Genomic DNA, 57,671 nt, shown 5'->3' on the forward strand with positions numbered 1-57,671 from the left:
ACAATAGATAAATAATAAGTCCGATTGCTAACCATCCAAAATAATTAAGCCAAGCACTTATTGGTAAATTAATTAATAGGAAAATACAAATTAGTATCGAACAAATTGGAATGATTTTTCCAAAAGGAACTCTAAAAGGTCGTTTTAATTCTGGGTATCTCTTTCGAATTAAGATTACTGATAAAGAGATCAATGCGAATACACAAATTGAACCAACATTCGAAAATGTTGCCAAGTTCTTCAAGTCTAAAAATCCAGATCCCACTGCTGCAATAATCCCAATCAACCAAATTGAATGATTTGGACTACCAGTTTTTTCGTTCAATTCAGATAGTTTCTTAGGAAGAAAACCACCTCGACTCATGGCCATTGCAATATTCGAAGAGGCGTAAATAAACGCCAGAATAACTGCAAGTATCCCTAGAATTGCACCCGCAGAAATTATTTGAGCAACCATTGGCTGATGTATGGTGATTAGTACATAAGACATTGCTTCAGGGACATTCAATTTGCTATAAATAACGTCACCTGTCATCACCAAACTAACTATTACATATAAAAATGTAGAGACTAGTAAAGAGATAATAATCGCCCTTGGTAAATTCTTTTGAACATTCTTAGCTTCTTCAGCCGAAGTCGCCAAAGCATCAAATCCTAAAAACGCAAAGAACACTGTCGAAGCTCCACTAAATACACCAGTCACTCCGTAAGGAAGCATTGGTGACCATTTACCAGGTTTCACATAGAAGAAACCTACAACAATAAACAACAGAATAATAAAAATTTTTACTAAAACCAAAATATTATTAACGGTTTTACTCTCACTCATACCTCTACTGAGTAAAAGCGTAATCAATAAAACTACCACTACTGCCGGAAGATTAATCACACCCCCATTAAATGGCGACACCGTTAATGCCTTGGGGATATGAATTCCAATTTCATTCAAAAATGAAGTGAAGTATCCAGTCCAACCCGTAGCAACCGTTGATGTTGTCGTGATGTAAACTCCCAACATTGTCCAACCAGTTAAATACGCAATTGTCTGCCCCATTGATACCCACGTATAAACATAAGCACTCCCAGAGCTTGGGATTGAAGTTGTAAGCTCCGAGTAACACAATCCAATTAAACCGCTAGCTAAAGCTGCGATCAAAAAAGAAAATATAACACCCGGTCCGGCATCTGTTGCCGCAACAATCCCCGTTAACACTAAAATTCCAGTTCCGATAATGGCCCCTATACCCATAATCGATAAATCAAACAAGCCTAAAGTTTTGGGCCGTTCATTTAAATTATGAGCTAGGCTATCGATCTTTTTCAGCTTCATAAATGAGCCTCCTTGATTTTGCCTAACTATTAAATAAACCCTGCTCTTTATAACTTGTAAGCGATTTCATAATCATTGTATATTAGTGTTTGCTCAAAAAAAACACCTTTTTTTGAGTTTGAAAACTTTGTAAATTACTTCACTTTGGCGTTTCTCTAGCCTTATAGGACTTTCATTTTTCAAATAGACTAGTTTGTGAAAAAGAAAATATAAAAAAGCGTAGTCAAAACTACGCTTTTTTGATGATTAATCTATTTCAACTGTCTCGATTACTACATCTTCTTCTGGTTTGTCCCCAGCATCTCTTGCAACACCTTCGATTTCTTGAACAACTTCCATCCCAGAGATAACTTGTCCAAAAACCGTATGACGATGGTCTAGCCATGGAGTTCCACCTTTTCGATAAGCTTCAATAATTTCTGCTGGATATCCTGCGCCCTCTAGTTGATTCAACATTGAGTCGGCAATATTTTTATTTGAAACAATAAAGAATTGGCTCCCATTAGTATTTGGTCCGGCATTGGCCATGGATAGAGCACCATTTAGATTGAACAATTGATTTGAAAATTCATCTTCAAATTCTGCTCCATAGATGCTTTCACCACCGGCACCAGTTCCGGTTGGATCGCCACCTTGAATCATAAAATCAGGAATAACACGGTGAAAAACTACGCCATCATAATAACCATTCTTTGCCAAACTAATAAAGTTCTCTGCTGTTTTAGGAACTAGTTCATCAAACAATTGTACTACGATATCGCCATGATTAGTTTTGATTGTTGCCTTACTACCTGTTGCGTTGGAAAGATCTAATTGTGGATATGTCATTTAAAAACTCCTCTGTTTTATTTCTCAAACCATTATAAACTATTTAGTCTAATTAGAATAAAAAAAGTCATGACCGTAGTCACAACTTTTAAAAATCCTCATCATCTTCAACTTCTTCTACCTCATATCGATAAATTCCGTTTATAGATGATTGAAATGATTTTTCTGCCAATTCATTCAAATTAAGATTTTCTTTGTTAATAAATGCTTCTAATAGCATTGGAATATTAACTCCCGTCAAAACTTCATTGTCAGGATATTTTTTTGTTAATTGGATGATTACATTAAAGGGTGTTCCACCTTTTAAATCTACCAAAAACATTATTCCTTCAGACAAATCGAGATTAGACAATTCGCTAACTATTCTTGTTTGCAAATCCTCTGGAGTTTCTCCAACTTCAAAATGAGTACTACCAACATTTATCTGATTTCCACAAATCATCTCCGCAGACTTAATCATTTCACTGGCAGAATTGCCATGTGTACATACAAAGATAGCAGTCATATTAGCTCGTCCCCTTCTTAGTATTCAAGTTGACGGTAATAACGTCTGATTTCCATTGGATGACGATTTAAGTTTTCGATATGAACGTCAATACGATCATTTACTGCATGGATAATAAATGGAGAGATGTTGCCACGATGTTTTTCAGAAATTCCTGGCATATCATAATCCTTTGCATCAATGACTGTATAATTAGCACAAATCTGAGGAATGAAATCTACGACACGTTGACTCAATGCACGTTGTGAATCTTCAGTTACATGGATGGTTACCGGAGTATCTCTTTCTACGATTTCAAACATTCCATGGAAAAACTCTTGAGCTTCAATTGATTTAGTTTTAAGCCAGTGTTGTTCTTCCCAGTAGCACATTGCATATGAATAAGTTGCTCCCCATTGATTTCCTGCACCTACAAAATAATGCATCTCATCTTCATGATGTTTCAAAGCAAATTTTTCAGCAAAACCGTCGGCTTTTTTATAAACTTCAACTAAATCTTTTGCAAAATTCTTATCAAGTTGTGAATAGTATTCTTCATAATCGTCATATTCACCATTAAGATTCATTAGTCGATCAGCAACCATGAAAAACTTCATTTGTTCATTTAATGGATATGAAATTGTATAATCACACATTTCAGCTAAAGGTGCGTCCGCCTTGTCAATAAATCCAAACACACGAGCACCAATTTCATTACATTTTTTTACTGCATCAACTACTTCTTGAGTACTTCCTGTAACAGAGGAAATGACAACCAATGTTTTGTCAGTCACTCGCTTATTACCTGTTGTTAAAAATACTGCTGCATTTTCATAGAATGTTTCAATTGCTGATCTTTCTTTCATGTGAACAACTGCTTGCATTGAAGAAGCATATGTTCCACCAATTCCTAGCCAACAAACATTTGAGTATCCTTCGTTGTGAACGCGATCTACAACTTCATTAATTTGTGGACGTAGCTCTAGCCCACCTTGTAAGTTATCCAATAATTTTTTTTCATCAAATTTTAGCATATTCTTATTTTCCACCTTTAAATTTTTGATTTGGTAATTTCATCGAATTCTGGAAATGCACTAGAATTCAAATTGATATTTCTTATTTGTGAAGCCTTAAATGATAATAAATGGATTGGTATGGTCATAAATAATGACGCCAATAATTCATTAACATCAATGTTAAAAACTAAGTCCAAACCATTCAATTCTGATCGGTTATTTTTATAAAGAGTAGTTACATTAGGTACATGTCCCTTTAGAAAATCCTTCAGTTTATCAGCACGTTCTTCAAGTAATCCTTGTGGTTCGATAAATACAATCTGGTCATCTTCATGCAATCCTAAATAAGGACCATGCATATACTCTTCTAGTTCTTTACCAAACGCTGTCATTCTCACAGTTTCAGTTACTTTTGTTTCACCTTCTCGGCTAACTCCATATCCAGAACCATAACCAATAAAAATTATTCTTGTCTGATAATCAATTTGTTCTAAGTATTTTTTTGCCCATTTCTCTGAGTGTTCAATTACTTTTGGCATTTGGTCGATAATTAGCTCAATTTCAGCTAAATTCTTCTCATAATCCGAACTGGTTTTAACTTTTTTGGCTATTTCTAAAGCAAGCAAATCCAGAATTAAAATTGTCGAACTATATCCCAAAGTTACATATGGCATTTCTTCAATTCCCATGCCCATATCAATCACATGTTCACTCACTTTAGCAATTGGGCTATTCAAATCACTTGTTAATGTATAAATTGTTCCCTTTTCCTGTTGGATTGTTTCAACCATATGAATAGTTGAATAACTATGTCCACCTTGAGAAATCGCAATATACAAAGTGTTTGGATTAATCCCTTTTGAGTAACTTGCACTAAAGGATGGCTCTTCTACAAATACAGGAATTTGTAATTGATTATTCATAAATGGAACTGCTGAGTAAGCAGCGTTTGAACTAGATCCCGTAGCAAAAATCACTACTGATTCATATTTGTTTAATTGATCAACGTCTTCATCCAAAACATTTTTTAATAACTGATATCTATTTTTAAAAATACTAGAATAGACATCTGGCTCAGTTTTGACGTAGTACTCCATATCTTTCATATATTTCAAACTCCTTATTTAAGAACTCCTGTATAAGCTCCAAGAATTCCAATTGCAGCAATTAAAAGCAAAATCCAATGTGCTTTTAATCCTTTTTTATCCAACCAGAAAATAATTCCTGTGAAGGCTAATGGTAAAATGCCGGGAACAATACCATCAAAGATACTTTGAATTGTTGTAGCATCGTCACCAGTTCCAATTTTCATTGGCATATTTATAGTGACCATGGTTGCAACCATTGCCCCAACAACTGCTAATCCCAGTACTGAAGCTCCATAAGTAAGCTTATCCATCAAACCAGTTTTTTGAACTTTTTCAATAAAGCTAGCACCAATATTGTATCCAACAAATAATCCATAATATCTAGCCAAAATGGCTGGAATATTGAAGACAAGCAAGAACAAAATTGGCCCTAAAATATTTCCTTGCATAGCTAATGATGTTCCGACACCTGTCGCAATAACCCTTAAAGTGCCCCAAAAGAATGAGTCACCCAAACCACTCAAAGGTCCCATCAATGCAACTTTAATATTATTAATCGAATCAGTATCAAAGTTTTCATCTAGAGCAGCTTGTTCTTCCATCGCAATTGAAATACCTAAGGGAAATGTTACTAGCCAAGGTGTTACATTATAAAATTCAAGATGTCTCTTGTAGGCATCAATTAACTTTTCTTTTTTATCTTTATAAATTCGATTCAAGGCCGGAGTAATGGCATATGAATAACCTAGGTTAGATTGTCTTTCATAGTTCCATGCCCATTCCAAAGTAAAAGATCTCCAGAAAACTTTCATTAGTTCTTTTTTTGTAAGCTTGTTAGAATTCTTCGTCTGCATAATCAATACCTCCACTCACATTGGACTCAGTAGCAACTTCTTGTTTATCACCTTTAGATTTATCTCCATGAAATGATGAATAACCTGTTAAAACTAGAGCTAAACAAGCACCAAAGATTGCAACACCCGTTACAGGAACTTTCATATAAACGGCTAAAGCAAATCCTAAAATAAAGAAAACAACATTATTCTTGTTAATCATAATCTTAAGAAGTAATGCAAAACCATATGCTGGTAGTAGTCCAGTGGCAATACCTAACCCATCAATTACGAATTGAGGAATAGCAGCAAGAACTTGTTTAATAACAGGACTTCCTACAATAAACGAAATGAAGACCACTGTTGCAATTGGAAGGTTGACTGAGAAAAATCCACCTAGCAATTGCATTCGATCCATTCCTTTAGAATTACCTTCTTCAGCATATTTATCTGCTTTATGTACAAAGTTAGGTAATACGAAAATAAAGAACAAATTCTTAACAACTAGTACTAATGAAGCGATTGGAATTCCTAAAGTTAAAGCTACGGCAGTACTCTTGCCAGCTCCAATAGCAAATGCTGTTCCTAAAATACTTCCAGAAATAATTTCCGGTGGAATTGAAGCTCCAATTGAGAACGACCCAATAAAGGCCAATTCAAGTGTTGCTCCCATAATAATTCCAGACTTAATATCTCCCATTATTAGACCGGCAATCGTACAAGTAACTAATGGACGAGATAACATTGATGATCCGAATAAATACTCGGCGTTTGCAAGACTTGCTGTTAACGCAAGTAACAACGCTGTAATATAAACATTCATAATTACTCTCCTTATTTACAACTATTTAAACGTTTCTTTCTTTTCATTTGGAACTTGTTGAATGAAAACATCAATTCCTGATTCTTGCAATTGATGTAGTTGGCTTACTTCAGCCTCTGTTAAATTAACCGCTTTTGAATAACTAGAAGTACCTTCTCTTTGTTTGGTACCGCCTAAGTTCAAACTATCAATTGCTTTAGTTTCATTGATTAGTTTGGCCGCATCCTCAACTGACTCAACAACAACCAACATATTATATTTATCAGTTACTCCTGAGTTGATAGCTTCAACACTTTCCGCAACTGACTTCATAACCAACTTAGCATTATCGGGTTTAGCCATTCGAATGGCCGATTTTCTAAATTCATCTGTGGCTACACTATCATTCGCTACTAAAATTGTATTAACATCTAAGCCATTAAACCAAGATACAGCTACCTGACCGTGCAACAATCTGTGATCTACTCTCAAAAATTTAATCATTGTTACTCTCCTAACTAAAGTCTATTTTAAATCCTGTTGATAGAGCATCTTCATATCTTCTAACAACAGCTATCGGTTTTCCGTCTTTGGAAAAATACGTACTGGATAATTTAAAAATAGGTGCATCTACTTGGACACTTAAATGTTTTGATAAATCATCAGTAGCATTCATAATCTTTAACGTTTGCACAACACTGAATAACTTAGGTGTTGATGAATTAATAAGTTCTAGTGTGGTGATGAGTTGCAAATCGTTTTGTTTCAAGTTTGTAAAGTAGTCTAAAGGTAAAATAAAATACTCTAAAACTTTGTTGTTATCTTTTTCGATTCGAATTAATTTAATTGAATATACTAATTCATTACTTTTGAGATTCAAAAGTTCTCCGTAATAATCTCCCGCGGTTCTTACAAAAAATTCCTTAATTTCTTCTTTTCTACCTTCGACATGGTCGCTTTTGATAATTCCAACCATATTCAGAATGTTTTGCGAGGTGATTTTAGGTTTTACATAAGCCCCAATCCCATTTTTCTTAATAATCAGATTATTATTGACTAAAATATCTAGGGCTTTTCTGACGGTACTACGACTTGCCGAAAACAATTTTTGCAGTTCGGTTTCGCTAGGTATCATCATCCCTGGTTTATATTCATTTCTTTGTATTCTCGATGTTATGTCTTTTGCAATTTCTTCAAATAAATATTTTTTCATCTTATTCAAGATCATCCTTATAATCAAAAATATTTTTTGCCTCTAACCGGTAGTTAACCTTACTGCCAATTAAATATTGTGTACTATATTCGAATGGCTGGTCACTAGCGTCAAAAGACTTACTAACAACTTCAAACAATGGTGTTTGTAATTCTACGTTCAACATCGAGGATAAAAAATCATCCGATTTTTTTACATTGATTGTTTCATGTCCATATTCGGGAATGGTTTGATATTTATTTTTTAAAATTTCGTACAAAGATTTATTTTCAAAATTAATTTTTTCAATACCTGGAAATAGTTCACCATTTAAATAAGCTTGCTCGAATGAGAATATTTCATCATTAATCAATCTTTTTCTTGTTAAGCAAAAAATTGAGCTACTAGTTTTTAAAAATTCAATAATTTCGGAATTACCTTCAACAAATTCATTGTTTAAAACTACTGTACTAACTTGATCAGTTTTAATATTTAACTCATCACTCAAAGACTTAGCTGAAAGTAAATTAATGGTATGTTTTTTGTTAATTTCCATCCCTTTTCGGCTATCTTTCTTAATCAAGTCTTCTCTTTCCAATGTTTTAATTGATTTACGAATTGAAGTTCGACTAATATTGGTTTTTTCGGCTAAACTTCTCTCCGAAGGCAAATCGTATTTTCCGCTGCTCAAGCCACGTCTGACTTGCAATTTCAAATCTTCTTCGCTTTTTAGAGTAGGTGAAATTTCTCGGTATTCCATATCTCCTCCTTACTGGTCTTAACAAGGCCATATCTTTCTTTAAGGTACTTATAAACTGGTATTACTTAGCATTTTTTATTGATTAAAAAATACAGGTTATCTAATATTTAATACCAGGTTAATTGTAATCGCTTACAGAAATATAGTCAAGAAGATTTTTTTAACACTTATTCTTATTGTTACTTTGTGAATTACTTACTATTGTTTTATATCTATAGTAGAATGATTATATTATGTAGTTAGAGGATTATTATGACTGAATATGATGCACTTCCAATTTTTTTTGGAACAGACGAAAACGCCTATGGTGCTTCACGTATGTATTTTGAGGCCACTGGCAAGCCAGGAATAATCTATGGTTCGGCTCAATTATCGCCAACCGAAAGCTCCAAATTTTGTGATGTAACAATTATTCCTAAGTTAAATACAAAGGAACATTTTTTAGATGGTATCGAGAATATTCGACAACGCTTCGCCAATCATTCTGGTCCAATTATTTTGCTTGGTATGGGTGATGCCTATCCGCCACTAATTGCACATTATTACGATCAACTAGTAGATGACTTCGTGATTCCTTATGTTTCTGAACCAAAAATTAACGAGTTAATTCATAAGAATAGTTTTTATCAAATTGCCCAGCAGAATGGCTTGTATGTTCCAGAAACCTCCACATTAGATGCCAGCGGCGTTAATTCGGCAACCTCTAAATACGGCTATCCCGTCGTATTAAAGGCAAATGATTCTGTTGAATGGTATAAGATCGACTTTCGCGGACGTGCAAAAGTTTATATTATTAAGAATCAAAAACAACTTCGCCGTGTTTTAAAGAAGGCTTACGCAAATGGCTACACTGGTGATTTTTCCCTTCAAGAGTATCTCGGCGGAACTAATGTTGAATATACAATGACTGCTTATGTTGACCACAATAAAAGTGTTCGCGCTATGGCATTAGGTCAATCAATCATGGAAGATATCACTCCCTTTGGTATTGGCAACCACAACGCCATCATGCCCGCAAATAATCAAGCACTCTTTGACCAAGTAAGAACTTTCCTAGAGAATATTAATTATCATGGTTTTGCCAATATTGACTTCACTTTCGATCCGAAGCAAGATGTTTTCAAAGCATTTGAGATGAATGTCCGTATGGGTAGAAGTAGTTACTGGGCCAATTTGAATGGCGTAAACTGGATTAAAATACTACTCGAAGACTATTCAAGTACATCTAGTTATGAGTCTAACAACATTCTCTATAATCATTTCGGTGAATCTACTGGGAAAATTTGGTTGCAAGTTGTTCCCAAGCTCTTCAAAAAATTTGCAGTACAAACACCGGAGAAAGAGACAGCTCTTAAAATGATTGAACAAGGCAAATACGGCCACGGATATTTTGATCCAAACGATAATTCTCCCGAACGTCAACAAGCCCTTCGGACAATTGAAAAAGAATATCGAATAAATTACCTCCGTTATGGTTGGCAATTCTGGAGATAAAAAAGCAACTAGCCTTTAGCTAGTTGCTTTTTATTATTTATAATTCTTCACCATTTGTTTGAATTACATTTTTATACCAATCAAATGATTTCTTCTTATATCTATCGAGATTACCATTGCCATCATCGTCTTGATCTACGTAGATGAAGCCGTATCTCTTGCTCATTTGTCCGGTTCCAGCACTGACTAGGTCAATACATCCCCATGGAGTGTAGCCCATCAAGTCTACGCCATCGCTTACTGCATCTGCCATAGCATCGATGTGTTGTTTCAAGTAGTCAATACGATAGTCGTCAATTACCGTATTGTTCTTAAATTCATCCTTAGCCCCTAACCCATTTTCAACGATAAATAATGGTTTTTGGTAGCGGTCATATAATTCATTCAAAGCAATTCTCAATCCGATTGGATCAATTTGCCAGCCCCATTCACTTTCTTTTAGAAATGGATTTCTTTTACCATCCATCAAGTTACCAGATGATTTTTCAGCGTCATTAGTAATATCGGTCACCATTGACATGTAGTATGAGAAGCCAATGTAATCAACTGTTCCTTGTTGCAAAATTTCGAAGTCTTCAGGTTTAGTTTCCAAGTCACTGAATTGAACTTTGTTCTTCTTCATATATCTATCAGTATATGCAGGATATTTTCCTCTGCTTTGTACATCAGCACAGAAGTAATTAAATTCTTGTTGGCTTTCAAGATTTTCTAATTGGTTGATAGGGTTAGCATCGTAACTATAAGTTGTGGCGTAAAGAATCATACAACCAATTTGCAAATCAGAATCTAGTTCATGTCCAAATTTAACTGCGTGTGCTGAAGCCACAAATTGATTATGCCAAGCTTGGAAAACATTCTTCTTATCTAAAGCTCCATTAGAAATAGTTAGTCCTTGACTCATAATTGGAAAATGCGCGGCACTGTTAATTTCATTAAATGTCATCCAATACTTAACTTTTTTGTGCCAACGAGTTAAAACTGTTTCAGCAAATTTATTATAGAAATCAATTAATTGACGATTCTTCCAACCACCATATTCAGTAATTAGATTGAGTGGCATTTCATAATGAGAAATAGTAATCACTGGTTCAATATCGTATTTCAAACATTCATCAATCATCTCATCATAGAATTTCAATCCGGCTTCGTTGGGAGTTTGTTCATCTCCTTGAGGGAAGATTCTGCTCCAAGCAATTGAAAAACGATAACATTTAAAGCCCATTTCTGCGAACAAAGCGATATCCTCTTTGAAACGGTGGTAATGATCAATCGCCACATGATTAGGGTATTTATATTTAGTTTCATCAATTGTCCAATCAAAGTCTGGTTGAGCAGCAATTTTTAATCTATCTGGTCCGCCAGGCAAAACATCAGCAACTGACAAGGCTTTTCCATCCTCTAAATATGCTCCTTCAAGTTGATTAGCGGCTGTTGCGCCACCCCACAAAAAATCATTTTTAAATTTACTCATAAATAATAGATTCCTTTCCACAAAAAAACTCCACGAAAACAGAGTTCTGTCTTCGTGAAGTTATGCCTAATTAAAGTAACACCTTCAATTGTTGTAACCGTATACATTTATTATATTACCACATTTTTTTCGATGTTCAATTATTATTTTTAACTATTTTTTTATCTTTAAGGTTAGCTTAAGGTGGCTTTTTTAATATAACCACATCCTAAAGAAATGAGGTTTAAAAAAATTATCATACTCTGCACTCAAGGGAATAAATTAATCTAATATATGATTTATAAAAAAAGACTGTCATTCGACAGTCTTTTTATCTGACCAATAAGACAAATAAAATCAATCCATAATCATAAATAATATGAGCTAAAATCCCACCCATTAGACTATCCGTCTTCTTCCAAGCCATACTGAACGGAATTCGAGTTAATCCGATGACTACAATCGCATGATAGAAATTCCAACCGTAAGTTGGTAGATGCAAAGCTCCGAAGAACACTGAACTAACAAGTAAGGCAATCCACCAAGCATTCTTAGTCGAAGTTCTCTTCACTGCTACTCCATAAATAGGTAGAGCAACCATCGCCACGATTAATTCTTCACCAAGCAATGAAATCCAAATGAACAATAAATTAATTAAAATTGCTCTTTTATCATAATTAAAAATCGGATTAGCATTGAAATTCAAACCAAGTATTCGCCCAATTATCACTGCTAAAATTGCCAAGCCAAACGCTAAGAAAATCATTTTGAAAATATAACCAAAATCCGTTGCCTTTGGAAATTTAAAAAAACGTTTGAAGTTTTTCCAACCATAAACGACAAATAATCCAATTGATTCTATTACTGGTAACCAGAGAAATGAAACTCCAAACCAGTTCAATACCAATCCTAAATAACCAACAGCTACAAAAATAGGAATAGCCATCCATTGCCAGAGTCTGATTTTTTGATTGGGAAGAATTTCTTCAAACATATTTCACCTCATAGTTATAGGAATAAAAAAAGAGTTCCATCGAACTCTTTTGTCATTTTAATCTTTAAAAACTAGTTTATCAAATGCGTAGGCAATTCCGTCTTCATCATTTGAATGAGTTACAAAACTTGCCACAGCTTTGACTTCATCAGCACCATTACCCATTGCCACCGATGTTCCAGCGTAGGCAAACATTGGTAAGTCATTTTTTTCATCACCCATAACCATAACTTCATCGGCAGTGATATCTAACTGAGCTGCTAATTTTTCTAGAGCCGTTCCTTTATCAACGCCTTGATGCATCACTTCTAGGAAGTAAGGAACCGAACGAACAATATAGAATTGATCACCGAACTCTTTTCTAATTTCTGGTTCTTGTGCATCTAATTCAGGAATATCACCACAGAAGACGGCTTTAATCATAGAAACATCAGGAATTTCTTCTGGCTCTCGAATAAGAACACCGTCCATGTTTTCGTATGCTTGAATAACCGTCATCACGTGCACATCACGATTACTTGTGTACACTTTACTGTCCTCATCTAAAATATTGTAGGCAACATTGTGGTCTTTTGAATATTGGTCGATTGCTTCGTAGCTAGCTCGATCAATTCCTTCTTTATGAAGAACTTTACCCGATACAGTTTCAATAATACTACCGTTAAAAGTAATAACATATTGATCATCGCCACTGATTCCCAATTCTTTTAAAAATGGTGTGACTCCAGCCAACGGACGTCCGGTACACAAGACAACTTTCACTCCTTGTGCCAAGGCTTTGGTGACTGCTTGTTTGGTTGATTCCAAAATTTTATGATTCGAACTTAATAGTGTCGCATCAATATCAATCGCAACTAGTTTTATTCCCATAATCGACCTCTTAAAAGTTATTTATTAATTTTAATAGTAACAAACTTTTAATTCTTATGACAAGACTCTTTAGTCAACACCGTTATTAAATGCTATTTTGGTTAGATAATTTGTTATTTCACAAAATTCATATTTTAGAACAGATTTTTAAAAAAAATATTACTTTTTTCAGTTGCCAAAATATTAAAATAGCCGAGCTGAAACTATTTTGCAATTTATAAATAGCCTTTTGTGAAATTAATAACTAAGGGAAAATTGTTTTAATATCAACGATTATAGGTTACACTTTACCTGTAAATGAAAGCGCATTCACAAACTGTGAGAAAAGACTTTCATTAAAGAAATGTCAGGAGGAAGACAAATGAAAGAGTCATACATTATGGCGATTGACGAAGGTACTACAAGTACTAGAGCAATTATTTTTAATCATTCCGGGGAAAAAGTTGCCGATGCTCAACGTGAGTTTACGCAATATTTCCCTGAGCCAGGTTGGGTTGAGCATAATGCCAACGAGATCTGGAATGCGGTTCTTTCGACTATCGCTAATGTTTTCATTGAATCAGGAATTCAGCCTAGTCAAATTGATGGGATTGGAATTACTAATCAGCGTGAAACAACAGTCATTTGGGATAAGAAGACTGGCTTACCTATTTATAATGCAATTGTTTGGCAATCAAGACAAACCAACGATATTGCCGATAAGCTAAAAACCGACGGTTATACCGAAATGATTCGTGAAAAAACCGGTTTGTTAATTGATTCATATTTCAGTGCTACTAAGATTCGTTGGATTTTGGATCAAGTTCCGGGAGCACAAAAGCGTGCCGAAGATGGTGAATTACTATTCGGAACGATTGACACTTGGTTACTATGGAAACTAACTGGTGGCGAGGTTCATGTAACTGATTACACCAACGCAAGTAGAACTATGCTCTTCAACATTCATGATTTGAAGTGGGATGAAGAGATTCTAAACATCTTAAATATTCCTAAGAAGCTTTTACCTGAAGTTAAGGCTAATTCTGAAGTTTATGGTCATACTAAAGAATACCATTTCTATGGTAGCTCTGTTCCAATCGCCGGTATGGCTGGTGACCAACAATCTGCCCTATTCGGACAATTGGCACTCAAACCAGGTATGGTTAAAAACACCTATGGAACTGGTTCATTTATTGTCATGAATACTGGTGAAGAACCAACTATTTCAAATAATAATTTGCTAACAACTATTGGTTACTCAATTAATGGCAAAGTAAATTACGCATTAGAAGGTTCTGTCTTTGTTGCTGGTTCAGCAATTCAATGGTTGCGTGACAGTATGAAACTTGTTCAAACTGCTCCCGAATCTGAAGAAGCTGCCAAAGCTTCAACCAGTGAAAACGAAGTCTATGTAGTTCCTGCCTTCACTGGACTTGGTGCTCCATACTGGGATGCTGATGCGCGTGGTGCAGTCTTTGGAATCACTCGTGGAACAACTAATAACGACTTCATCAAAGCCACTTTACAATCAATGGCTTATCAAACTCGTGACGTAGTTGATACAATGAAAAAAGATTCTGGAATTGACATTCCTGCGCTTCGTGTCGATGGTGGTGCTGCTAAGAATGACTTCTTAATGCAATTCCAAGCAGACATTCTAAACACACCAATTGAACGTGCTAAGAACCTAGAAACCACTGCCATGGGGGCAGCATTTTTAGCAGGACTTGCAGTTGGTTATTGGAAAGACACTGATGAACTTAAGAATATCTTTGAAGTCGGTCAAACTTTCAAACCTAACATGCCAGAAGATGAACGTGAGAATCTATATGAAGGATGGCAACAAGCAGTTGCAGCTACCCAGACATATAAACATCGTAGCTTGAAAAAGAATAAATAACTTGGGGGCATAAAAAATGACATTTTCGCAAAAAAAACGTTCTGAGATAATTGAAAATTTAAAAAATGAACAACTAGATCTATTAGTTATTGGTGGGGGAATTACCGGAGCTGGTGTTGCACTTCAATCAACAGCTTCAGGAATTAAAACTGGATTAATTGAGATGCAGGATTTTGCCGAAGGAACCAGTTCAAGATCAACCAAACTGGTCCACGGTGGAATTCGTTATTTAAAAACTTTTGATGTCGGGGTGGTTGCTGACACGGTTACCGAGCGTGCCGTAGTCCAAGGAATTGCACCTCACATCCCTCGTCCATTCCCAATGGTTCTTCCTATCTATAAAGAACCGGGACAAACTTTTGACATGTTCAGTGTCAAAGTAGCAATGGACTTGTACGACAAATTAGCCGGAGTCGAAGGCAGTCAGTATGCTAACTACACCATTTCTCGTGATGAACTCTTACAAAGAGAACCGGGATTAAGAAGTGAAAATCTCCAAGGTGCTGGTGTTTATCTTGATTTCGTTAACAACGACTCTCGACTAGTAATTGAAAACATCAAAGAAGCTGATGAACTTGGTGGTTTAATGGCTAGTCACGTACAAGCTACTGGCGTAACTCATGATGATAAGGGTCAAATCAATGGAGTTATTGTCAAAGATAATTTGACTGATGAAGAATTCACTATTCATACTAAATTAGTTATTAATACTACCGGTCCTTGGGTTGATAAATTACTCGGACTTGATAAAGAAAATGGTGACGGTGTTGAGCTTCGCCCTACTAAAGGTGTTCACGTCGTTGTTGATGAATCTGTCTTGAAAGTTCCTCAACCAACATACTCTGACACGGGTATGGATGATGGTCGGATGTTCTTCGTTGTTCCTCGTGAAGGAAAAACTTACTTTGGAACAACCGATACTGATTTCACTGGTGATTATAAACATCCAATGGTGGAACAATCAGATGTCGACTATCTTTTAAAAGCTATTAACTATCGCTATCCAAAAGCAAATATTACTCTTGATGACATTGAAGCTTCATGGGTTGGACTTCGTCCTTTGATTTCAAATAATAGTAGTTCTGATTACAACGGTGGAACTTCTAATGTTGGAAAAGTCTCCGACAAGAGTTTTGATAATTTAATCAAGGTCGTGAATAAGTACGAAGATAAACAAGCTACTCGTTCAGATGTTGAAAAATCGATTAGTGACTTACAAACAGCTCATGCTGAAGCCGACTTGAAACCATCACAGGTATCTCGTGGTTCACAACTTGATGTTGGTGATGACGGATTAATTACCTTATCTGGTGGTAAAATCACCGATTATCGTAAGATGGCAGCTGGTGCTTTAGCCCTAATTAGAAAGACTCTTAAAGAAAAATTCAATCTGAATGTTAAAGAAATCGATTCGAAGAAACTTCAAGTTTCTGGTGGTCATTTCGATCCTACTAACGTTGAAGACACCATGAAGTTCTATACCAAGATTGGTATCGACAAAGGTCTTTCAACTGAGGATGCAGAATACTTAGCTAATCGTTATGGATCTAACACTGGACGTGTAATCTCATATGTAACTGAAATTGGTGGTCAAGCCGCACCTGGTTTGTCACTAGCAGAGACAATCAGTTTGCACTATGCCTTGAATGAAGAAATGGTTCTAAATCCAGTTGATTACTTGCTTCGTCGGACTAATCATATCTTGTTCCACTCAGATACTTTAGATGCAATCAAAGAACCAGTTGTTGATGAAATGGCAAAAGTTCTAGGCTGGTCGGCAGATGAAAAGAAAAACCAACTCGATAAACTAAATCAAGTAATCGCTGAATCAAGACTAGAACATTTGAAAAATAAATAATTCCTCTGGAGGATTTTAATTATGAGTAATTTATTAATTAGTGAAGTTATCGGAACAGCAATTCTAGTTCTCTTAGGTGATGGTGTTGTTGCCGCAGTTAATTTGAAGAAATCAAAAGCCGAAGGTGCTGGCTGGGTAGCAATCTCACTTGGTTGGGGATTTGCAGTCGCAATGGCAGTTTATATCGGTGTTAACTTATTTCAAGGACCCGCTCACTTTAACCCTGCTGTAACTTTAGGTATGGCTATGGCCGGCATGTTCCCATGGAGTGATGTTGTTCCTGTTATCATTGCGCAAATGATTGGAGCTTTCATCGGTGCGGTATTCGTATGGATTCAATACCTACCTCATTGGAAAGAAACCAAAGACGAAGGTGCAATCCTTGGAACATTTGCAACTGGACCAGCAATTCGTTCATATGGATCTAACTTAGTTTCAGAAATTATTGGTACATTTGTCTTAGTATATGCAATTATTTCATTTGGACAAGGAAAAGTTGCAGATGGATTAAACCCATTAATCGTTGGATCATTGATTATGGCAATTGGTCTTTCACTAGGAGGACCAACCGGATACGCAATTAACCCTGCTCGAGACTTGGGACCAAGAATTGCTCATGCCGTTCTACCAATCGCTAACAAAGGTGGATCAGACTGGGCATACAGTTGGGTGCCAGTTGTTGGGCCTATGATCGGTGGAGCCTTAGCTGCCGGATTATTCTTAGCATTCAAATAGAGCGTGAACACAAGTGGGAACAAATGAGTACTAAAGAAAATAGGTATGGCTTCTAACGAAGCTATACCTATTTTAATTAGACGGAATTTGTTGCTTATGCGAACGCGTTTCAGAAAATCAAATTTACTTAAATGTGTTCCAAAAGACAGATACTTACACATAAGCAAGATAAACAATAATTTTATTGAAGAACATTTTCAAATACCATCCATAATTGTCTGTGCTATAATAAAGCTGCATTCAAAAAGACACGGTGATAGCACACCATGTCCTTGGTAATAGAATTGCGTTGATTTGGTTAAGACTACTTTTTCAAGTAGTCTTTTTTGATACGATTAATTACGTCAAACAAGTCATTGATAACATGCTTGATGATAAAATCGATCATAACGAGTAATAAAAATATATTACCCATCAGCTATTCCTTTCAACGTTTTTTGCATTCTACCACCTCCATTTCGTTTTTAAGACGAGGGATGGGGAACGCAAAACTATCACCATAACTTAATTACGTAAATGGAAATGAAATATTTAAAATACGCTTGAGTTTGCGAAACATTCCAGCTTAAACGCGCTCCAAGAAGCAAAAATCTGTGCCTAAAGAAAATAAGAGCCAACTTCTAACGAAGTTCAGCTCTTATTTTCTTTAGTGCTCGATTTCTGTACGCTTCTTGTCACGCTCTATGGTAAGTCATTTCCGGCAGCGAAGTATACATCGTACCATTCTTGATTTGTTAGTTGAACATCCCCACCTTGCGCACTATCTGCAATATGGTCGGGATTCATTGTTCCAAGTATTACTTGAATGTTTGCTGGATGGCGCAAAATCCAAGCTGTAGCAATGGCGTTCTTGCCAACATTATATTTCTTAGCTAGTTCTTCCAATTTACTATTAAGTTCAGGGAACTTGTCGTTGTTAATGAAAACTCCTTCGAAGAATCCATATTGGAATGGCGACCAAGCTTGAATTGTTACTCCTTTTCTTCTGGAGAATTCTAAGATGCCACCATCATGATCAACCGAGCGATCATCACTCATGTTTGTGTGAATTCCAAAATCAATCATTCCAGTATGCATAATCCCAAATTGTAATTGATTGATAAGAAGTTTTTGGTCAACTGCTTCTTGAACCATTTGATATTGTTCTGGATTAAAATTAGAAACACCGAAATGTCTAACTTTTCCAGTTGTTTGTAGTTCGTCAAATGCTTTTGCAATTTCTTCTGGGTCCATTAAGGTGTCTGGACGATGAAGTAGAAATGAATCTAAATAATCAATGTTCAATCTTTGAAGAATGCCATCGACTGACTCAACAATGTGTTTCTTTGAAAAGTCATATCGTTTACCAGCTTCAAAGTTAGCAAGCTTCCCATCTGGATTATTAATGATTCCGCCTTTTGATTGAATATAGAAATCATCACGATTCAATGACGAATTCTTCAATCCTTGAGCGAATACTTCTTCTGATTTTCCCATGCCATATATGTCAGCAGAATCAATGAAATTAATTCCATTGTCATGTGCAGCTTCGATTGCCTTTGTCGCTTGGTCAGCTGACAAATCAGCCATACGCATAATTCCTAAAGCAATTGCTGATGTTTCCCAGTTCGAGTTACCAATTCTTACATTTTTCATACTCAATTCTCCTTTTATTTACCACTAACAATTACTAGTGACTTAATTGCTTCACGTTTATCCATGGCAACATAACCTTGTTCAATATCGTCTAAGCTGAATCTCTTCGTAAAGACTTTGCCCGGATTAATTTTCTTATCCAAAACTGCTTGTAACAAAATATCCTTATCATGATTAGTTACAGCGGCAATTCCTCCTCGAAGTCCAATATTTCTTTGGAACAAGTTGGTAGTATTCATTTCTGGATTCTGAGGAATACCTACACGACCAACTACTGCACCAGGTCGTCCAACTTTAACCGCTGTATCAACAGATTGTTCAGTTCCGACACATTCAAGAACTGCATCTGCTCCAGCACCATCAGTTAAGTCCATCACAGCCTTAACAGCTTCATCGCCACGTACTTCAACAATGTCAGTTGCACCAAATTCTTTAGCCACTTCTTGACGATCAGCATGACGACTCATCGCAATAATACGTTTAGCACCTAATAAATGAGCTGAAAGAACTCCACATAAACCAACGGCACCGTCACCCATAACTACAACGGTATCACCTTCTTTAACTTCAGCTGTCACAGCGGCATGGAATCCAGTAGCCATAACATCAGACAAAGTTAATAGTGAATTCAACATTTCATCCGAATAATCACTTGGTTGACCAGGAATTTTTACCAATCCCCAGTTCGCATTTTCATAGCGAAGATATTCAGCTTGATAGGCATTATCAGCACGTACATGATTCAAACAATCGCCATCAAATCCTGTTAGACAAGCGGCACAATGTCCACAACCTTGAGTGAAAGGCACAATAACAAAATCACCAACTTTGATATCAGTAACCTCATCTCCCACTTGGTCGACAATTCCAATCGCTTCATGTCCAGTTTGGGAGTTAGCTTTTTTGTTAGAAATCCCACGATACCACCACAAGTCAGAGCCACAAACACAAGCTCTTAGCACTCTAACAATTGCTTGATTTGGTTTTTCTAATTCTGGTTTTGGCAAATCTTTAACTTCGATTTTTCCTGGTTCAATAAAAACAGCTGCTTTCATAAGTCGCCTCCAAAAAACGTATTTATGTTTCCTATTATACAACTCATTTTACGATTATTCTTTCACTGACCCTCATTTAGTATTACAATGAATTCAAATTTCATTTAGGAGGAAATATTATGAAGAATCATGCTTCTTGTACCACTTTATTAGTTGGAAAGAACGCCACTATTGATGGCTCGACTATGGTTGCCCGAAATGAAGACGCCGGCAGTGCTATCAATCCCAAAAAGTTCGTAGTAATAACTCCCGATAAACAAGTTCAACATTATCAATCCAAAGAAACTAAATTCACAATAGATTTACCAGATAATCCGCTTCAATATACATCTACACCGGATACTACTGATGCTTACGGAATCTTCGCTGAATCTGGTATCAACTCTAAAAATGTTACAATGAGTGCTTCAGAAACCATCACAACTAATGCCCGTGTATTGGGTGCTGATCCTTACAATACTGAGAGTGGAATTGGTGAAAGTGACTTAGTTACTCTCGTTCTTCCTTATATCAGTTCTGCTAGAGAAGGTGTTCTTCGTTTAGGAAAATTACTAACCGCATATGGAACCTTCGAACCCAACGGAATTATCTTTTCTGACAAAGATGAAATCTGGTATATGGAAACAATCGGCGGACATCATTTTGCCGCTGTGAGAATTCCTGACGATGCTTATGTCATCGCTCCTAACCGACTAAATATTGATGATTTTGAATTTGACAACCCTGACTACCTATATTCTGATGACTTGAAGGATTTCATTGAACTCAATAACTTGAATCCCGATACTGACAGTTACAATCTTCGTCATATCTTTGGAAGCTCAACCGTTAAAGATACTCGCTACAATACTGCCAGAGCTTGGTATGTTCAAAAACTATTCACCAAAGACTTAGACACTTTACCAATGGATTTTGATTTACCATTCATCTGTTACCCTGACCAAAAACTAAGTATTACAGATGTGAAGTTTGCTTTGAGTTCTCATTATCAAAATACCGATTATGATGTTTACGGAACTGGTTCTGAAGCTGATAAGAAACTCTTCCGCCCAATCGGCATTAACCGTAATCAAGAATTACATATTCTCCAAATCAGAAACAATGTTACTGATGATATTGCGGGAATTCATTGGTTAGCATACGGACCAAATACTTTTAATTCAGTGGTTCCTTTCTACGCTAACGTTAATGACACCCCTGAAAGTTTCAAGAATACCGAAGGCAGTCTATCGCTTGATTCTACTTATTGGTTGAATCGGATTACTAGTTTGCTTGGTGATTATGATTATGACTTGTACTCCAGTCTTGAGAGTGACTTTGAAGATCAAGTTATTTCACAATGCTTGAATCTACAAAAAGAAACCGATCAAAAAGTTTCATCAGAAAAAGACTTGTCAGCATACCTAACTAAAGTTAATGAGCAATACGCTCAAATTAACTGGCAGGCAACTATCAAACTTCTTGATGGCATGGTTAAAACTGGTTCTGACAAAATGAAACTAAGATTTTCACTTGGCGATTAAAAAAAAGACTGAAGATTATTCTTCAGTCTTTTTTGGTGTCACGATTAAGCTTCCATCAGCGTTGTACAAAGGACTCATACCTGTTGCTCCTGTCCATAAATAATTCACGCCCGTTTGAGTATCAATAATAATATTTATTCCACTCATAGTGCCATCAGCAGTTTCAAAAATAAATCTTTTTTCTTTTTTTATAATTATTTCTCCTGTCCTAAACTTTCAAGTTCTTTGATAGTCTCATCAAAGTTGTCAGAATGCCAGTTCTTGTCACCCCAAAGATTTTCACTAGTGAGAGTACCGCTATTTCTCCACATGGATAACTCTTTTTGCTGCGTATCGAATTTAATTTCAGTTCCATCTTTTAAGTTAATAAAGACTTTATCATTTATTCCTGACTCTTCAATCTTTACATTTTTAATGTCAGCTTTTTTTATCACCATAATCTTATCTTTTATGATTTTGCCGCCTGTTTTAAAATCCGCAATTAAGATTTCATCTTCACAGATTTGTAAAAAATAAAACTCTTTGCCTGAGAAAAAATTAGCTATTTGGGCACTCAGATTTTGAGCATAGTTTCCCACTACAATTGCTCTATTTTCTTTTGGCTTATATCCCAACTCTATTAATTGATCAATCACCTTTGCTTGTTTAACCATCATCCACCTCCATAATCTTAATACCATCTTATAGCATTTATCTAATTTTATCAATTTAATAAAAATTATATTTTAAATGTGAGTATAGAAAAAGAGAGCTTCTTCTAGCCCTCTTTTTTTACTGATCTCGTCAAAATATATTGTGGAAAGTAATCTTTCAAAATTCCTTCAGTATTTCGATCTTCCAATAAATCCGTTAAAGTGAAGCCTGCTTTCAACTGACCACCAATTTGTTCTTCCATTGTATGGCTGAATTGAACACTACCGTCAATTTTTAAAGTTTCTGCCATGATTTTAGAATCTTTCAATGGATTATATGGAAGTTGATATTTAATTGTAGTTGGTTCAGCACCATCTTCATCAAATAAATAACTAAATCCATTGTCCATTCCCGCAATCAATAATCCACCCGGTTTCAAAACTCGATAACATTCGTTCCAGACATGGTCGACGTCTTCAATATAACAGTTAGCTACCGGATGAAAGATGATATCAAAAGTATTATCTTCAAAAGGAAGTCTTTTGGTCATGTCAGCTTTAACAACATCAATCGAATAGTTTTCACGAGTGGCAACTTTTTGTTCATTCTCTAATTGTTCCTGAGCATAATCAAGCACAGTAACCTCAGCTCCAATTGCTTGAAAAATTGGACACTGTTGACCACCGCCACTCGCTAAGCCAAGTAATTTAACTCTATCTAAACGATCTTTTTTGATAAATGGAGCAAACCAATTATGTGAAACTTTGACTTGTGGAGTCAATACTACATCCCACTTACCAGCTTTTGCTTTTTCGTATTCTTCATGGCTAATTGGTTGTCCCCATTCCCAACCTTCGTTGACCCATTGATCAATTGCTTTTGAATTTATTTCTGTATATGATTCTTTCATTTTTAAATTTCCTATCTATATTAACTCTATCCTATTAAATAATCATCGTCAGTTAATGCTATTTAACTGTACCTAATCAGTTGATAATCCACAAGTTTTCGTATATCAAAAATCTTCGTTTTTTTATTAAAAATCGCCTATTTTCGTTAGAAATCTCTTAATCTTTGCATAAATATATTATATAATATTATTCCAAGATAATTATTTCACAAGCATCATAAATTTAAAATTTATCTTGCATAATCAACAAATAGGGGGCGTAATATGATAGATTATTTTATCTTTTTTTTCATCATTGTTGCCGCAATGATTTTAGTTCTAACAATTATTAATATCTTCGGTGAGAACAAACTAAACCGCGATATTGATAGTGATTTCGACTTTGTAAGGCCGAGGCAAACCAATACAGGCGTTACAATTCTAGCGGTACTGATCCTAACTGGCGTTTTCTTTTACCACTCCGCTACTTTCCAAGATGATATTCTTTTCTGGATATTCCCAGTAATCGTATTATCATTTCTTTGGAATAATTTCTTACTATTATCTTCATTCCAGTACAAACCCTTCGCTCTTAAAAGGGCTGATACAACTGACGACTTAAAAGTTGCGGTAGTAATTCCGGTCTATAATGAAGACAAAAAGATGTTCCAAGAAACGTTAAAAAGTTTGGCAATTCAAACCAAAGATCCCGATATAGTCTATATTTCAGAAGATGGATCTGATAAGGAACACGCAGTTGAAAGCATGGTTAATGAATGGAAAGAAACCGTTCCTTTCCAAGTTATTTATAAATACAGTGCTAATGGCGGCAAACGAAATGCCCAAAGTTATGCTTTCTACGAATATCAAGATAAAGTCGACATCTTCTTAACAATGGACAGTGATACGGTTCTAGATAAAAAAGCCGTTGAGCAAGGTTCAATTCCTTTCAAAGATCCTAGCATTATGGCTGTTGCCGGAGTGCTTCTGGCAAAAAATCAAACCAACTTAATCTCCAAACTTATTGGAATTAGTTTTACCACGGCCTTCACCAATGGCCGCGCCAGCACTTCAGTTTATAACTCAGTTGGTGTCAGTTGTGGTGGACTGGCTCTATACCGAAATGTCGTAATTAAAGAATTCATCGATCACTATTTGAATCAACAAGTTTTTGGTCAAAAAGCAAAATTCGGTGATGATCGTATGTTAACTCATTACGCTTCCCTACTGGGAAAAACCGTTTATCAAGAGACCGCTATCGGTTATACATTAATGCCTGAAAACATCAGTCATTTAACTCGTCAAAGAGTTCGCTGGTGGAAGAGTTTCTGGTGGGGTGGCATGTTCATCATTCGCCATCACAGTCCTAGATACTTCCTATGGTGGATTATCGCTATGCAATATATTGCTCAAATCTTGTTCTATATTGTCTTTCCATTTGTCATCGCCGTCTATCCAATTCAGACCGGGGATTTCCCATGGGCTGTGATTCTCTACATGATTGTTCTCGGTTACTTAAGAGCAACTCGCTTATTGAATATGAAAGACAGTGATGGCAATCGATACCTATCCTTCTCTAGATTTTTGCTGTTAACTCCTCTTTCAACTATTTTTAACATATATCTTTGTACTATTCTTTCTGTCTATAGCTTAATTATGGTCCCTCAAGTTTCTAACTGGGGAACTAGAAAAAAAGTTGAAGTTGGTATTGAAGAGTAAACAAGGCGCCTGACTGTAATCACAGTTGGGTGTTTTTCTATTTGACAAAAGTCAACTTATTTAGTAGAATACACTTATAGACCACTGGTCTACAAGGAGAAAAATATTGCATACTAAAGAGTTTGACGAGAAGAAGAAGCAAATATTAGATATTTCAGAATTTCTTTTTTTCACTAAGGGTTATGAAGTTACCTCAGTGAATACTATTCTCAAAGAATTAGGTATCGCCAAAGGGACATTCTATTATTATTTCGACTCTAAAGAAGAAGTCATGGACTCGGTTATTACTAGAATCATCAACAGCGAACTAAAGTTCGTTACTGAAGAAATAATTAATAACAAAGACATGACTGCAGTTGAAAAATTGATTGCCGCTTTGTTCCGTCGCCCTCCAGTATTTGGCTCACAAAAAGAAGTGGTCGAAAAATTATATGATGTGAACAATGCTTTAATGAAACAACGTGCCATGCAAAACTCACTCGAGCTTAGTTGTCCTGTGTACGCAGAGATAATTATTGAAGGTAATGAAAAAGGCGAATTTTCATCCGATCACCCCTTGGAAGACATTCAATTTTTAATTGCCGGAATGCAAACTGTTTATGATATCAGTAGTTTAAAGGACTCAAAAGTTCAATTAAACATTGATTCGGTTATCGACACTATGATTAAAGTTCTAAACATCGATGAAACTAAGGTCAACAGAACTTCATTGAAAGCATTAGTTGTTCAAAAGGTGTAATAAGCACTTGGGAAAGGAGTACTTATCATGCGTGATACAACCTGGATTACTTGTCCTACTTGTAATAGTAAAACTCGAATAAAAATTTTACCTGACACAAAAATTGATAGTCTCCCACTGTACTGTCCCAAGTGTAAACAAGAAAATGTCATCAGTGTCTGTAACCTGAAAATAATCGTTAATAATAAATAGAGCCGGACGCCCAGACGCAGAGCCACAATCGAAGCTAATTTCGATTGCGGCTTTTTTATTATTTTCGTACCAATTATCAGATAAGAGGAGGTCATAAAAATGGAAAATTGGATTCAAACAACTATAACTACAATTATTGTTGTCGCTTTACTAGCTTATATTCAAAAATTGAGTAAAAACGAAAATACTCGTGTTAGTGATCAAAACTTCGTCGTCAAAACACCAAATACTTACCTTTCAATTTTTAAATGGTGTGCTTATATATTCGCTATTATTCTAATCATTGTTTATTTCTACAACGGAATTAATTTTAACAACTACAACTTAGTCTTCCTATATATAGGAGCCGGAGTTTCCGCCCTTATCGGTGTAATTAACAGATTACTAAGCCGTTGGAAAATCGAAATCAATAATGACAAAATCATCTATTACTCACCTTTCATCAAAAAAGACACGACTACTTTTGACAATCTAGACAGTGTCGAAATAACTAAACAAAACTCTTATATCCTTCGCGCTAACAATAAACGATTTGGGGTTATAAATTCTGATTTCATCAACAAAGGTACCTTTCTAAAACGATGCAAAGCAGAAAATATAAACATCGTTTCAAAGAAGGATAGCTGATTCCCCTTGTCAAACAATTCTGAGGAGAAGAACTATGAATTATAAATCAATCTCGACAATGCAAAAATATTTTCGAATATTTTGGATTTTACCTATTACTATCATTCTAATCACCGACTTTGCCATCAACAGCCATCTTACCTGGTCTTGGATTGCCGCAAGTAGTTTATTATTCTCAGCACTACTGCTTGATACCCTTCTATTCAATGTCACCGGTCGTCTGTTAAGTACTATTGCAATTTTTTCGGTTTTTATTATTCCCTATCTATCAGTCATTGAATGGTCGTCAAATCTCTACTTCCTAACTCCAAAAGTTTTTTGGCTTCTACCAATCGGCATTCCAATCGCAATTATTTGGATTGCCTATTTGTGGTTAAACGTCATTTTTAAGTTTTGGTTTAATTGGAATATTGGCTGCACAGCCGGAATGGCCTTCTTGTTAGCAATTCCTTGTGCTTTAGTTACTAACAATATTGCTAATAACTCGAGTCTGTTCACCTTATCCAGCTTACATCCTCTTGCTATCATTATTTTGATAGTCTGCAGTATCACTGGTTTTGTCGTCGGCTTCATGCTTCGTATCCGCAAGAAGAGAAATTAGGAGGTGGATTATGAAAAAAATATCAGCACTGTTATTAATTTTATTAACCCTAACTTTGTTAGTTGGTTGTAAACCACAAAAAATCACTACAACCGTTTGTGAAGGTCCTGTTGGCAGGTCTGGAGTCACTTTAAAAGTAACCCTTAAAGCCAAAGGAGATCGAGTAATCACTTCTAAACAAGAAGGATCATTTCCCTTAAGCCTCTTATATTCCAACCAGGATATGGCTGAGGTAAGACAAGACCTCAAGGCTAAAAAATACAATTCGTATAAGGGGGTAAATTATTCATTCTATATTAAAAACGATCAAATTCATGAAACTATGAAGATTGACTACGAAAAAGGCAACTTAAAAGAATTGGTTCAGGCAAAAATTGCTCGACCTAATATGAACTCGAGCGATGATAAGCAACCAAGCCTTAAAAAATTGACTAAATTCTATAAAAATAATTACGGCTTTAAATGTACTACTAAGTAATACCTTTGTAAGAGCCAGACGCAAAGACGCAGAGTCAATAACTGAAATTGATTTTTGGTTGTTGGTTTATAAATATTTGGAGAACTTATTATGGAGACAACACAAAAAACAATTTATCAAACATCATTCAACTTTTTTAAACTAGTATCCGGTCAAGCAATTTCAGTATTCGGAACATCCCTACTTCGATTTGCATTATCCTTGTATGTCTTAGACCTCACTGGACGTGCTGATATCTACGCTACACTATTTGCAGTTTCTAGTTTACCTATTATCTTATCTCCAATTGCCGGAGCTTTGGCTGATCGTTTTAACCGAAAAACAATCATGGTGGGAATTGATATCGCTAACGGTATTTTTAGCTTATTCCTACTAACAGCATTTCTAACTAACCAAGCTAATTTAATTATCATCACAATCGGTATGATTCTCTTTGGCTTCATTGGAGCAATGGACACGCCGGTTGTCTCAGCAATTATTCCTAGCATTTCCACCGAGGAAAAACTCGAATCTGCTAACGGAATCTTGCAGGGAGTGCAATCACTCTCGGGAATCATTGCTCCAATCTTAGGTGGTTTGTTGTATAGCTTTATGGGAATCAATAACATTCTAATTGTTACAACAGTTGTTTTCTTTTTCACCGCTCTATTTGAAACTACTATCCTGGTACCAAAAAACAAAATTGCTTATTCCGGAAATATTTTCAAAGTGCTATCTGGCGATTTGAAAGAAGGATTTCAATATTCCATCAATCATAGTTTCATCAAAAAAACCGTTGTGATTGGTGCCGGACTTAATCTAATCATCACGCCACTATTCATCGTTGGCGTTCCTTATATCCTAAAAGTAACTATGAACTTAAATACGATCTTTTATGGCGTGGGAATTGGAACAGTTGAATTCGCCACCATCCTAGGAGCCTTGATCGTCGGGCTTGTTTCTAAAAAGTTGCGAGTTTCAAACTTTTATCTTTGGATTCTACTGATTGCAGCTCTACTAATCCCAATCGGTTTTTCCACCACACCTCTACTCTTAGGAATGGGAAAATTTCCACCATTCTTGCTATTCATCCTAACTGCCGTACCCCTCTCAGCATGTCTCTCAATTGTTTCAATCTTTGTTATTAGTAAAGTTCAACGAATAACGCCTTCGAAACATTTGGGAAAAATAATGGCAATTATTACGGCGGTTGTCCAATGTGTTTCACCCATTGGCCAGATTTTATATGGGGCAGGACTTCAGTTCTTTAAAAACGACGTCTACACGTTAATTGCCATTGTTTTTGTTGCCACACTGTTGTTGTCGTTGTTGAGTAAATTACTTTATAGAAATGAAGAAAACATTTAGAAATGGAGAAGAATATCATGAAAAAAAGAATATCTATTATTGTAAGTTGTTTTGCACTATTGGTTGGATTCGTCTTATCAGTTAATCCAGTAAAAGCTATTGATGTTGAGGCAGGTATTGAAACCGGTGATTCCCCTATAGCTTATGCCAAAAAAGAAGTTAAGAATATTTCAACCACTGACGGAATAAACCGTGTCGGTGACACATTAGAATACACAATTACCCTAAGTAACAACGAACCTTTCTCAACTTGGAAAAATATTAATGTCGTTGATCCCTTACCTACTGGAATCGACTTCCAAGATACTTTCCCAGTTTTGAAAAATGATGCAGTTACTGCTTATACATATAACTCAAGTAATCGAGAATTATCACTAACTATTGACAAATTATCGGGTGATGACAAAACCCTTGAAGGTGTCATTGTCCGTAAAGACGTTGTTAAGTTGAAATTCAGAGCGACTATCAATAAGAGTGCTGCTGGTAAAACAATTGTTAATAGTGTGGAAGCCTTCGGTGAAAGCAATATTGCTACTACAACCAATGACCCGGGAGTTTATGTAGATCCAATTTATAATCCTGGTGCTAACGTGACCGTTAATTATCAAGACACAGATGGAAAAGCTCTCGCTAGTCCAGCTCAACTAGTTGGTAACCTTGACGACCCCTTCACTGTTCAAGCAAAAACATTTGCTGGCTATGAATTGAAAGAAACTATCGGTGCTACTTCAGGAATCTTCACTAAAGATCCACAATCTGTGACCTTTGTTTACCAGAAAGTTGCTGTTGCAAAGACCGAAGTTAAACAAGATCCCCCTACAAAAACCCAAACAAGAAATGCTACTCTTCCTCAAACCGGCGAAAGTAATAGTGGTTTGTATCTCATGATTTTAGGACTAGTAGTTATTACCCTAACTATATTCGCAAAACGCCGTTCCCATAGTTAGATTAACTAACTTGTTTATTATAAGGAGTATGTAAGTGATACGAAATTTAATCAAAAAAGATTTTAAGAAAAACAAGATAATCACACTAACCCTCTTTGTTTTTATCTTGCTCTCATCCATGTTGGTATCCAGTTCACTAACTATTGTGACTGAACTAAATGGATCATTAAACAATCTTTTCGAAAAATCAAAAGTACCAAGTTATGTTCAAATGTATTCTGGTGACATTTCTCAAGCAAAAATTGATAAATTCACTAAGAAAAATGATTTAGTGAAGCATCAACAAACTGTAGAAATGCTCGGAATTTCTGGAGAGAATTTATTTCTCCAAGGAAATAATGAGTCGGAAGTAAACAGCATTATTGAGAATAGTTTTGTTAAACAGAACCCTTCTTTTGACTTCCTACTTGATACTAACAACAAGGTAGCTAAGATTGCGGATGGAAAAATTGGGATTCCGGTTTATCATCAACAAAAATATAATCTTAAACTGGGCTCCAAAGTAAAAGTGAAACTCGGTGATTATGAGAAAACTTTTGTCATCTCGGCCTTCATTCGTGATTCGCAAATGAATCCATCCTTAGTAACTTCCAAACGAATTCTACTCAGTTCTCATGACTGGGCTCAAATGAAAAAGAAAATTCAGACTCCTGAATACTTAGTTGAATTTGAATTAAAGAATGAAGCAGATATTTCGAAATTTGAAAAACAATATCAAAAATCAAAGCTACCCCAAAGTGGAACAGCTTTGACCCGTACCTTGTATACAGTTCTAAACTCAATGACTGATGGGATTATCGTTGCCATCATTACATTAATTAGCTTACTACTCATTCTAATTGCTGCACTTTGTTTAAGATTCTCAATCTTAACTTCTATTGAAGAAGACTATCGTGAGATTGGAATTATGAAAGCAATTGGTATCAGCAATAAGAATACTAAGAAAATCTATATGGTTAAATACACTGTTCTTTCTGCCACTGCTTGTTTAGTTGGTTTTCTTAGTTCAATCTTGATAACTAGTCAATTTACGAAGTCGATGACCGACTACATGGGTACGACACCTAAGACTGCGATTAGTTACTTACTTCCGTTCGTAGGATCACTTGTCGTCTTTGGTCTCGTCTATCTCTTCTGTAAGACTGTCTTCCGCCGCTTCAAGAAGATTTCTGCTTACAATGCGTTGCAAGCTAGTGAAACCACCAGCAATCGTAAAATTGCTCGTCGAATGAGTTTAACTAAGAAGAAAGGTTTCTTGTTCGGCCCTAATGTTTTCATTGGGATTAGAGATGTACTGACAAAGATTAAAACCTATCTATTGTTAACCGTTATCTATTCTATCTGTGTATTTCTGATGAGTGTTCCGCTTAGTTTCCTTCAAACAGTTCAGTCCCCTAGTTTTATTTCTTACATGGGAGCTGGAAAGAGTGACCTTCGAATCGATGCTCACCAAGTGGATAAGAATAAAGCCGAGTTCCAGAAATTACAAACCGAGTTAAAACAAAACTCTGATGTGAAGAACCTGGTCGTATATTCAACCAGTTCATATCAAATAAAGAACTCTGACGGTGAGTTGGTAACAACAAAAATCGAAAGCACCAATGATTACCAAACATATCCTTTAAAATATGTCACTGGTTCTGCTCCTAAAACCGCCAACGAGATTGCCTTATCGAGTATGAATGCAGACGAATTCGGTGCTGGTGTTGGCGATAAGTTAACCGTCTATAACCAAGGCAAGAAACAAAAACTAAAAGTCAGTGGTATCTATCAAGACGTGACTAATGGTGGAAAAACTGCGAAGGCAAAACTCTCCAGCAAAGATGTCTTATGGTACACGTTTAACTTTAATCTAAAAGATCCAAGTAAAACTGACGAATTCAAAACTAAACTCACTAAAGAATTCAAACATATCAAAGTAACCAATACTGATGAATATATCCACCAGACTCTCGGTGGAATCATTCAACAAGTATCCAACATTAGTGTTGTTTCCTTTGTTCTAGCAGTATTCATCGCTATTCTAATCACCTTCATGTTCTTTAAGATGACTATCGCTAAGGAAACTAAGGATATTGCGATAATGAAGAGTATTGGAATTTCAAACAAAACCGTTCGCGTTCAATACCTCACGCGTTCGGTAATGGTTTCAATATTTGGAATCGTACTCGGAATCCTGTTAACCAATTTACTTGGTCCAAAAGTCGCCACCTTACTGATTAGTGGTGTATCCAATCTAACGTTTACCAATAATTTCGTACTAACTTACCTACTAATTCCACTCTTATTAATAATCGTGGCAACAATTAGTACTTGGATTGTTAGTTCAACTATTAAAAAAATCAAAGTCATGACTATTACGGAGTAAAGGAGATAATCAATGATTTTAAAAGTAAGTAATCTATCAAAAAGTTTTCCCATCGAAAATATGGAACCTCAACAAGTACTCAAGAATATTGATTTAACAATTGACAATGGCGAATTTGTTTCTATCATGGGAGCCAGTGGCTCCGGAAAATCAACATTATTATATACAATCAGCGGCATGACGCAGCCAACCTCTGGAACTGTGGAATTCGCTGGAGAAAACCTCAGCAATCTATCTGAGGAAGAATTAACCAATCTACGACTAGGAAAAATTGGCTTTGTCTTTCAACAAGCCAATCTCTTAAAGAATTTTAGTTTGATCGACAACGTGACTCTTTCAGCGTATCTAGGTAAGAAAGAATCTAAGTTAAAAATTGATCAACGTGCTAAACAATTAATGAAGCAAGCTGGAGTTTCTGAAATTGCTACTAAAGATATTACTCAAGCTTCAGGTGGACAGTTACAAAGAGTGTCTATCTGTCGAGCATTGATTAACCAACCAGAGATTATTTTTGGTGATGAACCTACCGGTGCGCTGAACTCCAATTCTGCAGCTGATATAATGAAACTATTCAATGAAGTTAATCAAACAGGCAAAACAATTCTATTGGTGACTCACGATGCCAAAATTGCTTCTCAAACCGAACGAATTCTTTATATGTCTGATGGTGAAATTATTGCCGAAAGATATCTAGGTAAAATGACTGATTCTTCACAGCTAAAAGAACGTGAAGAAAAAGTTGCTGAGTGGCTAAAAGTGTTGGAGTTTTAATTGAAAGATTATCCAGAAGGATAGATAGATTAAATAATAATTTGAAACCAATGTAGTTAAATAAAGGAAAAAACATGGATAAAACAGCTTGGATTATATCATTTAAAATAAAAGATACTGTAACAAAGGATGACCTCATAGAAGCAACGAAACATTTACATGACAATGTTCTTTCTAAACAAAAAGGATTCATTTCTTGGGAACAATATCTTGACAAAGATGGCACTTGGACAGATTTTGTTCTTTGGGAAACTTTAGAATACGCCAAAGCAGCAACTACTGCCGGAGCTGGAAAAGAAGAAGCAAAGAAATTCTATGCCATGCTAAGGATGGAAACCTGCGTAATGAATACTTCAACATTTGTGAAAAAATATTAAACCTTAATAGAACACAAAAAAGACCCAAGCCCCCAAGGCTTGAGTCTTTTTTTGTAGGAAAAAATACTAACGAAGTTATTTTCTGCATGTAATAACTATACTTTTTAAGGGGAGGAGGAAAGAAGTTATGCAGATAAGCTATATGAGTTAAAGTAACTTTATATAACTTATGACTGTAGTATATAGTGGCTTCCTTAAATGAACCTTAAAAAGAAAAAAGTTTTTTTATTTTTCTAGATGTCGTGCCAGAATCTGTTGGTAATTGGCGTAAATAAAGGTGAAGCGATTATTACTTTTTTCACTCCAAGGTTTTGGTTTTCCACAAAAATGCAGAATTGCTGTATTTTTTGCTGTCCAATGAGTATCTTGTTCACCCAGACTTCTCGCAAAATAAGTATTATATTGTCTAGTATCGTAATTCCAAATTTCTTCCGGAATTTCTTTGATATTCTTCCCATAAATAAAGTTCAAAATATCTTGGTCAGGAAGTAGTAACGTCTCACCAAATTCTTCAACTGCAGCCATAATATCAGTTAGTTTCACTACACTTCGCATCTGGTCAACGTCCATCAACATAATTCCTGAATTGTAATATCCATGATCGGTTCCTAAACGAATATTATTAATTCCTTCAGCAATGTTGGTTAGTCCAGAATGAGTTGCCGCAGCAATCATTTTCCCTTCTAAATCTAGTTCCCATAATGAATTCAAGGGATTAATAATTAACGTATCAGGATCAAGATAAATAACCTTCTTAACCGACTCTGGAAGAATTTCACCACTTGCTAAACGGAAATACATTTCTTTCGGATACCGTTCAACTGTTGGAGCATTATCAAATAATTCCATCGGTACTTTCACTGGTTTTAGTATCATCTTAAATTCTGCTAATAACTCTGCAAATTCCTGCAGTTTGTCATCAGCAATCTTTTCGTGAACTAACCAAACATCAAATTTTTGCCCAGGATTATTCACATGCAATGAAGTAAGCATAACCTTAGCTGGTTCAAGGTAGTTCTCATCTACTGTGATTAAAATATTAATTACTTCTGTCATAATTATTTCCCCAAAATGAATTTGTACTTATTTTATCAAAAAAAGCTGAGATTATTTTCAGCTTTTTCTAATTGTTGTTCCTGTTTGTCCGGTTAATCCTTCTTCAACTTTCTCCACACCGCTATACAATTTCGTCATTAATTGATAAAACATATCTATTTCTTCATTAGAATAATCGGCAAAAATTTTTTCTAATATTTCGGTGTGTTCATCATAGACTTTATTGAAATACTCTTCAGCATATTCAGTAATATTGATAGAAACTTTATTTCCCTTTGAACTAGCTGTATCAATTTTTACAAATCCATTTTTTTCTAATAAAATAGCTAATTTCTTAACATTTTGACGTGAAGTTCCAATCTGTTTTCCTAATTCTGTATATGACAATGCAGTTTTTGAATATCTAATCATCGTTAACAATAAAAACTGTTTTGAGGTAATTTTCGTATCTGTTTTATCAAATATCGTTTGTAATCTATTTTGTAATATTGAAAAACTTGAAAAAATCCCTCTTAGTTCTTTAGTCCGATCATCTTTATATTCATTAATTAATTCGTTATTCATCAAGCTCACCTCTCACTGTTACTTTACAGTATAGTAACTAGTTGCTATACTGTAAATACGTAACCAGTTACTATAGGAGGAAATATGTTTAAAACTAGAACTTTTTCAATATTAATAATTTTAATTATCGTTTTATCAACAATGGCTACACTTATCGGTATATTTTCAAATTACTCAATCAATCACAATTCTATGACTTCAGTTAATGGTCAGTTGGTTGAATTATACGGCAAAGGAATTTATCATAATGATTCTCAGACTATTGCCTTACAAGCACGTGCACAAGATTCCTTAACACTGATTTTAGGTATTCCTATCCTTATATACACAACATATCGATCCTTAAAAGGTTCTACACGTAGTAACTTACTATTGTTAGGAACTCTCGGATATTTTTTATACTCTTATACTAGCTATGTTTTTTTGGCACAATATAATCATCTATTCATAATATATATCGCCATCATGAGTTTATCTTTTTTTGCATTTATCATTTGTTTTAGCTCAATCAATCTCAACGAACTTAAGAAATCATTTAAGTCTAAGTTTCCAAGAAAAAGTCTCGCTATATTTTTAATATTCTTTGGAATTATGATGAGCTTGAGAGCTTTGTCGTTGATTCTACCTAGTATTTTTTCAAATACAGTTCCCGTTGAATTAGAACATTATACTAGCTTAGTAATTCAAGGATTGGACCTATCAATTTTACTACCTACTACGGTTCTGAGTGGAATCCTATTACTTAAAAACGCTCCTTTAGGCTACTTACTTTCTATAATTGTATTAATTAAGTCGACCACTTTAGTTCTTGCAGTCGATACTATGCTCTTATTCATGCACTTTGGAAATGTAACAGTTAAGCCTGATGAAGTGACTCTTTTTTCAATTACTACACTTATCTTTTTATATTTTTCCTATATAACTTTCAAAAAAATGAAATAAAAAAAGCTGAAATTAATTTCAGCTTTTTCTAATTGTTGTTCCTGTTTGACCGGTTAATCCTTCTTTAGCTTTTTCTAAGGAAGTGATGATCGCGCGTCCTTCGGGAACTTGATTGAGGTATTCAATACATGCTTCAACTTTTGGAAGCATTGAGCCAGCAGCGAATTGTCCTTCTTCAATGTACTTATGACAATCTTGAATAGTGATGTCATTAAGTGCTTGTTCGTTTTCCTTGTTGTAATTAATAAAGACTTTTTCAACGGCAGTCAGAATTATAAAGGTATCTGCTTCGAATTCTGCAGCAATTTTTGCTGAGGAACGGTCTTTATCAATAACAGCTGGAACGCCAACATATTGATCATTTTCTTCGATAACAGGAACTCCGCCACCTCCTCCGGCAATAACTGTGTAGCCATTATTAACTAAGTTCTTAATAGCATCAATTTCAACAATTGCCTTAGGTTGTGGTGAAGCGACAACTTGACGCCAACCTCTTCCAGCATCTTCAGTCACAGTGATTGAATCAGCTTTGGCTTTTGCCTTAGCTTCTTCTTCAGTCATGAATGAACCAACTGGTTTAGTAGGATTTTTGAAGGCTTCATCATTCTTATCAACAAGAGTTTGAGTAAGAATTGTTGCTCCTGCTCCATCCAATTTTCTTTGCTTAAAGACGTTAGTAATTCCTTGAGCAAGTTGATAACCAATATATCCTTGGCTCATTGCACCTGCTTCGGGAAGTGGCATTGAGGGAATCTTTTCATTTTGCTTCGATGATTCATCGAAAGCGTTTTGAATCATTCCGACTTGGGGACCATTTCCGTGAGAAACAATAACGTCGACGTTTTCTTGAACTAAATCCACAATAATTGAGGACACTTTTTTGATTAATTCTAATTGTTCTTTAGGTGTATTTCCTAGTGCATTACCACCTAAAGCAACAACGACTTTTTTTCTATTTTCCACTAAATATCTCCTATGCTTGTTTTTCTAATTTAGTAGCTTTGTGTTTCAAAAGTGAAGTTGATTTTGCAGCTAATAGTACAAGCATTGCAACTACAACATTCAAGATAATGCAGAATACGAAGACTGCTATGAAACTGTTGTATTGTGTGTAAATACTTGTCATTAAAGGCATACCAAAACTTCCTACAATGTATCCAAAGGCCATAACATATGAGAAGGCACTTCCGAATTGTTTTGACCCAAAGACATGGATAGCAAGTGCTGTAATTCCTGTACCACAGACAACGTACATAACATCGTTGATACCAGCACCAAAAATTGCCAATAATGGTAATCCTAAATTAGTACTCAAGATTAGAATACCGAAGGAAATAATACTAATTGCAACCCATCCTAGTAATGCCTTGATGGCTCCGAAGCGGTCACAAGTTGCACCAACTATCGGATTCAAGAACATATCAAAGATCATTGCAGATGAAACCATTAGTCCACCAACAGTTGGACCGAAGCCATTTGTTTCAGCATATGTTGGGAATAATTGATTCATAACCACGGTTAATTGAACGACACATAATGTTGCAACCACAATAAAGAATGCCGGAGACATAAGTGTTTGTTTGAAAGTTAAGTTGTCTCTAGGATCAGCTTCAATTTCAGTAACTGAAACTGTTTCTTCTTGTTTATCTTCATTAACTTCTTCTTCACCATATGCAAGCATGCCTTTATCAGAAGGTTGATATCTGATAATAAACAATGTTGAAGGAATGATGAGAACAGCACTTACCACAGCTAGAATTATGAAGGAATTTCTCCATCCATATGATTCAATTGTTTGTGATAAAACAGGACTCATAATTGCTAGATAAACGGAAGTGAATGACCAACAGATACCAATGGCAAAATTAGTCTTTTTCTTAAACCAATTATCCATAATAATTGACATTGGTACCACACTAGTAAAGGCCATACACACACCAATTACGGCAGCACCCGCCAGAAACATCCATGCTTCAGTAAATTGAGACATTAATCCCCCGAGAACAACTTCAACGGCGGCAATTGCTGTCAAAGTAACTGGTAAATTAACCTTAGGAAGAATCTTTCCTACGAATGGAAGTGTCAAAGCAAGAGCTAGTATAAGCACTGTAAAGTAATATGACAATGTCGAGATGTTAATGTTTAAGTCTTTACTAATCGGGGTTAAGAAACTCCCAACTAGAACTGTATAAGAACCTGAACTACCTGCACCCATCAATCCTAAACCGGCCATGACAACCCAAGCGAAGTTTGATTTCTTTGGTTTTGCGTTGTTATTCATTTTTAATTCTCCTCGTGAAAACTTCAGAAAAAGCGGTTTGTCATTTTAGTAAAGCTCAATGAAAAACCGCTAATTATTTTTTTATAGGCCTAATACAGCACATAGAATAGCTTTGATTGTATGTTGACGGTTTTCAGCTTCTCTAAAGATAACTGATGCATTCTTTTCGAAACATTCGTCAGTGATTTCTAGACCTTCTTCAATAACTTTACGTTCTGTTTCATTAGGTGCTTCGCTAAGTAATTTCTTACCAACAGCGTGGTCAGCATTATGAACAGATGGTAATTCGTGCATTGCGAAGATGTTAGGGTTCTTAGTTTTTGCTAACAATTCACTTGAAACACGGTATGGAAGTAACATTTCGTAGTCACCCATCCATGATTCATACTTGTCTGGATCCATAACTTCTTCACCAGCATCTGGGTTCAAGTATCTCCATTCTTCAGTAACAACTACGTCGATACCTTCTAGTGCTTTCAAGTCTGATGTTTGAACAAACTTGTTATTTGGAGCAAATTTGTCAAAGGCACTTTGAATATCTTCAACGTGAGCCTTAGCCATTTGATGACGAATGTTGTCAGGTCCGATTGCGTAGAAGTCCATACCTAACATAGCAGCAAGTCTTCCGTAGAATAATGGTGCTCCACCACAGTTACCAACGAAGGCCATCTTCTTACCGCGACTTGAACCAGGTCCACCCCATTGTTCTTCCATTGTAAGAGCATCTGCCAACATTTGAGTTGGGTGATCCCCAAGACTTAGAGCGTTGATGATAGGAACATCTGAATATGATGCCATGTCATACAAGAATCCTTCAGGTTTTTGAGCACGAATAACGATTGCATCATACATTCCTGAGAATACGCGGATAGTATCTTTAACTGTTTCACTGTCACCCATGTGAGAGTTTGTTAAGTATGTGAAGCCAATACCAAGGTCGTTTGCTGATGTTTCAAAAGCACAACGAGTTCTTGTTGAACTCCAGTCAAAACTTGCGACAATATTTTTTCCTGTAAAGAATTTTTGATCAACACCGGCTTTCTTTTGTGCCTTCAATGTTGCTGATAAATCAATCATGTATCTGAATTGATCTGGTGTTAAGTCTCTCAAGTTAATAATGTCTTTTCCTACTAAATTATTTCTCATTTGTTAATTCTCCTAATATTATTAATTATCTAAAATTTGTGAATATTACTTTTTTCCTGAAGCGGCAACTTCCTTAGTCCAACAATGAACTCCTCCACCTGAAAGGTTTAGTGCTAAGGCATCAACCATAACTACTTTTCTATCAGGGAAAGATTTCTTCAAGACTTCTTCAGCTTGCTCATCTTTTTCTTTAACTTTTGGATCCATTCCTTCACTGTAATATCTTTGTCCAACGACAACGTCATTACACATCAAGAAGTTACAATATCCAGCAGCTGCATAGAAGTGAGCATCGCCATCTGGCCAAGGAGTACCATCTTCAAACTTGCCACCCATTTCATCAATGAAACCTTTGAACAAGTCATAATCTTCTTCACCAGGTTTCAAGACAAATTCAATTGCTTCTGGAATTGGCATACGAATGATTTCAAATGGTTTACCATCAACATCAGTCGCATTCTTGAGAACTTCATAAGCTTCATCAAGACGTTCTTTAGTAATCTTATTAGCGTTACTTGCTGCAGCTTCTTCATCAGTAACTTCGGCAAGAATAACTTTGTTGTGATCAATGAAGCGGCACATCTCATCAATATGAGCAGCGAAACTTGAACCAAAGACTGGATAACCATCTTTTTGTTCCAAAGGTCCCATACGGAAATCATCATCTTCAATGATTGGCTTAGGAATCCAAATGATCTTTTCAACGTTATAGAGTTTCTTATACTCAGCTTCAACTTCAGCTTTTGTATACTGAGGGTTTCTCTTTCTAACTTCTGTATCTTCAATCGCCATCATAACTCCACGACCATTGAATTCACGATCTCCACCTTCAGATACTAGTTCTGAACTAACAATGTCATATAAGTCCATTGACACTGCCATGTTCATTCCAGCTCTACGAGCAATTTTTGCTTCTTCGCTGTCTGGATCGATAACTCCGTAGTAACTCCATCCTGGATTGATAACTTTACGGTTACCGTGATCATCAATCATGACGCTAGGTCCATTATCACGAACGTAGAAGTTAGTATCTTCAAATTCAGTAAACTTGATATCTGAAATATCTACTCCATCATCAGTCAATCTCTTTTTGGCTTTTTCAATGACACCTTCAGCTCCACCATTAATGTGGAGTTGAGCTTGTCCTTGTAATGCTTTAACAACTTGTACACATGTTGCACGATTATCATGTTCACTTGAATCAATGTAATCTGGCATCCAGGTCATAAAAACATCCGAAACTTTTTCGAATTCACCTGGATAGCGAAAGTTTCCTTGCATATCACTTGCCTCCTGTTGATTAATTTGTATATTATTCTATGGTAAATATTTATATACCTACCGACAGGTATATAGTATCATGAAAGCGATTACATTTCAATAAGATTAATGTTATTTTTAACTGTGTCTTTTTGTGACAATTACCACTAATGTAATTAATTAGTTATAATGAGTGTGATATTATTTCAACTAAGGAGAGATAAATCGTGAACAAACCTCTTACTACCCGCGATAAAGTCATTGAAGCAATGTATCATTTAGTTGCCGAAGTCGGGTACGATAAATCATCAATTAACAAAATTGCTCAAATAGTTGGTATTCAAAAACCATCTGTTTACTATTATTTCGAATCAAAAGAATCAATCTTTTTGGAAGTTTTAGCAGGATTATATCCCCTAGCAAAATTGATTGAAGATCAAAAAATCGTGAATTCCACCGATAAAGGTGACTTCCATCAACAATTAATCAATCTGGGATATTCAATTATCGAAACCTATCGAAACGATACCGAACGTCGCCTTGTGCTAGCTGAATTGGATATTCAAGCCCAAAGAATTCCTTCAGTTTGGGAACAAAAAGCTCACTTAGACCAAGAAAATATTGAAGCCTGGCAAACAATCTTGCAACATGGTAAAGATATAGGTGCTTTTCCTAGTTCATTCGATGTCGAAGTTAACGCTCAAATGTTCTTCGTGATGTCAGCGGGAATTAGTTACTCGGTTGCGAATAAAGGTGCCATTGATTCCAAAACCATTTGGAAAAACATTGTAAATTCATTGTTTGTTGGAGAATAAAAAAGAGTTGAGAAATAATCTCAACTCTTTTTTATTTTATTTTCCTATTGATTCTTTCTAGTTCCCTTTTTTCTGCGAAATAAAACATTGACCAAATAAATAGGAAGATTAAAACGAACATCAAAGATGAGGTTGCAATAATTCCAAGTTTCATTGGGAACCAATCACCAATATAAGCAATCACCAAAAAGCTGAGCAAGCTCCCAACTAACTGAATCCCGGTTTTTGTCAAAAGTGAAAATCTACGAATTTGATATACTGCTGAGCAAACTCCGATAAGGACTCCTAATAAAATAACCAACATACTATTGAAACGAACAGCTTCACTTGCGAAAACCATTCCCATCACCAAATATATAAAACTAACTGCTCCAACATCAGCTACAATATTTCCAAAAAGTTTCTTCATGATAATATACCTCCTAATAAATTTGTTCTAACGCTAACTTTAGATTTGATAAGTATCTCCTAGAGATAGATTGCTTCTTGCCACTTCTTAAAACGGCATCCATATTTCCGGAGAAAGAATTTTCCAATCTTCGAATCTGTTTCAAATTAATAATTGCTGATTTTGATATTTGAACAAATTGACGATCATCTAGATTAGCTTTTATCTTATATAGACGTCCACGAAATTGAGTTTGTTCACCACTTTCAAATGAAATAACTATTTCATCTGTAAAAATTTCAATGACTTCTATTTCTTCAGTTCGTACTATTTGTACACCTTCATTGTTTTTCACTGTGAAAACATTTTTTGGTTTGTCGTCTGACAACTGGTTGAAAACATCATTGGCTAATTCAGTCGTTGGCGACTCAATTATTACTTTAACTTCATCAATATCTTGATTGATTAAAATCTTTATTTCCATGAATCTACCTCCTTATAAATTTTATTATACGTATTATTTTTTATAATTGTTTACTTTTCTATGAGTGGTAGCAGCTTCTTATATGAGTAGTTATTATGTGTCTCGTTTTTTTGAATTCCAATAAAAAAAAGCCTGTATAGGCTTTTTTTTTAGTTCGAATCGATACCAATAATTTCTCCATGATACTGTTTTTCACTGCCGGCTTCCTTTTTCATAATAAAAGGTTTTTTATTTATTTTAGGAATAATTAAGTAAAAAACTTTTTGGTCTGTCAGAATAAAAGTTCCTGAATAGCCTTTCTTAGAATTCAGAAGATATGAATGCTTTTTATAGCGTTTATACTTCCCTTCATCAAATACCTTTCCTTGATAAAATATGCTGTATTTCTCTTCAAAAAAAGAAATACGAATCTGTTTAGATGGCTGGTGTGTACTGTCGTTTGGTGAATAGTAGTCTCCTAAAATAGAAGGAGTTCTATCATTTGCTAAATAAGAAGCTCCGATAAATATTGCTATAAGTACTAAAAATACTCCTATGGCACTTATCCATATTTTTTTCATGATTCATCACCCCATTCATATAACTACAAATTCTCTGCTTCACTTAGTTTCAGGAGGATTGACATATAATTTGGCACCATCTGAATCACTTCTGTCTAGAAGAATGGGTTTCTTACTTAGTTTTGGAACTATCAGATAATAGTCATTCTGACTAGTAAGAATCAGCGTCCCATCGTAGCCGTGTTTAGATTTCAACAAATATGAGTGCTCCTTATAATGCTGATACTTTCCACGGTCAATAGCCTCCCCATTTCGCCATAAGCTATATCCATTTTCAATCTCTATCCGAAGTATTGGTGTGTTTGCTGGCGCTTCATTCTTCTTATCTTTAATAGAATAATTCCCAATTACAGATGGAGTTCTATCACTTGTTAAATAAGAAACTCCGACAAATATTGCTATAAGTACTATGAATACTCCTATGGCACTTATCCATATTTTTTTCATAATTTCCTACTTCCTCTCGAGTAAGTAACCGCTCTATCTCAACTAAAGTTTAATTGACAGCGATATTATAATCAATAGTTTGTTTTTATTATTTTCAGTAGATATAATTAATATTAATCAATTGATTTTTAAGGAGTATCTCTCATGTATTATCCAATTCAGATTCCTTACATTTTAGATGATACTTTTCTCAAACATATTAAGTATCAAGAAGATACTATTGATGGCCTAACAGATTTTGTGATTTGCTATTGGCAAATGACTCCTATTAAGAACGTGTCAATTGAACTAGATAACATCATTATTTTAGATGGCTGTATTGATTTAGTTGTAGATTTTGAAGAAAAACTTATCGGTTTCTCAGGAATGAGTTCAACAGACTTTCACTTCAAAATTCAACTGCCTGCCAAATTCATGGGACTGCGTTTAACTCCTGGTGCCTTTCATCAACTTACTAAACGAGAACCGCAAGCTGCGATGGATAAATTCTTACCTATCAGTGAAGTCTATGGTGACTTTAACCAGAAGTACTTCTTCTCACTATCTTTTAACGAAGCAAAACAATATTTAATCGACTTTATAAAATCAAAAATTGGCAATATCCAGCCTAATTCATACACGAAATTATTTAACGATTTAATTCACGAGCCTCCAGCATCAGTAAACAAACTGTGCCAAATATTAAATCTCAGCCAAAGTCAGTGCCAAAGAAACTTCAACAAAAATTTTGGCTTGAGTCCAAAGGTGGTTCTCTCTATTTTGAGATTTCAAAAATCAATCACTCTTTTGACTTCTACAAAGACTAAACCAAGTGACTTACTGGAATTCTCACAGTATTACGATCAATCTCACCTCATTAATGATTTTCAGCGCAACATTGGACTTACACCGCTTGAACTTTTAGCGAAATATAAATAATGACCATTATTTCCAATACAACTCACCCTTCTTCAAATAAACTAGACATATAATAAAGGAGGAATAGCTTATGTTAAAAAGTATGACACCTAACTTAATGGTTGAAAACGTTGAAGATACAACTAAATTCTATGAATCTAAGCTCGGTTTTATCACTGCTGCCTCAGTTCCTGATGACAATGGCGGACTACAATTTGCCATCATGATTAAAGATGAATTGACTTTAATGTTTCAAGAAAAAAATAATCTAATCGCAGAATATCCAATTCTGACAACCGATGAACTGCATCCCTCAATTAGTCTTTATATTCAAACAGATGATTTAGAACAGTTGTATTCAGATTTAAAGAAAAACCTTACTATTTATACTGACATGCACACTACTTTTTACGGTGCAAAAGAATTTGCTGTTTTGGACAATAATAACTATGTGCTAACTTTTACTGAAGAGAGGAAACAATAACAGTGGCTACCGGTTTAGACTTTGCAGAATACGTACAAGAAAAACTTTCAGGTGCCGGTAAAATTCGCATCAAAAAAATGTTTGGTGAATATGGCGTATATTGTAATGATCAATATTTTGCAGCAATCTGCGACAACCAGTTACTTATCAAAATCACTGAAGCTGGCAAAAAGGTTATACCTAATTGTCCCACTGCACCACCTTATGATGGCGCAAAATCCATGTTTCTTATTGAAGATCTGGAGAATCGTGAACTCCTAGAGAAACTAACTCTTGTAACTTGCGAAAATTTACCTAAAAAATAAACTCAAATAATTTTTGAATTCCAATGAAAAAAGAGCCTGTATGGGCTCTTTTTATAATTCCAATCAACATTTTTATTACAATTATACAAGCTCAACTATCTGTATAATAGTCAAACTGATTTCTAGTTTGGAACCCCAAGCCTTCATACAATTTCACAGCTGGAGTGTTCTCAGTTTCAACTTCAAGATAAATACTTTTAGGTTTTTTATCTTGAAGTAAGGCAATGGCCGAGGTAATTACTTTTTTACCAATTCCTTTACCACGCTGGCTTTCCGCGACAACAAAGCCATAGATACCCCAATTATCATCAGAGTTCTCCAAGTTGATTGTCGCAACCAGTTCATCATCAATTTTGTAAATCATGATATTTTTCAAAGATTCTAGCGTTGGTTCTCTATCTAACAAAACAGTTAAACTACTGATGTCGTCAGTTGTGGCAGGTTGCAGCTTTACTACTTGTTCATAATTAACATTCATAGGTAACAGCATATACTTTTCAGAGAATTCATATTTTGAACTAACTAAATTACGCAAGAAACTATCATTTTGATCAACAATAGTCTCTATTTCCTTACCAACAAACATCTTTTCAATTTCTTGAAGTAAAGTCTCATAGCCATCTTTTTCATCAACCATAAAACTTACTTCAACCACTTCGGGATCAAAATTTATTAAATAAGCATATCCCAATAGTTGACCGTCATTCCAATATAGCAAATGTTGTGTATAATCATTGACCTTATCTACAAAGCCAATGTCGACTTTATGGTAAATATTTCTATTTGTTTCTATTCTTTTTTGTAACTCCAATACAGATTTTTTATCTGCATCAGTCAATTGTGTTTCCCAAATTATTTTTTTCAATCAATCACCTCACTGTTCTTATCCAAACCGCTGAGCGAATACCAACTAATTTCAAGCGACGTTAGCACTGTGTATTTTTTGGCATTCGATTTAATTAATTGATTATATCATCAAATTGTTTGTTATTCTTGTTTGAGCCCTCTATACTTAGCCTAACAAAAAGCTCTTTGTTTATTTCAAAATCAATGAAGAAAAATACTCTGCATTATAGACTAAACAAATGGTTCAATATATTTTTTTATTAATTCAACTCTGTCCTTAACTTTATTTGCGGACAATGAGGCAATTGAAACAACTAGTTTTTTATCCTGATTGATATAAATAATGTTACCGCCGTCTCCCATAGCTGCATAGATACCTTGCTCTGGATCAAGAATCCACCAGAGATATCCATAGGAAAGATCAACTTTATCCCAATGACTGTGCTTAGTTGTACTGTCTTCAATCCACTGTGATGAAACTATTCTTCTGTCTTGCCACATTCCTTTATTCAAAATAAGTTGTCCAATTTTTGCCATGTCACTAACTGACAGTGTAAGTCCCCAACCTCCGGTATTTAATCCCTTAGTATCACATACCCAACCACTAATGTTAGTTGCCTTATTAAAAGTAGTTTGTTCTTTCACCGTGTTAAGAATAATGTTTTTTTCAATATTTATTTCGAGCGGTTTAAACAAATTCTCTTGAGCAAAGTCAAAGACTGTTTGCTTAGTTGCCTTCATCAAAATTGCCGAAAAGATATCTGGACCAACTAAAGGCGTATAGTTAAAATCACCAATTTTTCCCTTTCCACCAAGATAGTTTAAAGTAAATTTCTCCCAATCTTTACTCATAAAATATCGCATATAAGTTAACGGTGGAAATTTGTATTTGTAAGGAACGGTCATCATTAACATATCCTCGAGTGTTATATTTTGAACTACTTTTTCGTTATTTAGTATTCTATAATCAGGGGAAAAATTTATAACCCTCTGATTTATATCTTGTATATATCCCTGATTCAAAGCAATTCCAAACAGCAATGATATGACACTCTTTGAAACAGAGTATACATGCACCTTACTATCCTGATTACAGCCATTAAAATACTTTTCGTACTGAAGTTTTCCCTCATGTAAGACAGAAATTCCAACTATATTTGAGTATCCTTTTTCTACAGTTTTTTCTAGCTCAATGATACTTTTTTCATTCATGTGTTTCTCCTATCCAATCCTATTTAGAGGTAAGATAACATAGGTAAAATTTTAATAGGAAATGAAACCCTTATAACTGCAAAATAAAGATTTAGAACGTGTTCCTGGACTCGAACTTGAAATATATTTTACTCAAGATAATTTGACTTGTTTGAAAATTTGGATGCCGATTAAAGAAAAACCTAAAGGTCTCTCAAATGAGAGACCTTTTTTAACGAACATCTAATCTTTTGCGTAACCCATCAGCCAGAATCTCAGAGAAGTTAACTTTCTCTTTAATTCCCAGATCATTTAAATAACTGGGAATGGTGAGCGTTTTTTTGACTGGTCTGGTATCATTCAATTTCCGATATTTATCAATATCTACATCTATCAAAGTTGCTATCTGATTTTCATCTATCTCTGGCAACTCAAACATCGAATCGGGAATTGGTTGATCTCTATCTTGTAAGTCAACTACCACTATCCCAATATAATCACGTGCCATGTCAAAGGCATTTGTCAAAGATGTCCCTTGAGTCATCCCATTAAGTGCGGGAATTTCTACTAAGTATGGAATTTCTTCATCATCTTTAGTGATAATTACTGGATAAATAACTTTCATAACATTTACCTCACTTGATAAGTCTATATTTTTTAATAATACTTTTGGCTAAGTTCTCCTTGATTTTAGGATGTCGAGGAATCGGAACAAAATAAATTTCGTTAGTCCAAATATCGTGATTGCCACCATGCCGATATAAATACCAACCATTCTGCTTCAATAACTTTAAAAGTTTATTTGTCTTCATTATCTTACCTTCCTATATTAACACGTGCTCAGACACGTGTTAAACAATTCGTTTCAAATCGTTAATAGAAATTACGATAACGACAACAATAAAACCTCTGACAAATGTCAGAGGTTTTATTTTTTGAGTTCATTTATTAATTTTAAAAGTAATTTTCCAATCTCATCTGCTTGTTCAGAATCTAACTCTGCCAGTTGAGAATTTAATTTTTCAACATTATAGGAAGTTACGGGTTTTTTATCAGAATAAATTAGATTGTTGATATCCGTATCTAAAGCTTCTGAGATGGCAACAAGAACACTTACACTAAGATTTGCAGTACTAGATCTTTCAATACGTGAAATATAATTTGTTGAAAGTTTGCTCATTTCAGCCAATTTTTCTTGTGACATCCCTAAGTTTTTTCTTCTTTTCTTTATATTTTCACCAATAGAATAACTCTTGTCATGAACCATATTTAATCTCGCCTCCCTACATTGCCTATATGTATGACAATATAGGAATTTACTCAATTAAATAACAAACAATCGTTGTATAAAAAATAAAACGATTGTGATAATATTATAATCGTACCTTTATTGAAAAAAATTAATTTAAGAGGAGTTAATTATGAGTAGAAAATTATACTTATCGATTATTTCAGTAACATTCGTCCTTTGGACATTAGCATTATGCAAACTTGAGTACACTTTTTTAACGCTATCATCACAAATTCAAAATGCAACCAGTCAATATGACAGTTCTATGTTTAGCGTTTCATCATTATTTGGAAATATTCATGTACCATTCACCGTACATTTACTTGTTATTTCACTTATTGTTAGCATGGTTGCTTGGCTATTTATGAACTATAAAGAACTATTAGGACTATATAGCAAGGAAATTTCAGCCACTAAGAAAAAAGTAAATGAAACGAAGACTAAAATCTCAGAGGAGACCAAGAAAAATGACTAAAGCAATCGCATTTGTAATTAAACACAAAATTGCATCTCTTATCGTTTTAATCGTTATTATTGCTGGTGGTTTTGGAATACACAAATTAATGAATCCATCACCACAAAGCATCATGAATTCTATTGAAGTTAAGACCGAAGGATATGAAGGACACGGACATGCTGAGGTAGTTCAATCCAAATCAAACAAGGAAAAAATCAAAAAGCTTTACGAAACAATGGCTTTATTAGAAGCAAAAAGAGCTAATTTTGATACGGCTGTTGTTAAACGTGTCTTTGAAAATGAAAAAGACCCTGAAGTTGCTTTAAACAAATTCAAAGATGAAAACAGTGATATTTATTCAGCCAAATCATCAACAGACTTATCACAGAATAACGCATTTTACACTAGAATGAAGGCAATTGAACCAACTTGGTCAGGTTCTTTCGATAAGAACGGTGATGTTGGATACATCGGATTCAAAGATACTTCATCTGATCCAGCATTCAAACCTTTTTCAAAGAAAATTAAAGTTTCTGGATTAAAGAAACAAAAGAAAATGAATGTCAAAGTTAGTGATTTTAAAGTTGTTTATAATAAAGCTAAATATGACAAAGCTTATGCAAAAAAACTTAAAGAACAACAAGAAGAAAAACAAAAAGCAGATGCCGCAGATTCGTTTAGCATTTACTATGGTACACCTGAAGAAAATGCAAAAAACTATTTGCAAAGTGATTTAGATAAGTACTATGACATCTATTATAAAGGCAAAAAAATAGACAAGCTTTCAAAAATTTATGATGGATGGAAAATTGACAAAGATAATATGGAAACTGACATTAGCAAAGCATCAGAGATTTTCTTTGATGGAAGTGCACTTCTTAACTTAGTTGATTCAAATTATAGTAAACATAGTGAAGAAGGAAGTATTATTTATAATCTAAAAGAAGATAAATATTATAAGGTTCCAATTGAAAAATAAATATAGAAAGAAGGCCTAATTATGGCAGAACTTATTTTAGCAATCATTATAATTGGATTAGGATACTTAGGATTTAAAAAAATTACCAAACCCAAGTATCGCATTGCTATGACTGATCCAATCACAGGTTATGTAAAATACTTATTCAGAATAGACGGTATTAATAATTCATTCGACTACACAGCAAACCCCGATGAAGCAATGTTATTTCTGGATACAGTAACACCAGCTCGATATATGAAGGAATTAGACAAGAAGACTTCACCTAGAATAGAAGTAAAAAAAGGATTTTCTTGGAAGAGACTAGAGCGTATTGGTTGAGGATATGTAATTATGAAAAAAATAACAAAATCAAGTTTATTAAGTGTTTTTCTCACTTTGTTTTTATTGATTGCTGTCGGATGTAGCAATAATTCTTCTAAAGAAAAAATTTCTGATTCCAAACCTAAAGTTGAGAAAAAAGAAACTAAACCAAAAAAAGAAATAAAAAAAGCTGAAGAGCCAGAAAAAATTGATAACAAGCATATAATTATAATGGCTTGGCAAAAATATCAAGGTAGTTCTTTAGATGGCTATCATTACTATATGAATGACGGCAAATATGTTCTTCAGCAACCGCAAATGAGAGCAACTATTTTCACAATGGACAGTGCAAATGTGACTTTATTACCAATCTATGCTTCTGACGAACCACAAACCATTTCAATTGAAGAATTGAAAAAGAATTACTATTCAACGCCTGAGCAGAAGCAAAAAACAGATAGCTTGGTAAACCAAGTAAGTGATGTTGCTTTAGTAAATGGCGACTTACCAAACTAAAAGCAAGAGAATTAAAACGTATCTGCTAAAATTACAGATACCAATACTCAAAAAAACAATTACTTTCACTAGTTTCATCACTTTAATTAAACCCAGTTAACCTCAAGGCCCAATTATCAGAAATATTAATCTGATAATTGGGCTTTTGATTTCTTTTCCATACTAAAAATCCCTGCCATTTCTGGTAGGAATTTTGGTAGGGAACTATGTTATTTTTAATGAAAATCAAACATTTTAGGCGTCGAAGAATGTTGATTTATCGGCATTCACCATTCATATTAGGCTAACTACTTATTCCCATTCTACTGTTGCTGGCGGTTTGGAGGTGATATCGTAGACGATACGGTTAACGTGATCCACTTCATTTACGATTCTGGTTGAAACAGTTTGTAGTACTTCCCAAGGGATTCTTGAGAAGTCGGCGGTCATTCCGTCGATTGAGTTTACGGCACGAATTCCGACTGTGTAGTCGTATGTACGTCCGTCTCCCATGACACCAACTGAACGAATTCCTGGTAAAACAGTGAAGTATTGCCAAACTGTTCTGTCTAAGCCAGCTTTTGCAAATTCTTCTCTTAGGATATAGTCACTATCACGGACAATTTTTAGTTTGTCTTCAGTAACTTCGCCTAGTACACGAATTCCTAATCCTGGTCCTGGGAATGGTTGACGCCAAACAAGTTCGTGAGGCATTCCTAGCTTCTCACCTAATTCTCTAACTTCATCTTTGAAGAGAGTATTCAATGGTTCAATTAAGCTGAATTGCATGTCTTCTGGAAGTCCGCCAACATTATGATGTGACTTGATAGTTGTAGCTGTGCTAGTACCACTCTCGATAATGTCAGTGTACAAAGTTCCCTGAGCCAAGAAGTCGATTCCATTTAGTTTGGTTGCTTCTTCGTCGAAAACTTGAATAAATTCATTTCCAATGATTTTACGTTTCTTTTCTGGGTCAGACACTCCACTGAGTTTATCTAAGAAACGTTTTCTAGCATCTACTTGAATAATATTTAGTCCGAACTTACCGCCCAGACTATCCATTACTTGTTCAACTTCGCCTTTTCTAAGTAGACCATGATCAACAAAAATACTTACTAATTGATCACCAATAGCTTCGTGGAGTAATACACCAACAACTGAAGAATCGACACCACCAGAAAGTCCTAACAAGACCTTCTTGTCGCCAACTTTTTCACGAATGTTAGCTATCTGCATTTGAATGAAATCTTCCATGCTCCAGTTGTCTGTTGCACCACAAATACCGAAAGCAAAGTTCTTCAAGATATCCATTCCGTATTCGGTATTACGAACTTCGGTATGGAATTGAATTCCATAAATTTTCTTCTCATGATTCTCGATTGCAGCAAATGGTGTGTTGTCACTAACTGCACTAGTTACGAAACCTTCTGGAATTGCAGTAACTTTATCACCATGACTCATCCACACGATTTGTTTCTCAGGAAGTCCTTTGAATAACTCTGTGTCTTTATCTTGAACAGTGATTTCAGCTTTACCATATTCACGTTCAGTTGAAGCTTCAACTTTACCACCGTTTTTGAAACTGATTAATTGCATACCATAACAAATTCCTAAAATTGGAATACCTAATTCAAAAATTTCAGGATCAATTGAGAATGCATTTTCATCATAAACACTCATTGGACCACCAGAAAGAATAATTCCTTTCGGTGCCATTTCTTTAATTTCAGCGGCGGTTATCGTGTTGGCCAGCAGAACTGAGTAAACTCCTAATTCCCTAATTCTTCTAGTAATCAACTGGTTGTATTGACTACCGTAGTCTAAGACAATAATACTATCAGCATTTGTTTGTTCTGCCACTACCTTCACCTCGTCTAAATTTATTTAATTAATAATTAATTGTACAAATAAAGAGCGTGAAAGTCCACGGGTAAAAGCCGAGTACTAAAGAAAAAAATCATGAGATTGGAGTAATCTTGTAATTTTTTAATTTAGACAGAGGATTTTGTGGACTTGAGTGCGTTTCAAACAAGAGCGTTACAACTAGCGGGAATAAAGTGAGTACTAAGAAAAATAAAATTCATTTCGCTAGAAATTGATTTTATTTTGGTTAGACGGAACTTTTTGCTAGTTGTGGCGCGTTTCAATGGATTACATTGACTGGTTACAAGCAATATAAAAAAGCTAGTACATTTAAGTACTAGCTTTTTTATTAATATACATCACCACTAAAGGTACTTACTAATGAATCAAAGTCATCATCATCAGTATCGACTTTCCACTTCTTACCGTCTTTTACAAATTTAATTTTAATGTAATCGCCTTTTTTCATATTGTCGGTTGTTAAGTATGAATCTACCTTACCAACCATTTCTTTAGCTGCGACTTCATAAGTATCAGTGTCATAGTCTTCTTTTGCTTCGGCTTCATCCTCTTTTTGTTCTTGTAGTGTTTCATAATCATCATCGAATTTTCCAAGATCAATTAGACGTCCTTCAAGTTGAACAACTGGTTCACCGTCATCAATGGTTACTTTTGCTTTCAACTCGGCGTTAGCGGCATTGAATTTTTGAATTTTATCCGTAAGCGTAGTTACGGTTGCATCATCAGCAGAATCAATAAAGAAATGTGAATTAATATCATCTTTCATTGCATCTTTAAATTCTTTTTTATCGTCATCTTTATTGGTTGAAATATACTTACTGTAATTAGGATCATCTTTTCCCAAAATAACAGTATTTACATAAGCGTCAGCAGCTTCTTTAAGACCAGCTGTGACATTTTTGTATTTCTTAGTATCAATCTTAACCGTGTTAGCTTTATTCTTATCTTCACTAAGAGAATCATACTTCAAAGTATACTTAGTATTCTTCTTAGCTTTGAAATACACGTATCCTTGAACTTTTTCTCCCTTAGCTATCTTCTCAATACTCAAATCGCCATCATCAAAATATGATGTAGCTCTAAGCTTATTACCATCATTATCAATTAAGTTAAGGTCATAGCTATTAAGAGTCAACTTCTTAGTACCAGTATTTGTTACTTTAATTCTTAAAGCAAGCAAATCACCATCATCTGTAGCAGTGAACTTACCAGACTTAACTTCAAGCGTTACATTCTGACCTTTCACCGAATGGCTGGCGTCATCTTTCTTCTGACATCCCACAATAACAAAAATCAACGGTAGTAATAATAAGGTAAACCATAATTTCTTCTTCATAATTCCGTCCCCATATTTAGTTTATTTATAAATTATATCATATAAAATAATCCACAAAAATATCCCTAGTTAATAATTAACCAGGAATATATAAATCAGAATTAACTAATTAGTCATTTTGCGTTTCAAAGCGTATGCACTTGTTAAAGTTCCTAATAAAATAATTCCTGAAACTGTAAGCAACGTTGTATTCATTCCACTTGTTTGTGGGAGTTTCTTTGTTGTTTTGTGAGTTATCTTCTTTGAAACTATTTTGGTAGTTGTCTTTACATCTTTTTTCACAGGATCGATTGGATCATCAACTTTTGCAGCTTCGTTTTTAGTATAAACGTAAGTTACAGCTTGGGCTGCTTCAGTAAATGTTCCGGTTGCACTTCCTTGAACTTCTTTGAAAGTATAACCATTAATAGCTAGTTTATCGGTAGAATACTTTTCGCCAGCTGTTCCTGATTTCACAACGTCAGCAATAATTTTATTACCTTGTTCATCAACATAACTGGCTGTTACAGTTCCAGTAGGAACCGGCTTATATCTATCGTAATCAGTATAGAAAGTCCAGGTAGTAACATTCCCATTTTCATCATTTCCAGCAATATATTTTGAAACATTTTGGTCCTTAGGTATTGTCAAAATATTAGTAGCTGGATCAAAGCCTGTTTGAGTTCTTGCCTTAAACACCTCGATTAAAGTTGGTGAAATAACCGTCGATAAATCTGCTGTTTTTGAACCATCAGGTTGTATTGTAATAAATTCGACTAAATCAATGATGATATTTCCAGTATGTTCTTTAACCAGATTACAGCCAGTGAACTTCGTCATACCAGCACTGATTAACACAGTCTCGTTGAATCTAGAATGATAGGCAGTAACCAAGTTAGGACAATCTCTCAAATCTAACTCTTTCAAATTAGGATTGTGCTCTGCATAGGTAATCCACTGTAGAGACTCCATTCCTCTCACATCCACCTTAGCTATTGAGGAATTAGCGATGTATAGTCTTCGTAAGGAAGTTAATAGTTTAACTCCGGTTAAGCTGGAAATATTTTCAACCTTCATAGTTGTAATGGTTGAAATTTCGTCCTCCGAAAGTTTTCCGTTCTTGTCTGTATCGTATATAGCTAATTGCGTTCTAAAGCTGGCATCTGGGAAATTAGTGGCATTCAAGCTAATATCGCCACTTGCTCTAACGGTTGTACCATTTTTTGCCTGTTGACTTACCGGTGCAGTAGCAGTCGCTTGGGCTGAACTTACTAAGAATGGCAAAATTATCCCGACAATTAAAGCTGCATAACTTATTTTTTTAATTGAGTTTCTCATTTGTCACCTACGATATATAATAAAATAATTATATCATCGATACGAATATATTGAAACGAATTAACGGCTAAATATCAGGTTTTTTACATAATTTTCTCCATTAAAAAAATCCGTGATTACTAATTAACCGCGGATTTTTTAAAGTTAGAAATAACTAATCAGTTATTTTCTTTTCAAACTGTAAATAATGCTATTTCATCTGTTTTAAAATTTTTAGTATTTTTTCAAATAAACTTTATCAATCTGATGATTGCTAGCTTTATGCAGAATTAAATCAGCACGATTCTTAGTGGGCTCAATGTAGTCAACTAAGTTCTTATAGTTAACATTCTCCCAAGTTTCGTCCGCCATTTTCAAAGCCTCATTACGGTCACCCAATGCCCATTGATGATAGTAACTAGTTTCATCGGTGAAGGCTGAATCTAACAAGGTTTCGAATCTCTGCATAAACCAATTCTTAATATCGGACGTTTGGGCATCAATATACAGCGAAAAATCAAAAAAGTCACTTACATAAACTCGTTGACTCTCTGGCAATTGCAAAGTATTGATCCCTTCAATGATTAAAATATCTGGTTGATTAATTTGATAATGTTCGCCTTGAACAATATCGTAAATTTGATGTGAGTATTTAGGATATTCAACTGGTCCTTGATTGTCCTTCATCCTACTCAAGAATTCTAAAAGTTTAGGCATGTCATAACTTTCAGGAAATCCTTTTCGTTCGAGAATACCCTTTTTCTCAAGGTCTTCATTTGAATATAAAAATCCATCAGTCGTGATTTGCTCTACTTTGTATTGTGGATAGGCACGCTCAAGCATTAACTTCAAAAGTCGAGCCGTGGTACTTTTACCAACGGCCACACTTCCAGAAATTCCGATGACAAACGGAGTGTTATGAACTGGTTGATTCAAAAATTTTGCCTTGGATTTTTGCATATCTTTAAAACGGTGCATGAAGATATGAAGCAAATGACGAATTGGCGCATAAATAACGCGAACATCGTCCACGGAAATTTCATCATCTAATGATTTTAAGCGAGTTAATTCAGCATCGGTAATTGCCACAGGTGATTTTACCCCATGAAATTTTTGCCATTGCTCACGATTGAATACATCATAATTAATCATTTCATCCATATAACTAACCTAGATTCCGAAAGATTTTTGATACTCAATTAATCCTTTTACTTCAGACAATGCGCCTGGTTCTAATTCTTTAATCAAAAAATATTTATCTTCAACGGGATAATCAACAGAGATATCGAACTTGCTAGCTTTTTCATAACCAAATCTACCATAGTATTCGGGATAACCCATAATATGAATTGCTTCAAATCCTAAATCAGTTGCCATGTTCTCGGCGTACTTGATTAACTCAGCGCCGATTCCCATCCCTTGATGATCGTCAGCCACCGCGATTGGCCCTAGACAGAGCGCTTTAGCATAGTCACCAATTTGAATTGTTGATAGCATCACATAGCCAATCAATTCATCATCTTCAACTGCCACAATATCCAGCTCTGGAATGTATTGAGTTTCCTGTCTTAACTTACCAATTAGAACTTCTTCATGGTCAGAAAACTCAGCCTTTTCAAAAACTCTTTTGACTAATTCTTGAGACTTTTGAAACTCATTATTTTTTATTGGTCTTACAATCATCAATTTATTCTCTCTTTAATAAATGTTATTCTTATTATAATAGAAAAAAGTAATAAAGGTGTATATATGACAAAAATTGTTTTATTCGGCGATTCTATTTTGGCGGGCTCATTTAACGGGAAAACTTCTGATATTTTCACTGATCGTATCAAACATAATTTCCCCGATGCTGAAGTAATTAACGCTTCAATTCCCGGTCACAGAACTAGCGATGCCATCACTCATGTTGACCGCGATGTTGCCAAACTAGAAGCAGATGCCGTGGTAGTTTTCTTTGGAGCTAACGATGTCTCGACAAATAACGAAATGAAACCCGGCTATTTCACTTCAAATCTCGACTATATAATTGAAAGTATCGGTGCGGACAAAATTGTCCTTGTTTCTCCACCATACATTGATTACAAACGACAGCAACATCGTTCGTGGCCTCGTCAAATTCAATTTGAATTGGCCGTTGAACATGTCGCTAAAGAACACGACATCCCTTATGTTGATATTATGAAAGAAATGCGCGCCACCGCTAATCCAAATTCCTTACTACAAGGTGATGGCTTGCACTTTACTGACAAAGCTTATGATTTGTTAGAAAAAGAATTGGTGCCAAAAATAAAGAACGTGATAAACAGAGCGTGATAAGAAGCGCTTAAAGATTGAGCACTAACGAAATTTAATTAAATTACTTCGTAAGAAGTGGCTTGATTAAATAAGTTAGGTGAAATCTTTGCTTCTTGGAACGCGTTTAAAACGAGAGCGTGACAAGTGACGGG

Annotated in this window: 63 protein-coding genes and 1 pseudogene (1 of these 64 cut by a window edge); 26 read left to right on the forward strand and 38 right to left on the reverse strand. The window is 35.0% G+C overall.

The window, feature by feature from the left end:
• From Q2T76_RS01210 to Q2T76_RS01255, 10 genes are all read right to left on the reverse strand, one after another.
• Positions 1 to 1,330: the 5' portion of an APC family permease gene (locus Q2T76_RS01210; protein ID WP_302083345.1), read on the reverse strand. It extends 26 nt beyond the left edge of the window; the window shows 1,330 of its 1,356 coding nt (coding positions 1-1,330); it begins with the start codon at positions 1,328 to 1,330; its stop codon lies off the left edge, out of view.
• Between the two features lie 246 nt (positions 1,331 to 1,576).
• A complete protein-coding gene (locus Q2T76_RS01215) occupies positions 1,577 to 2,158 on the reverse strand; it encodes a peptidylprolyl isomerase (protein WP_302083347.1) in 582 nt (193 codons plus the stop codon).
• Positions 2,159 to 2,246: 88 nt separating this feature from the next.
• On the reverse strand, positions 2,247 to 2,663 hold the full coding sequence (locus Q2T76_RS01220; RefSeq protein WP_302083349.1) for a PTS sugar transporter subunit IIA: 417 nt from the start codon (positions 2,661 to 2,663) through the stop codon (positions 2,247 to 2,249).
• Between the two features lie 17 nt (positions 2,664 to 2,680).
• Positions 2,681 to 3,676: an SIS domain-containing protein gene (locus Q2T76_RS01225; RefSeq protein WP_302083351.1), complete on the reverse strand. Its 996-nt coding sequence runs from the start codon at positions 3,674 to 3,676 to the stop codon at positions 2,681 to 2,683.
• Between the two features lie 17 nt (positions 3,677 to 3,693).
• Positions 3,694 to 4,764, reverse strand: coding sequence for an SIS domain-containing protein (locus tag Q2T76_RS01230; RefSeq protein WP_302083353.1), 1,071 nt, complete (start codon positions 4,762 to 4,764; stop codon positions 3,694 to 3,696).
• Positions 4,765 to 4,778: 14 nt separating this feature from the next.
• Positions 4,779 to 5,600, reverse strand: coding sequence for a PTS system mannose/fructose/sorbose family transporter subunit IID (locus Q2T76_RS01235; protein WP_302083355.1), 822 nt, complete (start codon positions 5,598 to 5,600; stop codon positions 4,779 to 4,781).
• Positions 5,581 to 6,402, reverse strand: a complete 822-nt coding sequence (locus tag Q2T76_RS01240) for a PTS sugar transporter subunit IIC (protein WP_302083357.1) — start codon at positions 6,400 to 6,402, stop codon at positions 5,581 to 5,583. Before Q2T76_RS01240 ends, Q2T76_RS01235 begins: the two co-directional genes overlap by 20 nt.
• 21 nt (positions 6,403 to 6,423) lie before the next feature.
• Positions 6,424 to 6,885: a PTS sugar transporter subunit IIB gene (locus Q2T76_RS01245; RefSeq protein ID WP_302083359.1), complete on the reverse strand. Its 462-nt coding sequence runs from the start codon at positions 6,883 to 6,885 to the stop codon at positions 6,424 to 6,426.
• 10 nt (positions 6,886 to 6,895) lie between these two features.
• The gene (locus tag Q2T76_RS01250) at positions 6,896 to 7,594 is read right to left on the reverse strand and encodes a GntR family transcriptional regulator (protein ID WP_302083902.1); all 699 of its coding nucleotides are present in this window, start codon (positions 7,592 to 7,594) and stop codon (positions 6,896 to 6,898) included.
• Between the two features lies 1 nt (position 7,595).
• Positions 7,596 to 8,333 (reverse strand): GntR family transcriptional regulator, encoded by a 738-nt coding sequence (locus tag Q2T76_RS01255; RefSeq protein ID WP_302083360.1) that lies wholly within the window; start codon positions 8,331 to 8,333, stop codon positions 7,596 to 7,598.
• A 252-nt stretch (positions 8,334 to 8,585) separates the two neighbouring features.
• Here Q2T76_RS01255 and Q2T76_RS01260 point away from each other — a divergent pair, with 252 nt between their 5' ends.
• Entirely contained in the window at positions 8,586 to 9,827 is a 1,242-nt protein-coding gene (locus Q2T76_RS01260; RefSeq protein ID WP_302083362.1) for a hypothetical protein, read from the forward strand.
• A 37-nt stretch (positions 9,828 to 9,864) separates the two neighbouring features.
• Here Q2T76_RS01260 and Q2T76_RS01265 read toward each other — a convergent pair whose 3' ends face one another.
• The 3 genes from Q2T76_RS01265 to Q2T76_RS01275 all read right to left on the reverse strand — a co-directional run bounded on the left by Q2T76_RS01265 (position 9,865) and on the right by Q2T76_RS01275 (position 13,141).
• Entirely contained in the window at positions 9,865 to 11,298 is a 1,434-nt protein-coding gene (locus tag Q2T76_RS01265) for a glycoside hydrolase family 1 protein (protein ID WP_302083364.1), read from the reverse strand.
• A 310-nt stretch (positions 11,299 to 11,608) separates the two neighbouring features.
• On the reverse strand, positions 11,609 to 12,271 hold the full coding sequence (locus Q2T76_RS01270; RefSeq protein WP_302083366.1) for a CPBP family glutamic-type intramembrane protease: 663 nt from the start codon (positions 12,269 to 12,271) through the stop codon (positions 11,609 to 11,611).
• Between the two features lie 57 nt (positions 12,272 to 12,328).
• Positions 12,329 to 13,141, reverse strand: coding sequence for a Cof-type HAD-IIB family hydrolase (locus tag Q2T76_RS01275; protein WP_302083368.1), 813 nt, complete (start codon positions 13,139 to 13,141; stop codon positions 12,329 to 12,331).
• A gap of 361 nt (positions 13,142 to 13,502) precedes the next feature.
• Here Q2T76_RS01275 and glpK point away from each other — a divergent pair, with 361 nt between their 5' ends.
• From glpK to Q2T76_RS01290, 3 genes are read left to right on the forward strand one after another with little or no spacing between them, the layout of a single operon-like run.
• Positions 13,503 to 15,020 carry a glycerol kinase GlpK gene (gene glpK / locus Q2T76_RS01280; protein WP_302083370.1) on the forward strand — a complete coding sequence of 506 codons (1,518 nt, stop codon included), beginning with the start codon at positions 13,503 to 13,505 and terminating at the stop codon, positions 15,018 to 15,020.
• Between the two features lie 16 nt (positions 15,021 to 15,036).
• Complete coding sequence (glpO, locus tag Q2T76_RS01285; RefSeq protein WP_302083372.1) at positions 15,037 to 16,878, forward strand: type 1 glycerol-3-phosphate oxidase; 1,842 nt, start codon at positions 15,037 to 15,039, stop codon at positions 16,876 to 16,878.
• A 21-nt stretch (positions 16,879 to 16,899) separates the two neighbouring features.
• Entirely contained in the window at positions 16,900 to 17,613 is a 714-nt protein-coding gene (locus Q2T76_RS01290) for an MIP/aquaporin family protein (protein WP_302083374.1), read from the forward strand.
• Between the two features lie 681 nt (positions 17,614 to 18,294).
• Here the strand turns inward: Q2T76_RS01290 and Q2T76_RS01295 are convergent.
• Entirely contained in the window at positions 18,295 to 19,248 is a 954-nt protein-coding gene (locus Q2T76_RS01295; protein WP_302083376.1) for an aldo/keto reductase family oxidoreductase, read from the reverse strand.
• Between the two features lie 14 nt (positions 19,249 to 19,262).
• Positions 19,263 to 20,303, reverse strand: coding sequence for a zinc-dependent alcohol dehydrogenase family protein (locus Q2T76_RS01300; protein WP_302083378.1), 1,041 nt, complete (start codon positions 20,301 to 20,303; stop codon positions 19,263 to 19,265).
• Positions 20,304 to 20,422: 119 nt separating this feature from the next.
• Between Q2T76_RS01300 and Q2T76_RS01305 the strand changes: the two genes are divergently transcribed.
• On the forward strand, positions 20,423 to 21,826 hold the full coding sequence (locus Q2T76_RS01305) for a C69 family dipeptidase (RefSeq protein ID WP_302083380.1): 1,404 nt from the start codon (positions 20,423 to 20,425) through the stop codon (positions 21,824 to 21,826).
• A gap of 15 nt (positions 21,827 to 21,841) precedes the next feature.
• On the opposite strand, the gene Q2T76_RS01310 is transcribed toward Q2T76_RS01305, so the two are convergent.
• The 3 genes from Q2T76_RS01310 to Q2T76_RS01320 form a co-directional block, all read right to left on the reverse strand.
• Positions 21,842 to 21,973, reverse strand: coding sequence for a DUF6440 family protein (locus Q2T76_RS01310; RefSeq protein ID WP_302083382.1), 132 nt, complete (start codon positions 21,971 to 21,973; stop codon positions 21,842 to 21,844).
• Between the two features lie 47 nt (positions 21,974 to 22,020).
• The gene (locus Q2T76_RS01315; protein ID WP_302083384.1) at positions 22,021 to 22,479 is read right to left on the reverse strand and encodes a hypothetical protein; all 459 of its coding nucleotides are present in this window, start codon (positions 22,477 to 22,479) and stop codon (positions 22,021 to 22,023) included.
• 104 nt (positions 22,480 to 22,583) lie between these two features.
• Positions 22,584 to 23,369, reverse strand: a complete 786-nt coding sequence (locus tag Q2T76_RS01320) for a class I SAM-dependent methyltransferase (RefSeq protein ID WP_302083386.1) — start codon at positions 23,367 to 23,369, stop codon at positions 22,584 to 22,586.
• 264 nt (positions 23,370 to 23,633) lie between these two features.
• Between Q2T76_RS01320 and Q2T76_RS01325 the strand changes: the two genes are divergently transcribed.
• The 11 genes and pseudogenes from Q2T76_RS01325 to Q2T76_RS01375 all read left to right on the forward strand — a co-directional run bounded on the left by Q2T76_RS01325 (position 23,634) and on the right by Q2T76_RS01375 (position 33,514).
• On the forward strand, positions 23,634 to 25,067 hold the full coding sequence (locus Q2T76_RS01325; protein WP_302083388.1) for a glycosyltransferase: 1,434 nt from the start codon (positions 23,634 to 23,636) through the stop codon (positions 25,065 to 25,067).
• 106 nt (positions 25,068 to 25,173) lie between these two features.
• Complete coding sequence (locus Q2T76_RS01330; RefSeq protein ID WP_302083389.1) at positions 25,174 to 25,806, forward strand: TetR/AcrR family transcriptional regulator; 633 nt, start codon at positions 25,174 to 25,176, stop codon at positions 25,804 to 25,806.
• A gap of 27 nt (positions 25,807 to 25,833) precedes the next feature.
• A pseudogene (locus Q2T76_RS01335) lies at positions 25,834 to 26,036 on the forward strand (cysteine-rich KTR domain-containing protein).
• A 61-nt stretch (positions 26,037 to 26,097) separates the two neighbouring features.
• On the forward strand, positions 26,098 to 26,625 hold the full coding sequence (locus Q2T76_RS01340) for a DUF6560 family protein (RefSeq protein ID WP_302083390.1): 528 nt from the start codon (positions 26,098 to 26,100) through the stop codon (positions 26,623 to 26,625).
• A 34-nt stretch (positions 26,626 to 26,659) separates the two neighbouring features.
• The gene (locus Q2T76_RS01345) at positions 26,660 to 27,226 is read left to right on the forward strand and encodes a hypothetical protein (protein ID WP_302083392.1); all 567 of its coding nucleotides are present in this window, start codon (positions 26,660 to 26,662) and stop codon (positions 27,224 to 27,226) included.
• Between the two features lie 10 nt (positions 27,227 to 27,236).
• Complete coding sequence (locus Q2T76_RS01350; protein WP_302083393.1) at positions 27,237 to 27,704, forward strand: DUF1307 domain-containing protein; 468 nt, start codon at positions 27,237 to 27,239, stop codon at positions 27,702 to 27,704.
• 90 nt (positions 27,705 to 27,794) lie between these two features.
• Positions 27,795 to 29,051, forward strand: a complete 1,257-nt coding sequence (locus Q2T76_RS01355; protein WP_302083395.1) for an MFS transporter — start codon at positions 27,795 to 27,797, stop codon at positions 29,049 to 29,051.
• Positions 29,052 to 29,068: 17 nt separating this feature from the next.
• Positions 29,069 to 29,998, forward strand: coding sequence for a MucBP domain-containing protein (locus Q2T76_RS01360; RefSeq protein WP_302083397.1), 930 nt, complete (start codon positions 29,069 to 29,071; stop codon positions 29,996 to 29,998).
• 34 nt (positions 29,999 to 30,032) lie between these two features.
• A complete protein-coding gene (locus tag Q2T76_RS01365; RefSeq protein ID WP_302083399.1) occupies positions 30,033 to 32,366 on the forward strand; it encodes an FtsX-like permease family protein in 2,334 nt (777 codons plus the stop codon).
• 12 nt (positions 32,367 to 32,378) lie between these two features.
• Positions 32,379 to 33,137, forward strand: coding sequence for an ABC transporter ATP-binding protein (locus Q2T76_RS01370; protein ID WP_302083401.1), 759 nt, complete (start codon positions 32,379 to 32,381; stop codon positions 33,135 to 33,137).
• A 74-nt stretch (positions 33,138 to 33,211) separates the two neighbouring features.
• Positions 33,212 to 33,514 (forward strand): hypothetical protein, encoded by a 303-nt coding sequence (locus Q2T76_RS01375; protein ID WP_302083404.1) that lies wholly within the window; start codon positions 33,212 to 33,214, stop codon positions 33,512 to 33,514.
• A 225-nt stretch (positions 33,515 to 33,739) separates the two neighbouring features.
• Here Q2T76_RS01375 and Q2T76_RS01380 read toward each other — a convergent pair whose 3' ends face one another.
• Entirely contained in the window at positions 33,740 to 34,570 is an 831-nt protein-coding gene (locus tag Q2T76_RS01380; RefSeq protein ID WP_302083406.1) for a glycosyltransferase family 8 protein, read from the reverse strand.
• Between the two features lie 57 nt (positions 34,571 to 34,627).
• Positions 34,628 to 35,134 (reverse strand): MarR family winged helix-turn-helix transcriptional regulator, encoded by a 507-nt coding sequence (locus Q2T76_RS01385; protein ID WP_302083408.1) that lies wholly within the window; start codon positions 35,132 to 35,134, stop codon positions 34,628 to 34,630.
• An 84-nt stretch (positions 35,135 to 35,218) separates the two neighbouring features.
• Here Q2T76_RS01385 and Q2T76_RS01390 point away from each other — a divergent pair, with 84 nt between their 5' ends.
• Positions 35,219 to 36,076, forward strand: coding sequence for a hypothetical protein (locus Q2T76_RS01390; protein WP_302083411.1), 858 nt, complete (start codon positions 35,219 to 35,221; stop codon positions 36,074 to 36,076).
• Between the two features lie 18 nt (positions 36,077 to 36,094).
• Here the strand turns inward: Q2T76_RS01390 and arcC are convergent, their stop codons facing one another.
• The 4 genes from arcC to Q2T76_RS01410 all read right to left on the reverse strand — a co-directional run bounded on the left by arcC (position 36,095) and on the right by Q2T76_RS01410 (position 40,784).
• Positions 36,095 to 37,039, reverse strand: coding sequence for a carbamate kinase (arcC, locus tag Q2T76_RS01395; RefSeq protein ID WP_302083413.1), 945 nt, complete (start codon positions 37,037 to 37,039; stop codon positions 36,095 to 36,097).
• Positions 37,040 to 37,049: 10 nt separating this feature from the next.
• A complete protein-coding gene (locus Q2T76_RS01400) occupies positions 37,050 to 38,357 on the reverse strand; it encodes an MFS transporter (RefSeq protein ID WP_302083415.1) in 1,308 nt (435 codons plus the stop codon).
• 81 nt (positions 38,358 to 38,438) lie between these two features.
• Positions 38,439 to 39,503 (reverse strand): ornithine carbamoyltransferase, encoded by a 1,065-nt coding sequence (locus Q2T76_RS01405; RefSeq protein WP_302083417.1) that lies wholly within the window; start codon positions 39,501 to 39,503, stop codon positions 38,439 to 38,441.
• A gap of 45 nt (positions 39,504 to 39,548) precedes the next feature.
• Positions 39,549 to 40,784, reverse strand: a complete 1,236-nt coding sequence (locus Q2T76_RS01410; RefSeq protein WP_302083419.1) for an agmatine/peptidylarginine deiminase — start codon at positions 40,782 to 40,784, stop codon at positions 39,549 to 39,551.
• Positions 40,785 to 40,990: 206 nt separating this feature from the next.
• On the opposite strand from Q2T76_RS01410, the gene Q2T76_RS01415 reads away from it, so the two are divergent.
• Positions 40,991 to 41,578 (forward strand): TetR/AcrR family transcriptional regulator, encoded by a 588-nt coding sequence (locus Q2T76_RS01415; RefSeq protein ID WP_302083421.1) that lies wholly within the window; start codon positions 40,991 to 40,993, stop codon positions 41,576 to 41,578.
• A 31-nt stretch (positions 41,579 to 41,609) separates the two neighbouring features.
• Here Q2T76_RS01415 and Q2T76_RS01420 read toward each other — a convergent pair whose 3' ends face one another.
• From Q2T76_RS01420 to Q2T76_RS01435, 4 genes are all read right to left on the reverse strand, one after another.
• Positions 41,610 to 41,987: a DUF3021 domain-containing protein gene (locus Q2T76_RS01420; protein ID WP_302083422.1), complete on the reverse strand. Its 378-nt coding sequence runs from the start codon at positions 41,985 to 41,987 to the stop codon at positions 41,610 to 41,612.
• A 13-nt stretch (positions 41,988 to 42,000) separates the two neighbouring features.
• A complete protein-coding gene (locus tag Q2T76_RS01425; RefSeq protein WP_302083424.1) occupies positions 42,001 to 42,450 on the reverse strand; it encodes a LytTR family DNA-binding domain-containing protein in 450 nt (149 codons plus the stop codon).
• A gap of 149 nt (positions 42,451 to 42,599) precedes the next feature.
• A complete protein-coding gene (locus tag Q2T76_RS01430) occupies positions 42,600 to 43,010 on the reverse strand; it encodes a hypothetical protein (RefSeq protein ID WP_302083426.1) in 411 nt (136 codons plus the stop codon).
• A 39-nt stretch (positions 43,011 to 43,049) separates the two neighbouring features.
• Positions 43,050 to 43,457: a hypothetical protein gene (locus Q2T76_RS01435; RefSeq protein WP_302083428.1), complete on the reverse strand. Its 408-nt coding sequence runs from the start codon at positions 43,455 to 43,457 to the stop codon at positions 43,050 to 43,052.
• 144 nt (positions 43,458 to 43,601) lie between these two features.
• Between Q2T76_RS01435 and Q2T76_RS01440 the strand changes: the two genes are divergently transcribed.
• The 3 genes from Q2T76_RS01440 to Q2T76_RS01450 all read left to right on the forward strand — a co-directional run bounded on the left by Q2T76_RS01440 (position 43,602) and on the right by Q2T76_RS01450 (position 45,143).
• Positions 43,602 to 44,375: an AraC family transcriptional regulator gene (locus tag Q2T76_RS01440; protein WP_302083430.1), complete on the forward strand. Its 774-nt coding sequence runs from the start codon at positions 43,602 to 43,604 to the stop codon at positions 44,373 to 44,375.
• A gap of 70 nt (positions 44,376 to 44,445) precedes the next feature.
• Positions 44,446 to 44,838 (forward strand): VOC family protein, encoded by a 393-nt coding sequence (locus Q2T76_RS01445; RefSeq protein ID WP_302083433.1) that lies wholly within the window; start codon positions 44,446 to 44,448, stop codon positions 44,836 to 44,838.
• A gap of 2 nt (positions 44,839 to 44,840) precedes the next feature.
• Positions 44,841 to 45,143: a TfoX/Sxy family protein gene (locus Q2T76_RS01450; protein ID WP_302083435.1), complete on the forward strand. Its 303-nt coding sequence runs from the start codon at positions 44,841 to 44,843 to the stop codon at positions 45,141 to 45,143.
• Between the two features lie 91 nt (positions 45,144 to 45,234).
• On the opposite strand, the gene Q2T76_RS01455 is transcribed toward Q2T76_RS01450, so the two are convergent.
• From Q2T76_RS01455 to Q2T76_RS01475, 5 genes are all read right to left on the reverse strand, one after another.
• Positions 45,235 to 46,008 carry an N-acetyltransferase gene (locus Q2T76_RS01455; RefSeq protein WP_302083437.1) on the reverse strand — a complete coding sequence of 258 codons (774 nt, stop codon included), beginning with the start codon at positions 46,006 to 46,008 and terminating at the stop codon, positions 45,235 to 45,237.
• A 212-nt stretch (positions 46,009 to 46,220) separates the two neighbouring features.
• The gene (locus Q2T76_RS01460; RefSeq protein ID WP_302083439.1) at positions 46,221 to 47,201 is read right to left on the reverse strand and encodes a serine hydrolase; all 981 of its coding nucleotides are present in this window, start codon (positions 47,199 to 47,201) and stop codon (positions 46,221 to 46,223) included.
• Positions 47,202 to 47,412: 211 nt separating this feature from the next.
• Positions 47,413 to 47,805 (reverse strand): type II toxin-antitoxin system HicB family antitoxin, encoded by a 393-nt coding sequence (locus Q2T76_RS01465; RefSeq protein WP_302083441.1) that lies wholly within the window; start codon positions 47,803 to 47,805, stop codon positions 47,413 to 47,415.
• Positions 47,806 to 47,815: 10 nt separating this feature from the next.
• Positions 47,816 to 47,992, reverse strand: coding sequence for a type II toxin-antitoxin system HicA family toxin (locus Q2T76_RS01470; RefSeq protein ID WP_302083444.1), 177 nt, complete (start codon positions 47,990 to 47,992; stop codon positions 47,816 to 47,818).
• Positions 47,993 to 48,108: 116 nt separating this feature from the next.
• Entirely contained in the window at positions 48,109 to 48,447 is a 339-nt protein-coding gene (locus Q2T76_RS01475; protein WP_302083445.1) for a helix-turn-helix domain-containing protein, read from the reverse strand.
• Between the two features lie 154 nt (positions 48,448 to 48,601).
• On the opposite strand from Q2T76_RS01475, the gene Q2T76_RS01480 reads away from it, so the two are divergent.
• From Q2T76_RS01480 to Q2T76_RS01495, 4 genes are read left to right on the forward strand one after another with little or no spacing between them, the layout of a single operon-like run.
• On the forward strand, positions 48,602 to 48,946 hold the full coding sequence (locus tag Q2T76_RS01480; RefSeq protein WP_302083447.1) for a hypothetical protein: 345 nt from the start codon (positions 48,602 to 48,604) through the stop codon (positions 48,944 to 48,946).
• Positions 48,939 to 49,907 carry a hypothetical protein gene (locus Q2T76_RS01485; protein ID WP_302083449.1) on the forward strand — a complete coding sequence of 323 codons (969 nt, stop codon included), beginning with the start codon at positions 48,939 to 48,941 and terminating at the stop codon, positions 49,905 to 49,907. The genes Q2T76_RS01480 and Q2T76_RS01485 overlap by 8 nt, the downstream gene beginning before the upstream one ends.
• Positions 49,908 to 49,928: 21 nt before the next feature.
• Entirely contained in the window at positions 49,929 to 50,228 is a 300-nt protein-coding gene (locus Q2T76_RS01490; RefSeq protein ID WP_302083451.1) for a hypothetical protein, read from the forward strand.
• Positions 50,229 to 50,240: 12 nt separating this feature from the next.
• Positions 50,241 to 50,726: a hypothetical protein gene (locus tag Q2T76_RS01495; RefSeq protein WP_302083453.1), complete on the forward strand. Its 486-nt coding sequence runs from the start codon at positions 50,241 to 50,243 to the stop codon at positions 50,724 to 50,726.
• Positions 50,727 to 51,017: 291 nt separating this feature from the next.
• Here Q2T76_RS01495 and guaA read toward each other — a convergent pair whose 3' ends face one another.
• The 5 genes from guaA to Q2T76_RS01520 form a co-directional block, all read right to left on the reverse strand.
• Complete coding sequence (gene guaA, locus Q2T76_RS01500) at positions 51,018 to 52,574, reverse strand: glutamine-hydrolyzing GMP synthase (RefSeq protein ID WP_302083455.1); 1,557 nt, start codon at positions 52,572 to 52,574, stop codon at positions 51,018 to 51,020.
• 343 nt (positions 52,575 to 52,917) lie between these two features.
• A complete protein-coding gene (locus tag Q2T76_RS01505; protein ID WP_302083456.1) occupies positions 52,918 to 53,925 on the reverse strand; it encodes a DUF5105 domain-containing protein in 1,008 nt (335 codons plus the stop codon).
• 105 nt (positions 53,926 to 54,030) lie between these two features.
• Positions 54,031 to 55,242: a MucBP domain-containing protein gene (locus tag Q2T76_RS01510; RefSeq protein ID WP_302083458.1), complete on the reverse strand. Its 1,212-nt coding sequence runs from the start codon at positions 55,240 to 55,242 to the stop codon at positions 54,031 to 54,033.
• Between the two features lie 213 nt (positions 55,243 to 55,455).
• Complete coding sequence (gene coaA / locus Q2T76_RS01515) at positions 55,456 to 56,382, reverse strand: type I pantothenate kinase (RefSeq protein ID WP_302083460.1); 927 nt, start codon at positions 56,380 to 56,382, stop codon at positions 55,456 to 55,458.
• Between the two features lie 9 nt (positions 56,383 to 56,391).
• On the reverse strand, positions 56,392 to 56,904 hold the full coding sequence (locus Q2T76_RS01520) for a GNAT family N-acetyltransferase (protein ID WP_302083462.1): 513 nt from the start codon (positions 56,902 to 56,904) through the stop codon (positions 56,392 to 56,394).
• A gap of 66 nt (positions 56,905 to 56,970) precedes the next feature.
• Between Q2T76_RS01520 and Q2T76_RS01525 the strand changes: the two genes are divergently transcribed.
• Positions 56,971 to 57,537 carry a GDSL-type esterase/lipase family protein gene (locus tag Q2T76_RS01525; RefSeq protein WP_302083464.1) on the forward strand — a complete coding sequence of 189 codons (567 nt, stop codon included), beginning with the start codon at positions 56,971 to 56,973 and terminating at the stop codon, positions 57,535 to 57,537.
• Positions 57,538 to 57,671: the final 134 nt, after the last annotated feature.

Origin of the sequence: Lactobacillus sp. YT155 (assembly GCF_030504545.1) — a bacterium.
Taxonomy (GTDB): Bacteria; Bacillota; Bacilli; order Lactobacillales; family Lactobacillaceae; genus BQUT01.

Coding starts and splice junctions, on each gene's coding strand:
- Q2T76_RS01215 (WP_302083347.1), bottom strand. CDS start 2,158: ATGACATATCCACAATTAGATCTTTCCAACGCAACAGGTAGTAAGGCA.
- Q2T76_RS01220 (WP_302083349.1), bottom strand. CDS start 2,663: ATGACTGCTATCTTTGTATGTACACATGGCAATTCTGCCAGTGAAATG.
- Q2T76_RS01225 (WP_302083351.1), bottom strand. CDS start 3,676: ATGCTAAAATTTGATGAAAAAAAATTATTGGATAACTTACAAGGTGGG.
- Q2T76_RS01230 (WP_302083353.1), bottom strand. CDS start 4,764: ATGAAAGATATGGAGTACTACGTCAAAACTGAGCCAGATGTCTATTCT.
- Q2T76_RS01235 (WP_302083355.1), bottom strand. CDS start 5,600: ATGCAGACGAAGAATTCTAACAAGCTTACAAAAAAAGAACTAATGAAA.
- Q2T76_RS01240 (WP_302083357.1), bottom strand. CDS start 6,402: ATGAATGTTTATATTACAGCGTTGTTACTTGCGTTAACAGCAAGTCTT.
- Q2T76_RS01245 (WP_302083359.1), bottom strand. CDS start 6,885: ATGATTAAATTTTTGAGAGTAGATCACAGATTGTTGCACGGTCAGGTA.
- Q2T76_RS01250 (WP_302083902.1), bottom strand. CDS start 7,594: ATGAAAAAATATTTATTTGAAGAAATTGCAAAAGACATAACATCGAGA.
- Q2T76_RS01255 (WP_302083360.1), bottom strand. CDS start 8,333: ATGGAATACCGAGAAATTTCACCTACTCTAAAAAGCGAAGAAGATTTG.
- Q2T76_RS01260 (WP_302083362.1), top strand. CDS start 8,586: ATGACTGAATATGATGCACTTCCAATTTTTTTTGGAACAGACGAAAAC.
- Q2T76_RS01265 (WP_302083364.1), bottom strand. CDS start 11,298: ATGAGTAAATTTAAAAATGATTTTTTGTGGGGTGGCGCAACAGCCGCT.
- Q2T76_RS01270 (WP_302083366.1), bottom strand. CDS start 12,271: ATGTTTGAAGAAATTCTTCCCAATCAAAAAATCAGACTCTGGCAATGG.
- Q2T76_RS01275 (WP_302083368.1), bottom strand. CDS start 13,141: ATGGGAATAAAACTAGTTGCGATTGATATTGATGCGACACTATTAAGT.
- glpK (WP_302083370.1), top strand. CDS start 13,503: ATGAAAGAGTCATACATTATGGCGATTGACGAAGGTACTACAAGTACT.
- glpO (WP_302083372.1), top strand. CDS start 15,037: ATGACATTTTCGCAAAAAAAACGTTCTGAGATAATTGAAAATTTAAAA.
- Q2T76_RS01290 (WP_302083374.1), top strand. CDS start 16,900: ATGAGTAATTTATTAATTAGTGAAGTTATCGGAACAGCAATTCTAGTT.
- Q2T76_RS01295 (WP_302083376.1), bottom strand. CDS start 19,248: ATGAAAAATGTAAGAATTGGTAACTCGAACTGGGAAACATCAGCAATT.
- Q2T76_RS01300 (WP_302083378.1), bottom strand. CDS start 20,303: ATGAAAGCAGCTGTTTTTATTGAACCAGGAAAAATCGAAGTTAAAGAT.
- Q2T76_RS01305 (WP_302083380.1), top strand. CDS start 20,423: ATGAAGAATCATGCTTCTTGTACCACTTTATTAGTTGGAAAGAACGCC.
- Q2T76_RS01310 (WP_302083382.1), bottom strand. CDS start 21,973: ATGAGTGGAATAAATATTATTATTGATACTCAAACGGGCGTGAATTAT.
- Q2T76_RS01315 (WP_302083384.1), bottom strand. CDS start 22,479: ATGGTTAAACAAGCAAAGGTGATTGATCAATTAATAGAGTTGGGATAT.
- Q2T76_RS01320 (WP_302083386.1), bottom strand. CDS start 23,369: ATGAAAGAATCATATACAGAAATAAATTCAAAAGCAATTGATCAATGG.
- Q2T76_RS01325 (WP_302083388.1), top strand. CDS start 23,634: ATGATAGATTATTTTATCTTTTTTTTCATCATTGTTGCCGCAATGATT.
- Q2T76_RS01340 (WP_302083390.1), top strand. CDS start 26,098: ATGGAAAATTGGATTCAAACAACTATAACTACAATTATTGTTGTCGCT.
- Q2T76_RS01345 (WP_302083392.1), top strand. CDS start 26,660: ATGAATTATAAATCAATCTCGACAATGCAAAAATATTTTCGAATATTT.
- Q2T76_RS01350 (WP_302083393.1), top strand. CDS start 27,237: ATGAAAAAAATATCAGCACTGTTATTAATTTTATTAACCCTAACTTTG.
- Q2T76_RS01355 (WP_302083395.1), top strand. CDS start 27,795: ATGGAGACAACACAAAAAACAATTTATCAAACATCATTCAACTTTTTT.
- Q2T76_RS01360 (WP_302083397.1), top strand. CDS start 29,069: ATGAAAAAAAGAATATCTATTATTGTAAGTTGTTTTGCACTATTGGTT.
- Q2T76_RS01370 (WP_302083401.1), top strand. CDS start 32,379: ATGATTTTAAAAGTAAGTAATCTATCAAAAAGTTTTCCCATCGAAAAT.
- Q2T76_RS01375 (WP_302083404.1), top strand. CDS start 33,212: ATGGATAAAACAGCTTGGATTATATCATTTAAAATAAAAGATACTGTA.
- Q2T76_RS01380 (WP_302083406.1), bottom strand. CDS start 34,570: ATGACAGAAGTAATTAATATTTTAATCACAGTAGATGAGAACTACCTT.
- Q2T76_RS01385 (WP_302083408.1), bottom strand. CDS start 35,134: ATGAATAACGAATTAATTAATGAATATAAAGATGATCGGACTAAAGAA.
- Q2T76_RS01390 (WP_302083411.1), top strand. CDS start 35,219: ATGTTTAAAACTAGAACTTTTTCAATATTAATAATTTTAATTATCGTT.
- Q2T76_RS01400 (WP_302083415.1), bottom strand. CDS start 38,357: ATGAATAACAACGCAAAACCAAAGAAATCAAACTTCGCTTGGGTTGTC.
- Q2T76_RS01405 (WP_302083417.1), bottom strand. CDS start 39,503: ATGAGAAATAATTTAGTAGGAAAAGACATTATTAACTTGAGAGACTTA.
- Q2T76_RS01410 (WP_302083419.1), bottom strand. CDS start 40,784: ATGCAAGGAAACTTTCGCTATCCAGGTGAATTCGAAAAAGTTTCGGAT.
- Q2T76_RS01420 (WP_302083422.1), bottom strand. CDS start 41,987: ATGAAGAAACTTTTTGGAAATATTGTAGCTGATGTTGGAGCAGTTAGT.
- Q2T76_RS01425 (WP_302083424.1), bottom strand. CDS start 42,450: ATGGAAATAAAGATTTTAATCAATCAAGATATTGATGAAGTTAAAGTA.
- Q2T76_RS01430 (WP_302083426.1), bottom strand. CDS start 43,010: ATGAAAAAAATATGGATAAGTGCCATAGGAGTATTTTTAGTACTTATA.
- Q2T76_RS01435 (WP_302083428.1), bottom strand. CDS start 43,457: ATGAAAAAAATATGGATAAGTGCCATAGGAGTATTCATAGTACTTATA.
- Q2T76_RS01440 (WP_302083430.1), top strand. CDS start 43,602: ATGTATTATCCAATTCAGATTCCTTACATTTTAGATGATACTTTTCTC.
- Q2T76_RS01445 (WP_302083433.1), top strand. CDS start 44,446: ATGTTAAAAAGTATGACACCTAACTTAATGGTTGAAAACGTTGAAGAT.
- Q2T76_RS01460 (WP_302083439.1), bottom strand. CDS start 47,201: ATGAATGAAAAAAGTATCATTGAGCTAGAAAAAACTGTAGAAAAAGGA.
- Q2T76_RS01465 (WP_302083441.1), bottom strand. CDS start 47,805: ATGAAAGTTATTTATCCAGTAATTATCACTAAAGATGATGAAGAAATT.
- Q2T76_RS01470 (WP_302083444.1), bottom strand. CDS start 47,992: ATGAAGACAAATAAACTTTTAAAGTTATTGAAGCAGAATGGTTGGTAT.
- Q2T76_RS01475 (WP_302083445.1), bottom strand. CDS start 48,447: ATGGTTCATGACAAGAGTTATTCTATTGGTGAAAATATAAAGAAAAGA.
- Q2T76_RS01480 (WP_302083447.1), top strand. CDS start 48,602: ATGAGTAGAAAATTATACTTATCGATTATTTCAGTAACATTCGTCCTT.
- Q2T76_RS01485 (WP_302083449.1), top strand. CDS start 48,939: ATGACTAAAGCAATCGCATTTGTAATTAAACACAAAATTGCATCTCTT.
- Q2T76_RS01490 (WP_302083451.1), top strand. CDS start 49,929: ATGGCAGAACTTATTTTAGCAATCATTATAATTGGATTAGGATACTTA.
- Q2T76_RS01495 (WP_302083453.1), top strand. CDS start 50,241: ATGAAAAAAATAACAAAATCAAGTTTATTAAGTGTTTTTCTCACTTTG.
- Q2T76_RS01505 (WP_302083456.1), bottom strand. CDS start 53,925: ATGAAGAAGAAATTATGGTTTACCTTATTATTACTACCGTTGATTTTT.
- Q2T76_RS01510 (WP_302083458.1), bottom strand. CDS start 55,242: ATGAGAAACTCAATTAAAAAAATAAGTTATGCAGCTTTAATTGTCGGG.
- coaA (WP_302083460.1), bottom strand. CDS start 56,382: ATGGATGAAATGATTAATTATGATGTATTCAATCGTGAGCAATGGCAA.
- Q2T76_RS01520 (WP_302083462.1), bottom strand. CDS start 56,904: ATGATTGTAAGACCAATAAAAAATAATGAGTTTCAAAAGTCTCAAGAA.
- Q2T76_RS01525 (WP_302083464.1), top strand. CDS start 56,971: ATGACAAAAATTGTTTTATTCGGCGATTCTATTTTGGCGGGCTCATTT.